The sequence below is a fragment of the Methylovulum psychrotolerans genome, from assembly GCF_002923755.1.
Taxonomy (GTDB): Bacteria; Pseudomonadota; Gammaproteobacteria; order Methylococcales; family Methylomonadaceae; genus Methylovulum; species Methylovulum psychrotolerans.
This window is the reverse complement of record NZ_PGFZ01000004.1, coordinates 202,882-260,552: the sequence shown is the minus strand read 5'-3', so window position 1 is coordinate 260,552 and position 57,671 is coordinate 202,882. Positions and strand designations below refer to the sequence as shown.

The 57,671-nt window shown below is 48.6% G+C and carries 29 protein-coding genes (1 of these 29 running past the window's edge); 1 reads left to right on the top strand and 28 read right to left on the bottom strand.

Features of this window, described 5'->3' with window-relative positions:
• From ppsA to AADEFJLK_RS11090, 23 genes are all read right to left on the bottom strand, one after another.
• Nucleotides 1-2,205, bottom strand: partial view of a phosphoenolpyruvate synthase gene (gene ppsA / locus AADEFJLK_RS11200; protein ID WP_103974314.1) — the 5' portion only. The gene continues 213 nt to the left of window position 1, outside the view; 2,205 of the gene's 2,418 nt are visible here — the first part of the coding sequence; it begins with the start codon at nt 2,203-2,205; its stop codon lies off the left edge, out of view.
• A gap of 592 nt (nt 2,206-2,797) precedes the next feature.
• Nucleotides 2,798-5,569, bottom strand: coding sequence for a tetratricopeptide repeat protein (locus AADEFJLK_RS11195; RefSeq protein WP_146054562.1), 2,772 nt, complete (start codon nt 5,567-5,569; stop codon nt 2,798-2,800).
• 142 nt (nt 5,570-5,711) lie between these two features.
• On the bottom strand, nt 5,712-8,831 hold the full coding sequence (locus AADEFJLK_RS11190) for an efflux RND transporter permease subunit (RefSeq protein WP_103974312.1): 3,120 nt from the start codon (nt 8,829-8,831) through the stop codon (nt 5,712-5,714).
• Complete coding sequence (locus AADEFJLK_RS11185) at nt 8,818-10,035, bottom strand: efflux RND transporter periplasmic adaptor subunit (RefSeq protein WP_088617667.1); 1,218 nt, start codon at nt 10,033-10,035, stop codon at nt 8,818-8,820. The genes AADEFJLK_RS11190 and AADEFJLK_RS11185 overlap by 14 nt, the downstream gene beginning before the upstream one ends.
• 69 nt (nt 10,036-10,104) lie before the next feature.
• Nucleotides 10,105-11,487 (bottom strand): efflux transporter outer membrane subunit, encoded by a 1,383-nt coding sequence (locus AADEFJLK_RS11180; RefSeq protein ID WP_103974311.1) that lies wholly within the window; start codon nt 11,485-11,487, stop codon nt 10,105-10,107.
• Nucleotides 11,488-11,494: 7 nt separating this feature from the next.
• The gene (locus tag AADEFJLK_RS11175) at nt 11,495-11,836 is read right to left on the bottom strand and encodes an ExbD/TolR family protein (protein ID WP_249028022.1); all 342 of its coding nucleotides are present in this window, start codon (nt 11,834-11,836) and stop codon (nt 11,495-11,497) included.
• A gap of 57 nt (nt 11,837-11,893) precedes the next feature.
• A complete protein-coding gene (locus AADEFJLK_RS11170) occupies nt 11,894-13,321 on the bottom strand; it encodes a diaminobutyrate--2-oxoglutarate transaminase (protein WP_103974309.1) in 1,428 nt (475 codons plus the stop codon).
• Between the two features lie 117 nt (nt 13,322-13,438).
• Nucleotides 13,439-15,175: a cyclic peptide export ABC transporter gene (locus tag AADEFJLK_RS11165; RefSeq protein ID WP_103974407.1), complete on the bottom strand. Its 1,737-nt coding sequence runs from the start codon at nt 15,173-15,175 to the stop codon at nt 13,439-13,441.
• Between the two features lie 170 nt (nt 15,176-15,345).
• Complete coding sequence (locus tag AADEFJLK_RS11160) at nt 15,346-17,718, bottom strand: penicillin acylase family protein (RefSeq protein WP_103974308.1); 2,373 nt, start codon at nt 17,716-17,718, stop codon at nt 15,346-15,348.
• A gap of 55 nt (nt 17,719-17,773) precedes the next feature.
• On the bottom strand, nt 17,774-19,993 hold the full coding sequence (locus AADEFJLK_RS11155; protein WP_170065089.1) for an aminotransferase class III-fold pyridoxal phosphate-dependent enzyme: 2,220 nt from the start codon (nt 19,991-19,993) through the stop codon (nt 17,774-17,776).
• Nucleotides 19,994-20,064: 71 nt separating this feature from the next.
• Complete coding sequence (locus AADEFJLK_RS11150) at nt 20,065-26,013, bottom strand: non-ribosomal peptide synthetase (RefSeq protein WP_170065088.1); 5,949 nt, start codon at nt 26,011-26,013, stop codon at nt 20,065-20,067.
• Between the two features lie 189 nt (nt 26,014-26,202).
• Entirely contained in the window at nt 26,203-27,444 is a 1,242-nt protein-coding gene (locus AADEFJLK_RS11145; protein ID WP_103974305.1) for a sulfotransferase, read from the bottom strand.
• A gap of 88 nt (nt 27,445-27,532) precedes the next feature.
• Entirely contained in the window at nt 27,533-28,828 is a 1,296-nt protein-coding gene (locus tag AADEFJLK_RS11140; RefSeq protein ID WP_103974304.1) for a PepSY-associated TM helix domain-containing protein, read from the bottom strand.
• 157 nt (nt 28,829-28,985) lie between these two features.
• On the bottom strand, nt 28,986-31,322 hold the full coding sequence (locus AADEFJLK_RS11135; RefSeq protein ID WP_103974303.1) for a TonB-dependent siderophore receptor: 2,337 nt from the start codon (nt 31,320-31,322) through the stop codon (nt 28,986-28,988).
• Nucleotides 31,323-31,392: 70 nt separating this feature from the next.
• Complete coding sequence (locus AADEFJLK_RS11130) at nt 31,393-41,568, bottom strand: non-ribosomal peptide synthetase (protein ID WP_103974302.1); 10,176 nt, start codon at nt 41,566-41,568, stop codon at nt 31,393-31,395.
• Nucleotides 41,569-41,578: 10 nt separating this feature from the next.
• On the bottom strand, nt 41,579-42,547 hold the full coding sequence (locus AADEFJLK_RS11125; RefSeq protein ID WP_249028021.1) for a cupin-like domain-containing protein: 969 nt from the start codon (nt 42,545-42,547) through the stop codon (nt 41,579-41,581).
• A 298-nt stretch (nt 42,548-42,845) separates the two neighbouring features.
• Complete coding sequence (locus tag AADEFJLK_RS11120) at nt 42,846-43,085, bottom strand: MbtH family protein (RefSeq protein ID WP_103974301.1); 240 nt, start codon at nt 43,083-43,085, stop codon at nt 42,846-42,848.
• Between the two features lie 428 nt (nt 43,086-43,513).
• Nucleotides 43,514-44,746 carry a transposase gene (locus AADEFJLK_RS11115; protein ID WP_103974300.1) on the bottom strand — a complete coding sequence of 411 codons (1,233 nt, stop codon included), beginning with the start codon at nt 44,744-44,746 and terminating at the stop codon, nt 43,514-43,516.
• Between the two features lie 209 nt (nt 44,747-44,955).
• Entirely contained in the window at nt 44,956-46,521 is a 1,566-nt protein-coding gene (locus AADEFJLK_RS11110; protein ID WP_103974299.1) for a glycosyltransferase family 32 protein, read from the bottom strand.
• A complete protein-coding gene (locus AADEFJLK_RS11105) occupies nt 46,518-47,591 on the bottom strand; it encodes a GSCFA domain-containing protein (protein ID WP_103974405.1) in 1,074 nt (357 codons plus the stop codon). The genes AADEFJLK_RS11110 and AADEFJLK_RS11105 overlap by 4 nt, the downstream gene beginning before the upstream one ends.
• A gap of 621 nt (nt 47,592-48,212) precedes the next feature.
• A complete protein-coding gene (locus AADEFJLK_RS11100; protein WP_103974298.1) occupies nt 48,213-48,974 on the bottom strand; it encodes a sulfotransferase family protein in 762 nt (253 codons plus the stop codon).
• 387 nt (nt 48,975-49,361) lie between these two features.
• Entirely contained in the window at nt 49,362-49,625 is a 264-nt protein-coding gene (locus AADEFJLK_RS11095) for a hypothetical protein (protein WP_103974297.1), read from the bottom strand.
• Between the two features lie 71 nt (nt 49,626-49,696).
• Nucleotides 49,697-50,065 (bottom strand): hypothetical protein, encoded by a 369-nt coding sequence (locus tag AADEFJLK_RS11090; RefSeq protein WP_088620473.1) that lies wholly within the window; start codon nt 50,063-50,065, stop codon nt 49,697-49,699.
• A gap of 167 nt (nt 50,066-50,232) precedes the next feature.
• Between AADEFJLK_RS11090 and tnpA the strand changes: the two genes are divergently transcribed.
• Nucleotides 50,233-50,661 (top strand): IS200/IS605 family transposase, encoded by a 429-nt coding sequence (gene tnpA, locus AADEFJLK_RS11085; protein WP_103974296.1) that lies wholly within the window; start codon nt 50,233-50,235, stop codon nt 50,659-50,661.
• A gap of 184 nt (nt 50,662-50,845) precedes the next feature.
• Here tnpA and AADEFJLK_RS11080 read toward each other — a convergent pair whose 3' ends face one another.
• The 5 genes from AADEFJLK_RS11080 to AADEFJLK_RS11060 all read right to left on the bottom strand — a co-directional run bounded on the left by AADEFJLK_RS11080 (nt 50,846) and on the right by AADEFJLK_RS11060 (nt 57,539).
• On the bottom strand, nt 50,846-52,906 hold the full coding sequence (locus AADEFJLK_RS11080) for a hypothetical protein (RefSeq protein ID WP_146054561.1): 2,061 nt from the start codon (nt 52,904-52,906) through the stop codon (nt 50,846-50,848).
• 83 nt (nt 52,907-52,989) lie between these two features.
• A complete protein-coding gene (locus AADEFJLK_RS11075; protein ID WP_146054560.1) occupies nt 52,990-53,790 on the bottom strand; it encodes a hypothetical protein in 801 nt (266 codons plus the stop codon).
• 249 nt (nt 53,791-54,039) lie between these two features.
• The gene (locus AADEFJLK_RS11070; RefSeq protein ID WP_103974294.1) at nt 54,040-55,194 is read right to left on the bottom strand and encodes a glycosyltransferase 61 family protein; all 1,155 of its coding nucleotides are present in this window, start codon (nt 55,192-55,194) and stop codon (nt 54,040-54,042) included.
• Between the two features lie 72 nt (nt 55,195-55,266).
• Nucleotides 55,267-56,583, bottom strand: coding sequence for a hypothetical protein (locus AADEFJLK_RS11065; RefSeq protein ID WP_146054559.1), 1,317 nt, complete (start codon nt 56,581-56,583; stop codon nt 55,267-55,269).
• 89 nt (nt 56,584-56,672) lie between these two features.
• A complete protein-coding gene (locus AADEFJLK_RS11060) occupies nt 56,673-57,539 on the bottom strand; it encodes a sulfotransferase (protein ID WP_088620468.1) in 867 nt (288 codons plus the stop codon).
• Nucleotides 57,540-57,671 lie beyond the last annotated feature (132 nt).

The window sequence follows — 57,671 nt, the reverse complement described above, 5'->3', positions numbered from 1 at the left end:
GTCGCGCTCATCGAAATCCTCGGCGACGATAGCGGAATCGCGGTCTACCCCCAACGTCAATTGGGTCAGGTCGTTGGAGCCGATGGAGAAACCGTCGAAATGTTCGGAGAAGCCGTCAATTTGGATAACGTTATTGGGTATCTCGCACATCACATAAATTTCTAGCCCATTCTCGCCGCGCTTTAAGCCCAGTTCCGCCATATAGGCCAAAACCCGTTCGGCTTCTTGGATACGGCGGCAGAACGGGACCATTAATATCACATTGCTCAACCCCATCTCTTCGCGCACCCGTTTCATCGCTGCACACTCTAAAGCAAAGCCTTCGGCATACGCGGGGTGGCTGTAACGTGATGCGCCCCGGAAACCGATCATGGGGTTTTCCTCGTTAAACTCAAACCAGCGGCCTCCTAATAAGGTGGCATATTCATTGGTCTTAAAGTCCGACATGCGCACCACCACAGGCTTGGGGTAAAACGCGGCGGCAATGGTGGCTACCCCTTCGGAAAGGCGTTGGATAAAAAACTCACTGGCGTTGGCGTAATTCTGGGTGAGCAATTGCAGTTGCTCCAGCTCATCAGCATCTTGCACCCGTTCAGGATGCAGCAAGGCCATAGGATGGGCTTTGATGTATTCGGTGATGATAAACTCCATCCGTGCCAAACCGACCCCGTCATTCGGCAGGAAGCTGGTCTTAAAGGCCAGTTCAGGGTTACCGATGTTCAGCATGATCTTGGTCTTCGGGTGTTTCAGGCCGGACAAATCGGTGGTTTTGATGTCAAAATCCAATATCCCCGCATACACCTTGCCGTTATCGCCTTCGGCACACGACACCGTCACAGGTGAGTTATTGCTTAAGGCCGTGGTGGCGTTGTCGCAACCGATAACCGCCGGAACACCCAATTCGCGGGAGATAATCGCCGCATGGCAAGTACGCCCGCCCCGGTTGGTGATAATCGCCGAGGCGATTTTCATAATCGGTTCCCAGTCCGGCGTGGTCATATCGGCGACTAGCACATCGCCTGCCTTAAAGCTGCCCAGTTGGTTGACGTGGTGAATAATACGCGCATTGCCCGTGGCAATCTTACTGCCGACCGCGTGGCCGGTGACGATGGCTGGGGCATGGCCTTTTAGGACATATTGTTCCAAAATCATGCCGCGCAATTGCGACACCACCGTTTCGGGCCGTGCTTGGACGATGTACAGCTTGCCGTCCAAACCGTCTTTTGCCCATTCCATATCCATCGGCTTATCATGGCCTGCCTTACGGCTGTAATGCTGTTCGATTTTTAAGGCGTAATCGGCTAAGGTCAGCACGTCTGTGTCACTGAGGCAAAAGCGTTGCCGTTCCGCTTCCGAGGTGACAATATTGCGGGTCGGTTCGCGGGTGTTGCCGTCGCTGTACACCATCTTAATTTTTTTCGCGCCTAAGGTGCGTTTCAGTACCGCCCTATAGCCTGCCCGGAAAGTCGGTTTATGGACGTAAAACTCATCCGGGTCTACCGCGCCTTGGACGACGTTCTCACCCAAACCATAAGCGCCGGTGATGAACACCACATCGCTGAAACCGGATTCGGTATCTAAAGAAAACATCACGCCGCTGGCATCTAGGTCAGAGCGGATCATTTTCATAATGCCGATGGACAAGGCCAGTTTGAAATGGTCGAAGCCTTGGTCGATGCGGTAATGGATAGCCCGGTCGGTAAACAAGCTGGCAAAACAGCGTTTACAGGCTTCTAATAATGCCTGCTCACCGCGTATGTTTAAATAAGTGTCTTGCTGACCAGCAAAACTGGCGGTCGGCAAATCCTCAGCCGTCGCCGAACTGCGCACCGCGACGCTGGTATCTTCTTCGCCATATTGTTGTTGCAGTTGCGCGTAGGCGGTTAGGATTTGTTGCACCAAGTCATCAGGCAGGGGCGCGGCGTAAATAATCTCGCGGGCTTGGCGGGCGCGTTTGGCAAGGTCGTTGACATCATCGGGGTTTAACGCATCCAAGGCCTGATGCAATGCCGTCCAGCTATCGTTTTGCTCCAGCACATAACGGTAAGCCTCGGCAGTAATGGCAAAGCCATTCGGGATTAAAATGCCTTGTGGGGTCAGTTCTTGATACATTTCCCCTAACGAAGCGTTTTTACCGCCTACTAAAGGGATGTCGTCGATAGTCAGTTCATTGAACCAACGGATGTAATTGATGGTTTTGCTCATGGTGCTTTCCTGTTATTGGTTTTTATAGATGGGCTTTGTGGGGGATGCCGACAAGCCTATTTTTTTATAGACAGAGAATGATCCGATAGCTTTTGGGTGATGTTTAATGGGTGTAGGGGGTGTGCTTATCCCTGGGGTTGGTGGTGTTGATTAATCTGAAAAAGTGTATCTACTAGATACACTTTTCTCCTTTTTCATAGCATCTTTTGTTGCTTAATAAGAGTATGGTGATGTACCTCCAATTTCCTTATAGTACGCCGTAATTTTTCGCAATGAAAGCAGATAATCTGTTTTGTGTTTAGCGTAAAAAGTGTATCTAGTAGATACACTTTTTTGACCGTTCCAGCCCTTCTAAATTCCCTAATTTATTTGTGATTATTTTATCGGCGGCAATCTGCCTGTGGTGTGGGTGCAAGTACGTTATCCTATAACGGCCTTTGTGCTTGTCCTTATCAAAGGATAGGTATTGATTACAGATTAGGTAGCACAGCCATAAAAAGTGTATCTACTAGATACACTTTTTATGGCTGCCGCCCAACCTTGTAAAAATAGCTCGAATGGATTAGGTGTGATTATCTTAGAAGAAAACGGCTTATGCTGAACCGCTTTCCAGTCGCCCATTAACCCAAGCCAGATTCTTTTGAAACTCCACATAAAGCGGCGACTTGGAGACTAAGTCTGCCAATAGAGCTTGGGCTTGCTGATAATAGTCTATGGCTAAGGGGAGATTGCCCTGTTGTTCATAATGCAGGCCTAATTTAATGAGGGCAATGGCTAGGCCGTTGGTAAAGTCCAGATGGCTGGGGGCGGCGGCATGGAGTTCCTGTTCCAGACGCTGGAATTCTTCATACCAGCGCAAGGCCTGTTCCGGGTCGCCCAGCTTGGTGTGGGTGCTGCCTAACTTTTGGCAGGCCACTCCCAAGCCGTCTTTAAAGCCCATATGGCCGGGGGCGGCGGCATGGAGTTCCTGTGCCAGGCGGTGGTGGTCTTCATACCAGCGCAAGGCCTGTCTCAGGTCGCCCAGCGTGGTGTGGGTGTTGCCCAAATATTGGCAGGCAATCGCCAAGCCGTTTTTAAAATCCAGATGGCCGGGGGCGGCGGCATGGAGTTCTTGTTTCAGGCGCTGGAATTCTTCATACCAGCGCAAGGCCTGTTGCAGGTCGCCCAGCGTGGTGTGGGTGATGCCTAAGAATTGGCAGGCCACCGCCAGATTGTTTTTAACGTCCAGGTTATCCGGTTCGCGCTGGTGGAGTGCCGCCATGATAGTATGATAATCGGTAAAAGCCCTTAAGGCCTTGTCCGGGTTGCCCGTGGTTAGGTGGTAGCGGCCTATGCGTCCGTGCAACACGGCAAGCTTATCATCCCCCGGCAACCCAGCCGCGACCGTTTCGGCATGGCGGCAGTAAGCCGCCGCGTCCGCGTAGCTGGCGTTGAGCAAATGCCCGCTGTTAGCTTCATGAGCCAGCTTGTCTATCAGCTTAACGACCAAGCCCGAACAATAGCCCTGCAAGCGTTCCGAGTTTTTATGGCGGGTGATCTCCTGCACCACTGGGCTGGTTTTGTAGTGGCTTATCCCATTTTGGACGCTATTCTCCAGCCAACCGCACGCCGCCAAGCCGCTGAGGGTGTCGGAGAAGGCTTCTTCGTCGGCTTCGGCGGTTAACAGCAAGTCCGCCAAATCGCCATAAGCCCAGTTTTCCGCAGGCAACACCGCCAAGTTACACAATAGCCGTTGTTCGGCTTCGCTGAGCGGTGTTATCCGCTCCAATTCGTCATACAGGGCGGCAATGATGTCGGTGGGGTTGGCGGCCTGTAAGGCGGGCAATATGCCTTTGCCCATGACCTTAACCGTTTTGGTTTTCGCCAAGCGCAACAGCCCGCGCTGTTGCAAATCCGCCAGCAACTGGCTCAGCGGATAAAACACCTTGTTGGCGTTCACCGCCGCCAAGTTCTTCGCCAACAGCTCCAGCACCAGCGTGTTGCCGCCCACCGCTTGGTAGATGCTGGCAAACAGCCCGTCATCCTCTGTCCGGTGCTGTGGGTAATGGCTGTTGAAGACGCGTAAGGCCACCGCCTCCGGCAAGGCTTTAATCGGGTAACGGTCAGTGCCGTTAAAGCCGTTCAGGCGGCTGGTAAGCAGGATATGGCAGTTGGTGCAAGCGTGTAAAAAGCCCCAGTGTTGCGCCAGTTCTTCGGCATCATTGGCGTTGTCGATAATCAACAAACAGGGCGCGGAGAGGTTGGCGACGGCGGCTTGCAGCAGTTCCAAACGTTGCGCCGTGAGCATGGTATCGGGGAAGTTCACCTGCAAAGGCAAGGCCAACATCAGCAAGGCATCGTCCAAGCGGCTGGGGGCATACAGCCAAGCGGTGTGGGTGTAATGGCTTTGGTAGCTTTGCCAATACTTCGCCGCCAACGAAGTCTTACCGATACCGCCCTGGCCGTTGACCAACAGCAAGGGTTGGTTACTTACTTCCAGCTTGGCGCGTATCGCCAATAAATCTTCATCGCGGCCTTCGAATACGTCGGGGATGAACGGCGTGGTGGTCAGGTGGCGGGGGAGAGATTTTTCCGCATAGTGGATGTGGGTTTCGTGATAAGTGCTGTTGTTGCCCAGATGGATTTGCCGCCCTATTTGGGTTTGATTGCCGAGCACGGTATCGCCCGCGTTATTCTTTAACCTGTCTTGCGCCGAAGCTATCAGCGTAAAGCCCGCATTTTCCAAGTGCGCCACTATCGCCTCGTGGTCTAATGGCCGATGCCAATAGTCTTCACAACAAGCGCGTAGGCTGGCAACAATAGCCTGTTCATTGCCTGATACTAAGGTTGCCGCCAGTGCTTTAACCAACTCCAACAGCGTATCTTCGCTGAGGGTTTCAACCCTAACGCACCGCAAACACGCATAAACCCGTTCATCAGGCATATCCCAATAAGCACACAGTTGCGCAAATGCGCTTGAATGCACCGCCGCATCTAAGGCAAACGTCTTAAAGATATCATAGTTAGCAGCGCTTACTGCCCGCTCGCACAGTTCGGGTAAGTTGGCGACAGAATCTTGGGAAATAAACCAAAACTGCGCGGCTTCATCCCGACCTAGTTTCGCCTTGGCAGCAGCCAATACGCCTTTAGCATTTAACTTCGGCAGTTTCCAATGGCCTGCCGAGCCGTTTTGGCGTTTGACTTGGTGGTATTCGCTACCGCTGTTTATTTCCAGTTTAAATTCGACACCATCGCCTTCATCGCCCAATGGCTCTAAGGTAATGCCAGTTGCTTCGCCTTTGAGTATGCGCAATAAGCAGTACACCGTCCATAGCGCTTCATAATAATTGCCCATCTTATCAGCACCACCACCCGGATAGGGCATAAACACTCCTCTATTATTAGCTAACCGCTTTCACCCCTATTAGAATGATAACGACTTAAGCAATAAAGGTCTATCTTAAATGGCAATGTTACCGTTGATTGTTGAAAACGCCTTAAAGCGGTATTGAGCAGCCGCTGCGGGGTCAACGCCCGTAAATAGTTGTAGCAGAACCGACTGCATAACACACCGGGGTCAATATCAAACTTGCCGCCATGCCTAACAATAATCCTGCGGACAACGACAGGGTCATCGGAATTAAAAATTGCGCTTGGGGGCTGGTTTCCATCAAGGTCGGCAGGAAGCCGACGAAATTGGTCAGGAACGCCAGTAAGATAGGACGGAAGCGTGATGTGCAAGCCTCGATAATCTGTTCAGTGAGCGGGCGGTCAGGGTCATCATGTTCCCTAATGCTATCCAGCAACACCAAGCTATCGTTAATGACCACACCACTGGCGGCAATCATGCCTACCAAAGATTCCATCGACAACGGCAACCCCAACAAGCCATGCGCCAATATCCCGCCGCTCCAAGCCACAGGGGCGGCAAGCAGAAAAATCAACGGTTTTACATAAGACCGGAACGGCACGGCAATCAGTGCGTAAATCACGAACAAAGCAATTAAGGTGTTGCGGCCTAGCGATGCCGTGGTGGCTTCCTGTTCTTGACGGTTTTGCCCCAGTTCCACGTTTAGCCCCGGATAATTTTGTTGGAATTTAGGCAAAACACGATTTTTTATGTCGGTATAAATGGCGTTGACATCCGCTTCTTTAGGGTCAACCCGCGCTTGTACTTTCAACACCCGTTGGCGGTTTTGGCGGATCAGTTTGGCGAAACCAGGCGTTTGGCTAATTTCCGCCAAGGTTCCCAAAGGGGCGGACGCGCCTTCAGCAATCCGTATCGGCAGGACTTTTAAGTGCTCTATCGTCCGGCGTTCGGCAAGCGGTAGCCGTACCATCACTTTCACTTCACTGCGCCCACGTTGTAGCCTTTGCACTTCTTCGCCGTAATAGGCCCCGTGCACTTGTTCCGCTAAATCTTCCAAACGTAACCCTAGGCGTTCGGCGGCAGGTTTTAGCTTGAGCTGCAATTCCGGTTTGCCAGGTTCGGCGGAATCAATGACATCGGCAACGCCTTGATAGGCGGCAAGTTGCTGTTTGAACGGTTCGGTAGCCGCCGCCAAAACAGCCGGGTCGGTTGCACCCAAATCAAATTCCAAGTCATAAGGCACATCACCTTCTTTGTATAAAAAGTCGATTTTGCCCCGCCCCACGTCGCCAACACGCCGCCGCCATTCACGGATAAAATCTTCAACGACGATGTGTTGCCTGCCCAACGCGGAAAATTCCGTCCAAAATCCTGCCTGACTTGCCCATATCATGGTTTCTAAACCAGCAATGACACTTGTTTCTCCGGTTTGCCCAGATGCCAAACCATGTTGTTGGCGTTGCTTGGCATCGAGTTCATCACGCAAGGAAAAAAACGCCTGCTCCACCCGTTTTGCTAGGGTTTTGACTTCACTGTACGGTGCGCCTTCGGGAACGGTCAGGTTGACCCAAAAACTGTCCAGTGTGACATCAGGTTGCAAGGATTGGCGGACACGGTTACTGCCGACCAATGCCCCGCTAACCAACAACAGTAATATGAAACAAGCAATCGTCAGATAACGCCATGCCAGTGCGGTTTCCAAAAAAGGCCGATAGGCATACTGGACAAAGTGATCCAAACCCTGATTGAGTTTATCGCGTAAACGGTCTAAGCGGGACGCTTGGGTGGGCATAGGCGAGGGGGCTGACAAATGTGCGGGCAGAATCAGCATGGCTTCAATCAGCGAAAACGCTAATGTCAGGATCATCACCATGCAAATGGGGCGCATCATTTGCCCAAACCAACCGGACAGGAACAGGCCGGGCAGAAATGCCACTAAAGCTACCAGCACTGCCAAGGTTACGGGAACAGCGACTTCTTGGACACCACGGATGGCGGCATTTAAGTTGGAGGTTTTGTTTTGGCTTTGTTGGCTGTGGATGCTGTCGCCAATAATAATGGCATCATCCACCAAAACGCCCATCGCCAACAAAAAGCCAAACAGCGATAACATATTTAACGACACATCGAATAAGGGCATCAGCCACAACGCCCCCAATATTGAGGTTAAAATGCCCATACCTGCCCACAACGCCACTTTCAGGCGCAAAAATAAAGTCAACACCAGACATACCAGCACAAAGCCGCTCAGGCCGTCTTCAATTAAGGTGCTGATACGTTCTTGGTAAGCTTGGGAATCATCCCACCAAGTTTTCAACGTCAAGCCTTCGGGGAGATGCTTTTGCATGTCTTTGATTGCGGCATTGACACGTTGGGCAACCACAACGCTGTCACGTTCGGCATGGACTGCCCAGCCTTGTGCCGTTTCACCGTTGTGGTACCATTCAAACTGCAATTCTGCCAAACTGTCCGTAACGGTGGCGACATCGCCCAACAAGATATGCGAACCGTCGGCTTGGCTACGCAACACCAACGCCGCCAACGCCGCCGCGTTGCTGGCTTTGCCGTTGATCTTCAACAGTACTTCCCCCGCCGGATTTTTGACGACACCCGCCGGCAAATCCAGTGATGCACGGCGCAGGGCGGCAGCAATATCACTTAAGGCCAAATGGTATTGTTGCAGTTTGGCCGATGACACTTCAATGGCTATTTCATAGGGAACCTCACCATAATTGACCACCTTGCTCACGCCCGGAACGGTGGTCAATTGTTGTTGGATGTATTCACCGTAACGTTTCAACGCCAAGCTATCGGTAGCCCCATGCAAAGCCACCCAAATCAGGCCATCATCTTCTTCACGGGCGGCGGCTTTCACGCTGATTTTTTCCAAGCCTTTAGGTAGCCGCGAAATAGTTTGGATACGGCCATTCAAGGCGTTCATCAGTTGTAACTTATCGTAATCGGGTAACACCGCGACTTTGATCAGGCATTCGCCTTGGGTGATTTCGGTATTGATGCGTTTGATACCCTGGACATCAAAAATGACCTCTTCAATGCGGATACAGACCGCGCTTTCTATTTCCAAAGGCCCAGCACCTGGATAAAGCGCTTTGATTTCGATTTGTTGCGGGCTAAAGCGCGGGAACACTTCAGTATCCAGCCGTGTATAACTGGACACGCCACCGACTAAAATCAGCAGCATCAGCAAATTGGCGGCGACCGGATTACTGGCGAACCACGCTAAAATACCTGTAGGATCTGATTTAGGAGGGGTCATGGTTTACTGTATTGGGGGATGCCGCTTGCATCTTTTCGGTTGCGCCATCCAGCCGGACGTGCATCCCCATGATGGGGACTTGGAGGCCGGAGGTGACAATTTGATCGCCTGCCTTAAGCCCACCCACAACCAATATCCGTTGCGTTTCTTGCCGCAAAATAGCAACTTTCTGTTTGTGCAACTGCTGTTGGGCATCGACCAACCAAACTTCTTGATCGCTATTGATAGCCGTTGGCGGCAATACAAACACATTCTGGTAAGTGTGGCCGTGAATGGCGGCTTGTACAAACAAGCCGACAAGCAATGGGGTTTGCCCCGCGTATTGTGCATAAGGTTCGCTGACTTGGGCAATGGCATATAATTGCCCATTAGCCTCATCGACAACGCCTTCGGTACGGACGATACGCCCTTCCCACGTTGCTGTGCGTCCGGCTAACTGGGCGGTCAAGCTGAGCGTCGGTAATGTGGCCGCCGTTTGTTCCCGTTTAGGTTTGCCTAACGGTAAATCGATAAAGGCCAGTTCATCCATAGCTATCGGTAGGCGGATTTCGGCAATGTCGGTGGCATATAGCCGTGCCAGTTTTTCCCCAGGTTGGACAAATTGCCCCAAACCACTGAGTTTTTCCTTAACCCGCCCGGCAAAAGGTGCGCGTAATTCGCAGCGGCTACGTTTAAGCCGCGCTTTTGCCAAATCGGCCTCGGCGGCTTGCAGTTTCGTCCGTGCTTCCGCCAATTGCGGTTCACGCATCGCCAACGGTGTGGGCTGGCCTTCGCCTAACGTTTTCCATTCGTTCCGCGCTTGCACGGCTTGTGCCTGTTCGGCGATCAACAGGCGTTGGGCTTCGGCAATACGGGCTTGCGCTTCGGTAACGGCGTAATCATAATCACGCGGCTCTATGGCAATGAGCAATTCGTTTTTGGCAAAAAAGCCGCCTGCATTCAATTCTGGATGGACAAAAATAATTTTTCCGGACACTTCCGGGACTAAATCAATTTCCGTGCGCGGCCTGACTACACCCTGTGTTTGTACATCCAAACGCACGGTTTCCGGCATGACGGTCAACGTACTTACCAACGGTGGTTCGCTGATACGGGTTTGCGTAGGCATGGCAGGTTGGTAAACCAATAACCTCCAAACGGCGGCGATACCTAGCAAAAGTACGGCAATGGGCAAGAGAATTTTTAGCTGTTTGACAGTACCCATCAAGCGCTCCAAATGCCGGGTGATCTGCTAGCGCGTAGTGCCTTACTGGCAAAAACGATGCGGTTAATTTCAATTGATAGCATCCACATCCCCACCTAAAGCCAAATATAAGTTGATCCGGTTGTTCAATAATTGCCGCTGTACGGCAAGATGTGCACTCTGGGCTTCTAAGGTACTGCGGTAACTGTCCAACAAAGTGAGGATTTGGATCAGTCCTTGCCGATAAGAATAGATTGCCAATTTACGGCTTTCTTGGGTTTGAGCCACGGCTTCGCGCAAGGATTGTTCTTGTTTTTGTAACCATTGTTCCGCCGCTAATGCCTGTTCAACTTCGCGGAAGGCATTTAGGGCCGTGCTGCGGTAATTGTTGAGGGCTTCTGTGACCAGAGCTTTTTGCAAATAAATGCCGCTTTGCAAGCGTCCGCCAGTGAACAGCGGCTGGGTCAGACCCGCTGCCAGATTCCAGGCGGCGGCGTGCGGGCCGATGATTTCCGCTAATGCCGGACTTGCCGAACCGCCGCTGGCTGTTAATGTCAGGCGCGGCAATAATGCCCGTTGTGCACTGGACAGGCGGGCATCCGCCGAGCGCAGACGGGCAAATGCCGCCACAAGGTCAGGCCGCCGTACCAATAATTGCGCGGGCAACCCTTCCGCTAAGTTGGCGGGCGGTGCGGGCAATTGAGTTGTCGCCAAGGTCTTGCCTTCGGGATAGTGGCCGAGCAACGTTTCTAGCCTACGCGTGATGGTTTGCACTTGGTTACGCGCATCGGCAAGCCGGGCTTGGGCATTGGCTAAATCGGTCAACACCAAACGCACGTCCAGACCACGGGTCAGGCCCAGATTAAAACGTCCGCGCACCAAATCGCCAATAGCCTGACGGTCGCTGACGGATTGTTCGGCGACTTGTACCTGACGTTTGGCCTCGACCAATTCAAAATACGTTTGTGCGGTTCGCGCCGCTAAAGACAACCGGGCACCCCGCAAGTCGGCGACAGCCGCCTCGGCATCGTGTTGGGCGGCCTGTTGTGAAGAACGGATACGTCCCCATAAGTCAATTTCCCAACTGAGGTCAAACAAGGCGGAAAATTCAGAAAACCGCCCGGAAACCACATCATTGTTGTTCTGGTAACTGGGGGAAAATGACAGTTGCGGCAACCGCCCAGCCCCTGCAAGCGCTGCCGATGCCCGCGCGGCTTGCACCCGCGCCGCCGCCGCTTGCAAATCATAATTTTGGCTTAATCCGGTATGCACCAAGGCTGTCAGTAAGGGGTCGGCAAAGCTGCTTAACCAATGCGGTATAGCTTCAGATGTGTCGGAATTTGGCGTTTGCCAAGATGCAGGCAAGCTAATACCGCTGGCTTTAGCATCGCGTTTAGGTAAATCCTGACAACCCGGCAACATCAAAATAGGCAAAAAAAACGCCACACATGAAACCTGATAAATTGTTTTCATCAAGCTATTACTGTACCGTCACAAACGATAATTTACCAATGCCCGAACGCTGTGCGCTCGCCATCACCTTGGCCACGACATCAAACACAGCGGTACGGTCAGCTTGCAATTGCAGGTTAATTTCCGGGTCTTTTTCCTGCAAGGCCTTCAATTCGGTTTCTAAAACCACCCGATATCCATCCAATAAGGCTCGCCCGTCAACCGTCACACTTAACATCGCGGCGTGCCGGTCTGGAGCCGGTTCGGTCTGTTCGGTTTTCGGTAGCTTAACGCCGACTAGTTGTGTCAATAAAGGTGCGGTGACGATGTGCATGATTCCCCAAACGCTGCCGAACAGCCATAGTGACAAAAGGTAAACGTTAAGTCTCGGCTTGGGAGATGTTAATAAAAAAACTTTCATTTTTTTTCAGTGCTGTACGGCCCGAATCGCTTCGGAGAAAATAGTGCCTATCTGGTCGATTTGCTCGCTTGTCACGATCAAAGGCGGTAGAAGCCGTACCACGCTACCTTGGCGGCCTCCCAATTCCACAATCAAGCCGCGTTTTAGGCATTCCATTTGGATACGGACAGCCAGTTGCCGGTTGGGGGGATAGATACCGAGCGCATCGGGTGCTGCCACCGGATTGACGATCTCAATGCCAATCATCAATCCGCGCCCTCTGATGTCGCCGATTTGCGGTTTATTTTTCTGAATATTTTGGAGTATGCCCATCAACCGTATACCCATTTCATGGGCATGCAGTTCCAGCCTATGGGATTTTACATACTGGAGCGTCGCCGTTCCGGTAGCCATCGCTAGTTGATTGCCGCGAAAAGTACCTGCATGGGCACCAGGTTGCCAATGATCCAAATCTTTGTGGTACATGACCACACTTAACGGTAAGCCTCCGCCTATCGCTTTTGACAGCACCAAGATGTCCGGTTGGATACCGGCATGTTCGAAAGCATACATACAGCCAGTGCGGCCTACACCGGTTTGCACTTCATCGATAATCAGCGGAATCCCCCGTTCTTTGGTCATTCGGCGAATTTCCCGCAGCCATTCGTCCGGTGCCGGAATAACCCCTCCCTCTCCTTGTACGGCTTCCAAAATCATGGCTGCTGGCGGGGTAATGCCGCTGTTGCTGTCATCTAAGAGCCGTTCGATATAGGCAAGGGAAGCCCGCCAGCCTATTTCACCACCCAACATGAAAGGACAGCGGTAAACATAGGGGAATGGGAGAAAATGCACATCCGACATCAACCCAGATATGTGCAATTTGGGGGCAATCTCGCCAGTCAATGCTAATGCGCCGTGTGTCATACCATGATAAGCGCCATGAAAAGCCAAAACTGACCGCCTGCCGGTAGCTGTTTTCGCCAACTTAATGGCCGCCTCGATGGCATCGGCACCTGTCGGGCCGCAAAACTGGATGCGGGCTTGGGAGGCAAAAGCTTTAGGTAAGCTGGCAAACAACTCTTCGACAAACAGATCCTTGACCGGTGTCGTCAAATCCAAGGTCTGGAAGGGTATGCCCTCCGCTAAAGTCCGTCGGATAGCTTCCACAATAACAGGATGATGATGGCCTAAGGCTAAAGCCCCCGCGCCGGCCAAGCAATCCATATACTGACGGCCATCCATATCTTCAACAAAAATGCCGTTTGCCCGGCGAATGGCGATAGGAATACGGCGGGGATAACTTCTGGCATTCGATTCAAACCCTGATTGGCGGTCAAGGTAATAGTTATTGCTCTGCGCCTCAACAACAACCGATTCTTCATCGATAAGCGGGTGCAATAACGCCCCTCTATCGAAAGCATAGCCCGTTTCGGATTGAATAACTTCTTGTGCCATGATGATATCTCCACATTATTTTTAAATTATTGCCCTTTTGAAGGTTAGGGCATCTTATATTCATACGATCAACAAGTCTGCTAATCCAGATTAGCCAAAAAGTGCGGTTTGCCGGATTTAGTTTGACACTATTGGCGCATCTCCTGTTAAGCCTTCTTCGGCTCTCTCATATATAGGGCTTTCGGCCACAATTGCTTTTAATGCCCCATCCTCAATTTTCAAACATCGGTCGGCCATATAAAAGTAATGGTCATCGTGTGAAATCACTATCACCGTTTTGCCTTTAGCTTTTAGTAGGGGCAGTAGTTCCGTATAAAATATTTTCTTGAATATCGGATCTTGGTCGGCCGCCCATTCATCGAACAGATAAAAGGGGCGATCCTCCAGATAAGCGACCAACAATGCTAGCCGCTTCCGTTGGCCTTGAGATAGATCCAGTGTCGAAAATTCTCCGTTTTCGATACTGACTTTATGATCTAATTGCAATCTGGCTAAATACACACGCGCTTCCGTATCCAACTCTTTGCCTTGAAAACCCAATAGGCTATCGAATAGGTAAAAATCGGAAAAAACGGCTGAAAACTGCTGGCGGTAGCTTTCTCGGTTAGTTTCGCTAATACGCTGCCCACCTAAGCGAATCTCCCCTTGCTCTGGCACATAAAGTCCAACCAATAACAACGCCAGTGTCGTTTTGCCGCTACCGTTGCCACCGATAAGAAAAACCACTTCGCCGGGTTGTAAGGTCAAATCCAAGGGGCCTAAGGTAAAAGGGCGGTCTTCGCCTTCCCGGCGGTAACGGTGGGTTACGCCGTTGAGCATCAAAACTTCCGGATCGGCAAAAGACAATGACCCGCTTGTCTCGGCTGATTCAGGTTCACAAGAATCCCACGTTAAAGCCTCAATCTTCTTTAAGGCAATACTGCCCCTGACCCAAACGGGCACCCCGTCCATTAAGGTTGCTAAAGGAAACATCATATAGAGAATGGTCAAACAATAGCCGCGTACAATTTCTGGGGTCATGTCCGGCCAAGCGGGCAATTTAACTACATCCAGACAGGCAAGCGTAGACAATCCAGCGACAGCTTCCCGGATATTCGGCAACAGAAAAAGTGCTGTACCAATCAGCAGATAAAATAAAATGTTGCCCCAATTACCCGCTAGAATGTAAAAACCGTTACCTTGCAGATAATGCTGCCGATAATTTTTTGCCGCCACTTCCAAGCGGTCAGTCAAAAAGGCATTGCGCCGTAACTCGTGCAGCTTCAACTCTTTCATTCCTTGCGTCAGGCTACGAAAATGCCCGTATAGCTTATCATCAGATTCCCGAGCCATGCTTAACCTATGCTGGGCATGACTTTCGACTAACTGAATACCACCTATCCCCACAATGATCGCCAATATCACGATAACCAGCAAAGTACCTGACAACCAGCCCAAATAAAGTAGGCACCCCCCAATAATTGCGGCATTTACACACAGCATCGGCAGCCATTGGAATGCTTCCGCAAAAGTGGCGATATCTTGGGTTAGGCAAGCCAAGATTCGAGCCGGCCCAATAGCCTGCAAATGTGGAAAAGAAGTCCGCAAAATCTGTCGGCTCAGTTTCAGACGCAAATTGAAAATGACATTCTGACCAAGTCGCATCAATAAAAAAGCCGAGCCAATCCGAGCCAGAAACAACAATGCACACAATTCGGCAAACAACTTGCCCAATTGCGGCAAAGTACTTTGTTTGCTGTCCAGAGCCATATTAATGACAGCTATCAAACCAGCACCAGACAAGCCAGCAAGCAAGCCGGAACTCATTGAGAAAATCAAAAGCCAGCCTGAATTACGCAGTAAAAAAAACATCATACGGTTAGCCATCCTCTGCTAATACCGAAACTCCGGCTTGGGTATCCGATTAGGAAAACCCTAGTTTCATATTTGACGAATCTAATCCGTCTTAAAGGTTTCCAAGCTAAAGCTTTACAAACCCAGTATAGATAAAAAATGATAGGCAAAATCATGTGCATAAGTCCTCTCTAATTCTGCAATTCGGTTATTGGTACAAATTCCAAGCGGTGTTGGCTTGTTCCGGCTTCCAAAGGCAAAACAATACCTTCTGTCCAAGCCTGCTGTTGGTCGCCGTAATGGGGCGAAAGCGGATGACCGGATTGTCCGCCAGGCATATGCAAAATGCCATTACCTTCACGCCCTGGCGACACAATCAGACGCTCACTGTCACCAATGCCTGGCGTATACATGCGCACGCATTCATCACAACCCGATACTGCGGCCTGCGGCATATCTAACCAACGCTGCAACAACGGTAACGAATCTGAAAAAGGATGGGCGATAGCTACCTGGTTGACAGTACCCCATGCGAACACCTCTTGAAAATCGGCTGAATGGCCTGCCAATACTTTACCTTCAGCCTGTATCAGTAGCTTAAGAAGAAATGCCTCCCAGTTGGGGAAATGCTGCTTATCAGGCAGTAATGACGGCGGTTTTGCTGTTAATAATTGCTGTAAAGGCACATCGGCCATGGTCGAGGTGAAACGGAATTTAGGATCGTGTTCACGGCACTTCACCATAAATGGGGAAATCACGGCATCAAGCAATAATTTTCTAAATTCCACTAAGACGGCAAATCCCACCGAATCCCGCTCGGCAAAACCATCCCACTTGTTCAAAATCTCCGCTAGATGTATTTGTTCCTTATCTTGACTTTTCTCTAGGAGGGATAATGCCAACTGCTGATAAAAACGGTAGAATTCCGCCTTAGTATCCAATTGCAACGCAAACATTTCCCGTTCGGTGATATTTTTCGCTTCAAGGAGCCGTTCGCTAATCCGGTAGGCACGATACCCATGGTCAAAATAATGTCCTATTACATAAGGATAGCTACTATCCAGCATTCTTTGATTGGCGTTGACGATAAAGCCAGACGGAGGATTCAGCAGGCGCGGTAATTCCTCCGGCAAAATATAACCAGCCCAACCAACTAAGCCGTTAGCCCAGGAACGGCTCACTGAACCGTCCAGTCCGAAGCGTTTAGGAATTTTACCTGTGTATGTCCAGCCAATATTGCCTTGGCTGTCAGCCACCAAGGCATTCAAAGGCGGGCCTCCCGCCTGATTGAAAATTTTTTGTGCGGCTATAACATTTTTGGCGGCATCCAAATCAAGTAAATGCAAATCTGTCGCCTCGGGATCTAAGGCGACCCAGTGTACCGCTGTCGGTGTAACGGATGAGAATTCTGGTAACACCGGCCCCCACTCGGTGGATTGCACTCTAAACGTCAAATCCGCTTCGCCTTTAACCTTAACCGTTTCTTCCCGTTCATTGAATTTCATCCAGCCTTTCGGAGTGCGATAGCTGCCAGCGTCGGTGGGATTAATTTCCAATGACACCAAATCCACGAAATCACCTTCTATATTGGTAAACCCCCAAGCCACATTCCCATTAGAACCAACGACAAGCAGGGGGACGCCAGGCAAAGTAAGGCCAGTAAGCGCCACATCACCATAACGGATTTCTGCTCTATACCAAATATTTGGAACGCGTAGTGATAAATGCATATCGTTAGCTAAAATAGCCCGACCATCCCAAGTCTTTGCAGATCCGACTACCCAGCCATTTGATCCTTTAGGAGGAGGTGCTTTGGTCGCTAAACCGGCATAGTATTCGGGATTGCCGATGTTGTGCAATAATGCGGACAGCTCTTTCGTGGGGATGGAAGGTATTGCTGTGCTGGCTTTGCCGTTCAGTAACCGTGTGGTGTAAAGGTCGACGGGCGGCAAAAAAAATTGCGTTACAGATTTTGGCAAGGCCGCTTCCATAACAGTGGTCATGCGTTCCTCATCGCCTGTCCAACCTAAATCCTCTTCCATCCCCAAGATCACCAGTAAACTGTCTTCAGGTCGCCAAGCGGAAGGGTTATAGCCCAAAAGCGAAAATTCGGGCGGTAAAACTGCTAAAGACTTTATGGCTTGGTTGACCCCTAACGCATAAGCTTCGAGCACCCGCTTTTGCTCTTGCGGAAGACGTTCAACAATAGCGTGCGCAACCTGCTCAAAGCCCATCACGCGATGCCATCGGTCAGTGTTTTTTAATTCAGGCCCCATCACTTCTGCTAAACGTCCGGCCATATGCCGCCGTAACAAATCCATCTGGAACAAGCGGTCACGGGCAGTTATAAAACCTAATAGCAAAAAAGCATCTTCCTTATTGTTAGCATGTATTGTCGGGATACCGTAGTTATCGATTTCTGAATAAGCAGGCGCACTTAAACCTTTTAGATCGGCCTTAATATCGGAGTCCGGCAACATCCCGACAAAACGATAGGCGGTATACATGCAAGCTAAGGCTAAAACAGTTAAACCAAGCAAAGTATACAAAGTAATTTTTCGCATACCTTACTCCATAGAACCGTGATTGCCGCCGCCCTTGAGGTCAACAAAAAATAACCTATTCATTGCCATACCGTAAACCCGACAATTGTGTCGTCAGTCCTGTAATCGCCGACTTTAGTTGTGCCACTGATAATAAGTACAAAAAAACTAAAATTTGCTTGAGGCCAAATAAAAATAAAGAAAAACGGCTGATTTTTAAAGATTTTTCTATACCCACCACCAATTGCTCCATTTCACGATCGGAGATGTTCAACGGCGGCAGCAGTCGGCAAAAATATTGCAGGACATGGCCTTCGGAAAGGCATAAGCGGGAAATGAGTAATTCGGAAACGTCTTTACCAAATAAGGACAACGGAAATTGTTCCATATCAAGCATCAAGTGCAAGTGTAAGCCTTCTCCCCTAATCCCTTTTAATAACGGGGCGCGGCCAGCAACTCCCCACAACTCGGATTTTAGTCGGTTGCCTGCGTACCTGATCCGTTCCCGATTGCCCGGCGCATTTGCTTGGGTGAGGCCATTCAAAGCGATATGCGCCCCTAATTGGTTTAGGAACTGGTTCTCATAGCGTGTCACCACCTGTTCATTGGTATGCTTGGCTTGCTGATAAACAGTATCGCTAACCAGTACGGCGGAGATCGGGAATGTCAAATCGCTTAAACCTTTGGATAGGGTAATAATGTCCGGTTGGTATTGGTCACGGTCAAACGATACGAATGACCCTGTCCTAAACATGCCGTTGAGGATTTCATCAATGCCAACAATGTAACCAAGGTCTTTCCTATACTGAAAGATGATGTCTATCAACTTGGGCGGCACTTGGTTTAGACTATTGCCTTGCATGACTTCAAACCAAACCAACGCAATTTCCCCAGAGCGCAATTGCTGCAACAAGTCAACATCGGCGGTCGGCGAAAAAATATCCAGATAGACAATATCCCAATACAACGGCACAAAGGGTTTCCGGTCAAATTCATCCTCGCTGCCGTTTAGGGAAATCAAGCTTTTGCCGGCATAATTGCCTTTGAAAATAACGATCCTGCTGCGTTGCGGGTTAGCCAACATCGCCAGAGTAATGGCAATATCGACCGCACACGCGCCGCTAACGGCGGGAAAAGCATGATCCAGCCCGACCAAGCCGCTTAACAGGCGGGCAAGTTCAGACCAATAATCGGTGTCCGGCTGGTGCGCTTCCAACGCTTGGCCGATATCGGCCGGGTTATAGCCGCGCAGGTTACTGCCCGCCCCGCCAATGCAATCAATTAAATCAATTTCTCCAGTAGATTGATTTTTAATGGTGATTTTTGTACCTTTGGCCTGTGTGATATCCAAATCCAGCTTTGCGGCATGACAAATTAATGGAGTGATGGGGTTAATGTAGGTGCAGAAGGCCTTTATCCTTGCGGCGGGCTTATCGGCAATAGCGTTGAACTTGGCGGCTATCTTTGCCGTTATGGGCAGGCTCTTGAGGATTTTATCCCGCACCATGCTAGTGACTAAGCTGTTGCCACCGTAGGTGGACGAGTGCATGAAACAAGTGGAGACCTTAGCCCACGGTTTATAAAACCTATCAAGCACGGAAAAAGCGCCAAAAGGCACTTGATAGTCGGTCAACGCCTCTCCCCAAACGACAATATCCGGCTTATCCGCCAAATGTGCCAAGCTTGATTCCGTCATACCGCAGGAGGCATGGGCGGTGTTAAGAACTAGGATGGTTTGTTTTTCCCGGCACAGGTGTTGTATCCGATTGAGTTCATCAAGAGGAAAATCATCGTATAAACACATGACCACCGCAGCGGCTTTCGTACTGCTGTTATTCAGCTGACTTGACAAGTCTGCCAGTTCTTCGTAAAAAAGCACTCCGGGAACCAGTGCTTTGTCGATGCCTTGTGACAAGGGATCGAATAAATCCGCGTAATAGCGCTCTTGGTCGTAAACCAATACTAAGCCGTCATTGTCAGGATGGCTGAGACGCGCATTGTGCCGGGATATTTTTATTGCCCCATGCAGCGCCTCAATACGGGAGTTACAAAAAAAAGTCTTATAAATGTCTTTGGCGGCTTTATTCCGTAAGGCATTAATATACTCGCACAACAAATAGGCGGCTTGTGCCGATTCGGCAAACACAGGTTGGGAAGCCAATAAGAAAGTGGCTTTACCGGCTTGGTTACGTTGCCATATAGTGTCTAGTGTTGTGCTGGTCGCAGGTTCATAGATTGCCCATCTGGCTTTCAGGGCATTTTGTCCAATGGTGTTGCTGTCAAGATTTTTGCTCAATGTCATGTCCTCAGAAATTAGGGTGGCCGGTCTGCGATGCCGTGTGTTTGGTCAGTTTCATCGGCGGGGCATTAGGGCCTTGTCATAATGCCGTGGCTTTTGGCGGTACTCGGTACTTTTCCTTGGCATAAGGACACGGTGGGCGGTTCCAAAAAGCTTGAGCCGATCATATAATCAAGCGATTTGCCAAACACGCCTTCATCAATAGTCGGTAAGGCAATGCCGATGCCTGCCAACGCTTGTGTTGTCTGGCCATTTTGATAAGGGACAGCGTTATCATGGTGGTGTTCGACAAAAGGTTCGACCATCCCTGCTATAGTCTGTGACGTAGAGTGTTGCAATTGCGAAGTCAGCGCGTGAAACGCATAAATCCATTCCGATGGCGGCACTTTCACGGTTGGGTACCCATATCTGTCTAGCCAAGTGATAAGCTCGTCCATGGGTGTCGCATTAGGGTTACAGATATGATAAGTACGTCCTGGTGCGGCATCGGAGTTGGCCAATCCGATGATGGCGTGGCTGACAAAATCGATGGGCATCAGCATGAACCCGGCTTTATTGGCCGGAAACATGCCAAGGTCTAGGCATACTTTAAGGAATCGGCAATGGAAATCCCCGATATTCCAAGCACCTGTACGGCTATGTCCTGTTACGGCACCCAATCTGTAAACGCTAACCGGCAAGCCCCGTCCGCTTGCAACACGGAGCAAATGTTCCGCCACTAGCTTGCTTTGCGCATAGCCCATTGTCAGCTTAGTTTTTAAGCTAGGTAGATCATCTTCGGAAAATCCGGGCGGCAGCGTTGCGGTATCATCTTCGAAAATGGATAGTGTCGAAATGTAATGGACGGGCTTGGGCTTGCCGAGACAAGCGAGGCGTAAAATTTCCCGCGTGCCCGAAACATTGGCCGCTTTCAAGGCCTGAAAGGGCAATAACAAATTGGTCGATGAGCCGTTGTGATAGATTACGTCAATGGTTTTGCCCAATTTCCGAAATTGCGTTTCTGGCAGACCTAACAACGGTTTTGCCAAATCACCGGATAAAGGCACGACCCGATGTTTCACCCAAGGGTTGTTGATGCCATAACAATTAAGGGTCGCCTCAATTCTAATGGCGGTATCTTGGACGGTATCAGACCGCACCAAGCAATAGATAAGCCCTTGGGTGTGCGTAAGGAGTTCGTCAAGCAGGAACGCGCCGACAAATCCGGTGACACCCGTCAACAAAATATTGCGTGAAGGGGCGTAAGAAGCACCGATGTTGAAATTAGGGGCGATGTCGGCAGCCAATATCGCTTCCGCCCGTAAATCTAGGGGGGCGGGTGATTTTTCGACGCAATCTGCAACCAAGGTGTTGTCAGGCAATGCCACGGCAGGACAAGCCGTAGCAAAATCTTCGAGTATGTTTAAAACCGTGTTAGCCAACTCTTCAATCGTGTCTGGTCGGTAACACGCACTACTGTAACTCCAATCAATATGTAAGGCATCGGCTATGACCGAAGCATCAATGTTCAGCTTGTGCGTCCGTTGCGCCGCCGGGTCTTTGAGATGGCCTACAGGTGCTTGCACAAGCGAAAATTGAGGGTTTGCCCCGTTGCCCTGATCGATACGGCCTAAATAATTAAAGCCAAATTGAGGGGTGGGAATGGCTTCCAGACGTTTGGTAAGTTCGGGATTTTTGCCCAAATAGCGCACCACTCCATAATCAAGGCCATGGTTGGGTATAATAGCCAGTTGCTTTTGTAGCGCTTGCACCAGTGCGGGAAACCTTTGGCCTGCTGAAAACTCGAATAAAACAGGGAATAAGGTGGTAAACCAGCCGACAGTACGCGATATATCAACATCATCAAAAAGCTGTTCACGGCCATGACCCTCCATTTCCAGCAATACCGCATTATTTTGCGTCCATTCGGCCAGTACGGTCACAACTGCCGCCAGCAGTACCTCATTGATCCGTACGCCATGAATAAGCGGCGCGTTTTGCAACAATAGTGACGTTGTTGCCGAACTTAAAGTAACGGATAAGGTTTCGCTGGTTGCTTCAGAATCCAGGCCGTCGGCAATATCGGTGGGCAGGATATGATTGGCTCTGGCCCAATCGGTATTCAGCCAATAGTTGACATTGCGCTCCGCCAACGCCGTTTGCGCGTAAGCGGAAAGACGTTCCGCCCACAGTTTGAAAGGGGAGCTTTTGTCCGGCAAGACCATTTTCTTACCATCAAGGGCTTGTTGGTAGAGTACACCCATGTCTTCTAACAGAATCCGCCAACTGACCCCGTCCATCACCAGATGGTGGACAATAACCAATAAACGGCTGCCCACATCTTGCCCGCAATCAAAGCAAACCACTCTGACCATAGGCCCGTGGTTCAAATTAAGGCTACGTTGCCAATGCGTTGCCTGTTCGGCCAATGCGGCTTGCCAGCCGTTTCCAGCAAGGCTAGAGAGGTCGGCCGAAATAATTTCGCACGCACTGTCGGCGGTTTCCGGCAACAATTGTTGCCAAACGCCATTGTCTTGGTAAAAATGGCTGCGTAAGACATCGTGCTGACTCAGCAACCGCTGTACGACACCCGCCAATAAGGTGGGATTTATAGGTTGTTTTACATCCAGCAAAACGGCTTGGTTCCAATGGTTAGGATTGGTATAGGCTTGTGCGAAAAACCACCGCTGAATAGGCGTCAACGGGACTTCTCCAGTGATGACACCTTGGTCTGCCTGCACGGCGTTGGCGTAACCAATAACTTTCGCTAACGCCTCGATGGTTTGGCATTCGAGTATTTGCCTAGGCTTGACCGTCAAATTGACTTGTTTTGCCCGATTGACCATTTGCATACTCAGGATGGAATCGCCGCCCAGCTCGAAAAAATTATCCCGGATACCGACTTTTTCCAACCCCAATAGCTGTGCCCAGATCACGCATAAGGTTTCTTCGGTGGGGGTGTTGGGAGGACAATACTGGCCTTCCGGTTGTTCATCGATAACCATTTTGAGCAAAGCTTTACGGTCTAGCTTGCCGTTAGAGGTAGTTGGCAGGCTATCAAGGAACACGAATGTGGACGGAACCATATAATCGGGCAGATGGTCGTGCAGGAAAGTGCGCAAGCTGTTGGTGTCCGTTTGGATTTGCTCAGGCTTGACGGTGAGGTAGGCAATAAGGCGCTGACTTCCTGAGGCCGTTTCAGCATGAAGCACAACGGCTGTTTTGATAGCGGAATGTTTGCGCAATTTGGCTTCGATTTCGCTTAATTCCACCCGAAATCCCCGCAGTTTGATTTGCTGGTCGGCTCTGCCTAAAAATAAGATATTGCCATCGGTACAGTAACGCGCACGGTCTCCTGTCCGGTAAAGGCGGGTTCCCACCACTTGGTCAAAGGGATTGGGTATGAAGCGTTCTGCTGTCCATGCCGATTGGTTCAAATAGCCGATAGCAACACCTTCTCCGCCAATATACACTTCCCCTGGTACGCCAACCGGCACCGGATTGAAATAGGTATCCAAAATGTATATGCGCACCCCAGGAATGGCATGGCCAATGGGTATTGAGCCATCCGCAATTGTTGTTGGGATTTGGTAGACCGTACACCAGACGGTGCCTTCGGTAGGCCCGTATTCGTTATAGAGGGTGGTGGCAGGCAATTGGGCGTAATGATAGGCGGCCACTTTTGCCAAACAGGCTTCCCCTGCGACAATAACGGCCTGCAAGCTCTTCAGTTGTCCGGCATCGGCTTGCTCCAACAAAACGTTGTAAAAAGACGGCAAACATAACAGATGGCTAATCTTCTCCTGCCTTATCCATGCCACCAAAAACGTCGGGTCGGTATGGTGGGTGTCGGAAGGTATGCACAGCTTCCCGCCTTGGCACAATGTCCAAAATAAGCCAGCCACTGAACTGTCAAACGAAAAAGACGAGAGCAACAAAAAGCTTGCCACCTGACCGGGGTAGTAAGCGAACCGAGCCATGGTCGAGCACCACAAGTTACGGTGGCTAATGGCGACACCTTTGGGTTGCCCGGTAGAGCCGGAGGTATAAATGACATAAGCCAGATTACCAGAAGGGATCGCCAGCACCGGATTTGTGGCGGAATACCCAAAAATCATATCCCAATCACTGTCGATGCAGCTTATGGGCACCGCTATATCCGGCAAAACAGGCAATACCGATGTTTTAGACAAAATCAGAGCCGTACCGGAATCTTCCAACAGATACTTGATTTCGTTTTTAGGGTATTGCGGATCTATCGGCAAATAAGCACCGCCTGCTTTGAGTACGGCCAAAATGCCCACCACCATTTCCCAACTGCGCCCGAAACACAAGGCGACCAACGCACCGGGATTTAGGCCTTTGTCCAACAAATAATGCGCCAATTGGTTGGCCTTAGCGTTAAGTTCGGCATACGTCAAGGTCAGGCCACTGGCCGATAAGGCGATGGCAGAGGGTATACGGCCCGCCTGTTTTTCAAACAACGAGTGGACAACATCGCCTTCTGTGATTTGCCAAGGGTTTTCATCTGCTGTAATGTACTCGACATCCTGCCATTTTGGCGACAATTGCCGATTTTCCTGCGGAACTGACAAGCGCAATTCACTGATCCGCGTTTCTGGGGCATCGGCGATATTTTCCAGCAACGCCCGAAAATGTTCGCCCATGCGGGCCATCGTGTCCGCATCAAATAAATCGACATTGTATTCAAAGGCCGCATGCAACTGGTCGTGTTCTTCAGTCACATGCAGGGTCAAATCAAATTTGGCAATAGTATTTTCGATAGGAAATGGCGTGATATCCAATCCTGTCACCCGTATCGAGCCAAAAGGCACGTTATGCAATACGAACATAACTTGGAATAAGGGGTTGAAACTGGGATTCCTAGCCAACTTCAGCTGTTTGACTAACAATTCGAAGGGATACTCTTGATAGGGCTGGGCATCGAGCATCGTTGCCTGTGTCCTATCCAGTAAGGCGGTGAAGGTAGGATTGCCGGAAAGATCGGTGTGCAAAGCCAGCACATTGACGAAAAAACCTATCAGGGCTTCAATATCCTCACTGCCACGGTTGGCTACCGGAGTCCCTACACAAATATGCCGTTCCCCGACATAGCGGTGCAAAAGCACATTAAACGCGCTAAACAACAGCGCGAATAAGGTCACGTTGCGTTTCCTGCACAATTGCCGCAGGTTTTCAGTCAATCCTTGCGCCAAAAAAAAGTGGTGGTCACTACCGTTATAGGTTTGCACCGCCGGTCTTACCCTATCGGTCGGCAATTCAAAATCGGTGTCTAACCCAGACAAATGGCGTTGCCAAAAGGCAAACATTTTCGCAAGCACATCTGGCTGCAATTGCTGGCGTTGCCAATAAGAAAAATCAGGATATTGGATAGCCAATTCCGGCAATGGCGAAGGCCAACCTTGGACATAAGCCTCGTATAACGTCGCCAATTCCCGATACAAAACGGCGGCCGACCAACCATCCGTGATAATGTGCGGCATGGTAATCATCAGCACAAACTCTTGCTGGTCTGGACGGACATCGGCCATCAGAAAAAGCCTGACCCGCAGCAAAGGACATTGGGCCAAATTAAAAGGCATTGCCGACTCTTGGTTAAACAGCTGGCCGACTTGGTTATCCAACCCGCATAAATCCTCCACTGTGACGGATACCCTCAGTTCTGGCAAAACTTGCTGGATAGGCTCTATACCGATGGTGACAAACTGAGTCCGTAAGGCCTCGTGCCGACGGATGATCTCATTAATGGCTTTTTCTAATACCGGGACATTGAGCGTGCCTTTAAGGCGTACGGCAATGGAAAAATTATACGCGGAACTGTCGGCTTCCAATTGGTCAAGAAAAAACAGTTGTTGCTGGGAAAACGATAACGGCGATTGACCGTTAGGGCGTTTGGAAATGGCGGCTTGCCCAGGCTGATGGAATATCGGTTTCGCTTGCAAGCGTTTTTGCAATAGCGCCTGTTTGGCGGCAGACAAGCCAAGCTTAGGTTCAGATAATTGCGTATTATTTTTCATAGCTTTCATTAACATAAAGTAATTTTATTTAATCGCTTCACTTTTGCGGTTTAGTAGTTGAAACCCTTTCTGCAACTGACCTAGCCACACCCTGTTCTTCGAACAAACGCAAATCATCGGAAGCCAAACCTAAAGAAACCAGCTTTTGCCCCATCCTTAAAGAACCCTGTTGGAATTGTCAGATATGGCCTATTGGCCAAACAGAAGCCGCCCGAAATTAATTGCCATTCTCCTATCTCCAGACGCGCCTATCAGGCCTCTTTGAAACGCTTCCAAAGCTGTTGCCTTACCTGAAACTAAGTCTTTTAATACCTCCGCCGACACACCCAAGGTACAAACGGCTTCCGCATCTTCTGTATGCACTAAACCTTCCGGCTTAGTAAGATCGAAAGTCCACACCCCGCTTTCTGCCCCATTCACTTGCAATTTACAAACACAGTTGAGCGCACGGAAAGTCCCTAAGCGATCCTTAATCAATTTTGGAAAATGATTGGCGAACAAGTCTGCCAAAAAAGGATTTGCACAATCACCGTTAATATTCTGGGTGGGTGCTTGGGTAGGATGTTCTTCAAATTGGCGGCAAATTAATGCGGGATAGCCAAGCTTGACTAGCAAGTTATTCAATCTGACAAGCTGATTATCTGGGATTGATGTCAAGGGTATCTTGGAACCTTGACCTATGGAATCTGTAGACAGCTTAGTTGAAAATTGGAATTTAATGTCGCCGTCCACGGGCCCTTTTCCTTCGTGGGAAAACACGCGTTCAAAAAATTGGCTATCCCAAGCCAAACCGAGAAAAGCAAATAATGCATCCAATGTTTCATCGGGGGAGGAAACGATTTGTTCGTATGTCACTTTGAAACATTTCTGAAAACTATCCAGTTCAAATGCATGGATAGCACTATTGTTATCTATCCAATAATCGACGATGGAAGAAACGATGTTATAGGGATTCCTTTGTATATAAGGCGCTATCTCCTCCATAAACCCTAATTTGCTTACGCTCAGATAAGAAGAGACAAAATCGAGACAATTGCGATATAAACAAATGAACTTCGCATTCGGAAAAACACTGCTCAGGATGTCAATATGGTTAATATTGACTGTCGTTTTGTCGCACCAAAATATTTTGTTTTTTTGCGCAGCATAACCATTCATTAATTCGGTCACAACGCGTCTAACCTCAACTTTTGCCTCAGCCTGTTTATCTTCCTCGCTCAAATGAGTGGCGATTTGCGATAGGCAAGAATAAGACGTTTCATACATAAATTGGCATAAGCTGCCTATATGCAATTCGGCCGGACTAAATATATCTGGATGAGCGTCCAATATATTTCTCAATAAAGTGGAACCGGAGCGCTCCAACGAAAGGACAAAAATAGGCCCAACACCGTCTTGGCCGTTTAAAACGTTATTTTGTGTTTCTTGCATTTGTAAACCTCAATATTTATGAAAAAAAACCTAAACAAGATGACGAAAACGGCAACTGCCAGGGGGAACATGAAACATTTAATAAGTATTAGTCTTCAGATGTTTTTAAATCACTATTGGCAATTAACTGGAAGCTATTATGCGTATTTTTATTGCTATTTGATTTACATAATGATTTGGCATTTTTTTTCTGTAACCAGCGGATCAGCCCAGTGATAAACAGCACCGGACACGCCAATCCCGTCACAAACACCAAAATACGCCCCGCCCAGCCAAATGCTTGCCCTGAATGTAAAGGCCATTGCCAATGGGTGAAAACATCACCGACAGAGGCATCGGCCGGATCGTCAATGTCAAGAATTTTGCCAGAATAACGGTCAACTACGACGCAAATACGTTGCAACCAACTACCCGGCCTATCAACGCCATCTTTGCATACGGTATAAGTGTCATAAATATTGGGCGCACCATAAATCCAATGAGGCCGCCCTTTCGGATATCGCTGGTCAACGATAGCGACAGCCTTATCCATCGAAATAGCCTGCTCCCCAGCAACGGGTGTGGAGCGGAACCAATAACGATATGTCACAGGCGAAAACACTTCCAATACCGGCACTACGTTTTGCGGTAAGACCATATAAATACCTGAAAATAGGACTGGCAACATCACTAGCGCGGTATAAAATCCTGAGGTTTTATGCAGGTCGTAATTAAGACGTTCGCTGCTTGCCTTGCGTTTGACCGTTAACGCCTGCAACCACCGTCCGGTCAACGGCCACCAAACGATAAGACCCGTTAGCACCGAAATAATAAGTAGGGCGGCAGAAACACCGACCACGACAGCGCCGAACTCCTCCTTTAACAGCAAGGAATAATGGAGTTCGAATACGAAGCCAATGAAAGTGGACGGAAATAGGTTGTCCGATGCCCCCATCAGGCGTTTGCCGACGATTTGCGCGGTATAGGGATTGACGTAAACTTGCCAAATTTCGGTTTTTCCATCTAAGGCAGGAACTAAATAAGCCAATTGGAAAGCCGCTTCGTCGTTGCGCGGATACGTTGCAAACGTTTGTTTAGCATCTATCGGTAATGCGGATTTGCCGACTTCGAAAATGTCTGCTAGCGGTTTATACGCCAGATAACCACCGTTTGAACGAACTTTCAATAACCCTGGATTTAACAACTCGTCAATTTCGGTATGAAATACCAAAATGCTGCCGGTCGCACCATAGACTGCCAACAGCAGCCCCAACAATAGACCCAACCATAAATGGACATCCAACCAAAATTTGCGGCGTGTTTTGAGTTTGACTAACTGGTTTTTAGTAAGACTTACAGCAGATCCGAAACCGTCGCCGGATAAGCCATCATGAGTACGTTTCATATTTAATAAGGCCGATTATTGTGGCTTTTATGAAATGGTTCAGTAACCCGATTGGTTATCAGCCATTTGCCATCGCAACGTTTTTGCCCAGATTACCTAAATACAACACCAACAGATTATCGGGCAAACTACCTATCTGATGCGGTTAAGCATCAAATCAATACTCCAATCTAATCGAACCCATCACAAACAATGGGCTACCCGGATAAACGCTTAAACGCGGCGAGAGATTCAAATTAGGATCAGTCGATTCATAGTAGGTTTTGTCAAGCAAATTACGGACGTTTAATTGCGCTGTCCATTTCATCCCACCGACTTTCCAGTGGTAAGCGGTAAAAGCATCGAGACGCACATAACCTGGCAATTGGAAGGAGTTTTCGTTATCACCTTCACGTTGGCCTACCGCATAGGCACCGACACCGAAACTTACCCCCCTAAGCGGCACATACCGCTTTATGTCATATTTCAGCCAAAGACTGCCTGAGTGTTTGGGCACATTAGGTAAACGGTTACCCTCATAGCCGTTCAGGTGACCATTCAGTTTCCGAGTATCTGTAATGATCTGGGCATCGGTATAGGCATAATTTCCGATCATGCTCACTTCTTCGGTTAGTTGGCCAGACACATCCAACTCAAGGCCTTGGCTTCTTTGTTTGCCAATTGCCACGCTATCATTCAGATCGGGTGTGGACAGATCGGGGGTCAACAGGTTTTCTTTGGTGAGATGGTAATAGGCAATGGTTGCAAACAACCGTTTATCAAACCACTCGGTCTTGAAACCCGCCTCGAATTGCTCGCCAATTTGGGGAGCAAAGGTAGCGCCCGTGGAAGATATGCCATTACTAGCCCCAAACGATGTTGTCCAATTTCCATAAACGCTTAGCCAATTCAAAGGTTGATAAAGAAGACCTACTCTAGGGCTAAAACCTTCATTTTTTCGGATAATGCTAGGGGAAGAATGGCTTAAAGCGTTATCGGCCACCGCGAAAGATTCCCTATAGGCTGTACCAGTTTCCGTCCAATCGTAACGGCCGCCACCTAAGACATGCCATTTATCCCAAAGGACAATATGGTCTTGGAAATAAACGCCATGCCATTGATCCTTAAATACGGAAAAATTACTCCCAGTGTCTAAAGGCTCGGTATTAAGTAGAGTGCTAGTGAACAGCGCCGGATCTATACCATAACTAGGGCCTGGATTATAGATATTGATGTCTAATGCCGGCGAGTTCGCCTTATCATAAAAACCTTGTGTGTGATACTTTGTAAACGATCTTAAATAATCATAGCCCACTAAGATCTCATGCCGGGTCAAGCCAAATTGGAATTTGCCGGTCAAATCGAGATTGGTGGCGTACGATTCCGTGTCCTGGCTCTGAAAGAAAATATTCCGTTGCATCTCGCCAGTTATTTCGTTTAAAGCCTTTCCGAAAGCAGGGGCCGGGTTAATGAATGTTTCTGCAGAATTGGTGCGTTGCATCAAAAAACGGTTGTGGAATATCCATGACTCATTAAAGCGATGCGTCAATTCGGTATTCAGATTGACTTTTGAGGCGTGATCCACCGGATCGTTAGGATCACCGAAACTCCGGCTGACCGGAATGGCGGCCGGACGTGTGCCGACTACCGGAATACCGTAATCTGCCTGATAATCTTGGTCTATACCTTCCACTTCGACAGTAAAATCCGTGGCATCGGTCGCACGCCAAGTCAGGCTGGCATCAGCCATGACGCGATCTTTAAAGATAAAGTCTCGGAAAGAGTTGCTGTTAAGGTTGGAACCATTGAAGCGATACAGTACTTTTCCGTTTTTTGTGACCGGCCCAGTGGCATCCCACTGGGTACGATAGAAATCGTAGGAGCCGAACTGCTGTTCTAAGGAATAATAAGCTATATCACGCGGTTTTTTTGTGGTTAAGTTGATCAGCCCGCCAGGTTCGATACGGCCAAATAGAATAGAAGCAGGGCCTTTCAACACCTCTAAGCGTTCAATATTTGCGGTATCGAAAAAACTGGGGAAATTGGCATTTGTCCCATTAGCAACTAAGCCGTTCCGAAAAAATTTAGGCTGCCTAAATCCTCTAATCAAAAAACCAACATCATTTCCCAACGTAGGTTGAGGCCTTACGCCACTGATATTTTCTAATGCGTCCTTAACCGTCACTGATTTTTGGTCGTCCATTACCACTCTTGGCACAACTTGCACAGACACTGGAGTTTCTATTAATGGCGTATCAGTTTTCGTGGCGGCAGTGCTATTAGTGGAACTGTAGCTTTTGTCATAAGGATCGCCAGGTTCTTGAGCGGCTTTTCCAGCCACAGTTACTGCCTTCAATTCAACGATATCCGAATTTTTTAAAACCGCTTCTGTCTTTTTGGTAGGTGATCTTTTTTTTGTCAGCACCTCGGCGGCCAAACAGGCATCTGACATTATCACCGCCAGCACCAAAGAAGTCGGATAAAATATTTTTTGCTGTATTTTTCTAGTAGTCATTTATGCCTTTTATATTTTTATTTTTATTTTTATTTTTATTTTGAAAGTAGTAACGGATTTTTGTGTTGGCCTACCTTAAGTCCTGTTCCTCTTCAAGCAATAACGCCTCCGCCTCTTCTTCAGACAGGCTGGCCAATTGCTCTATCAGCAGCGTTTCAACCAACAATGCCAACGCTTCGATAGTGGAGGCCTCGAAAAGCCTGCGTAACGGTACTTCAATGCCAAAAGCCCGCCGTAACCGTGACAACACTTGCACCGCCAACAACGAATGTCCACCCAGATCGAAAAAGTTATCCGCCACGCCAACTTTGTCTATAGCCAGCACCTCTTTCCAAATAGTGGCAAGCGCTTGTTCGGTGGGATTACGCGGGGCAACATAAGCGCGGTCGCTTTGTCCTGCCATGTCCGGCATCGGCAAGGCCTTACGGTCAATCTTGCCAGTTCCGCCAAGCGGCATGGCATCAAGTCGGACAAAAGCCTGCGGCATCATTGCATCGGGCAATCTAGCCGCTAAGTGGCCGCGCAATTTTGCGAATAATTCAGCATCGCTATTGGCAAGCGATTTGTTACATACCACATAAGCCACTAAGCGTTTTCCCCCCACTCCATCTTCTCGGACGGTAACTAAGGCTTGTTCAATATCGGCAAAAGACAGAAGCTGTGCTTCGATTTCACCCGGTTCGATGCGAACCCCACGGACTTTGATCTGATGATCGATACGTCCTAGGAATTCGATAGCACCGTCCTCACGATAGCGGCCTAAATCACCGGTGCGGTACAACCGTCCGCCCACTTCATCACCAAGCCCGTCTTGGGCAAAGATAAAGGGATTTGGGATCAATTTTTCGGCAGTCAAATCTGCCCGCTCAAGATAACCGCGCCCGACTTGGATACCGGCCACACAAATTTCCCCAGGTACGCCGACAGGGACAGGTTCTAACCATTGGTTCAGTAGATACAACTGTGTGTTATGTACGGGCCGGCCTATAGGTACGATGGTTTCAGTTTCGCCAGGTATGCCCGGAACGTGGTAATACGACACGTCATCCGAACATTCCGCCGGGCCATAGGCGTTGAGTACCTTGACATGAGGCATCCACTCCATCCAACGGCGGCAGACTTCCGGCGGGAAGGCTTCGCCACAGGCAATCAGCCAGCGCAATTTAGGCAATGCAACGGTATAGTCAGCACTGTCCAACAGGGCTTGAAGCATGGACGGCACCGCTTCCAACACAGTAACGCCGCGTTCGGCCAATTTCGCCAGCAAGAGGTAAGGTTCTTTGACAATGTCGTCAGGAAAGATTTCGACCCGCGCCCCACAGACCAAAGCGGTCAGGTGCTGCCAAACAGAAATGTCGAAACACTGCCCCGCCGTTTGCGCAATGACATCCCGTTCCGTTAAGTTCAGGGTCGGCACTTTGGTGATTAGGTTATTGAACATCCCTTTATATTCAACCATCGCCCCTTTAGGGGTGCCGGTAGAACCGGATGTAAAAATAACGAAGGCCAAATTGTCAGGGTGATGAAGCTTGGGCGGGTTTTCCAAACTGGTTTCATATAATTCCAAGTCTTCCAAAACAAGGACATCGGGGCGTGACAGCAACTGGAGATTTAATGACGCAGGCTTTTGCATCGCTGGTGTTCCCCCTGCGATGTCCGCCAATGCCGATGCGCGTTCAAAATGTGCCGTGCAAGTCAATATCCACAAGGCGCCGCTTTCTTCCAACACTTGGGCGATCCTGCTATCTGGATGGCTAGGGTCTAAGGGCAGGTAAGCCATGCCTGCTTTGAACGCACCCAGCATCATGACCAGATAATCAATGCCGCGCTCGCCAAATAACGCGACTAGCGTCTCTGGCTCAGCGCCCTCGGACATCAATGCGTAGGCGACGCGGTTGGCACGCTGGTTGAGTTCTGTATAAGTCAGTTGCTTGCCGGAACAGGCGACTGCAATGGCATCGGGTTTGCGTTCGGCTTGCCACTCAAAACGGCTGACCATATCGCAAGGTTCTGGGTAGGCGTGTGCCGTCTGATTCCAGTGTTGCAGCATTAACTGGCGTTCTGTTTGTGCCAGCAGGGAGATTTCACCCAGCCGTTGGCCTGGATTAGCGATCATCGCCTCCAGCAGATTTTTGAAATGTCCCAGCATCCGCTCTACGACTGCCGTTTCAAACCTGTTTTTATGGTAGGTGATTTGCAGATGCAATTGTTCGCCAGGGATAACCATGCCGTTGAGCGGGTAATTGGTATGGGTACGGGTCGCCACATCCACTATGTGCAACGGGTTTGCGTTTGTACGCAGACTGGGGTCAACAGGGTAATTTTCAAATACCAATAAGCTTTCGAATAAGGGTTGTTCGCGCCCCATTCCAGTCCAGTTTTGTATTTGCACCAGCTGTGTATATTCATACTGCCGTAATTCGATATTTTGCTGTAATAACAGGCTTAAGAATTCCGATACCGACAGCGTCGTGTCGATGGCGACCCGTAACGGTAGGGTGTTGATGAACACCCCCAGCATGTCTTCACTGCCCGCCAATTCGGCGGGCCGTCCTGAGACGGTCACGCCAAACACAACTTCCGTGCATCCGCTATAGTGGCTCAGCAGCACTGCCCAAGCCGCCTGCACAAAAGTGTTGGGCGTGACCCTATGGTGTTGGGCCATTGCGGCCAACTGCTTGGTATTTTTCGCCGACAGTAACATAATCGCATCGGCGACACCCAGCGTGTCCGTATCTGTAGAGGGCAAAAGCCTATCGACATTAAACGGTGTCGCTTCAGTAATCCCGGACAAATAATGTTGCCAAAATTGTTTGGCGGTTTCGGTATCGCGTTTTTGCAGCCAAGCGATGTAACTGCGAAATTGCGGCGGTTGTGGTTGTGGTTGTGGTTGTGGTTGGGGTTGGGGTTGGGGCTGACCACTGGATAAGGCCTTATAGTTAGCCATCAATTCAACCAACATCAACGACATACACCAAGCATCAATCAAAATATGATGGTAACTTCTGACAAAACAGTAACGCCCTTTCGCTAACTGTATTAAACGGATAGCCATTAAAGGCGGCTTAAGGAAATCAAAACTTTGCCACCGTTCCGCCGCCAGGATGTCTTCCAATCGGCTATGCTGTTCGTCAGGAGGCAACGACCGCCAATCGTGAAATTCAAAAGGCACATTGACATGGCGATGTACAATCTGCACGGGATGAGGGGTGGTTTCCCACAGAAAGCCGTTGCGTAAGGCACTATGACGGTCAATGATCATTTGCCAAGCGCGTTGGAACAGATTTTCGTCTATCACCCCGTGCATCTCAAACCGATCCTGCATCAGATAAATGCCTGAATTGGGAGCCATCAAGGTATCGAAAAGCATACCTTCCTGCATGGGCGAAAGCCTATAGATGTCTTCGATTTCTGAGGCCGTATACGGCAACGCATCAAGCGCGTCCTGATCCAAGTCCGCCAGAGGAAAATCGGATGGCATAAATCCGGCCACTTCTGCGCTAAGGCAATGGTCAAGCAATTTTTGTAAATGTTCGATAAAACGTTTGGCCAAACCCGCTACCGTTGCTGTCCGATAACGTTCAGTGCTGTATCGCCATTGCGTATAGAGCCGCCCTTGGCTCACATAGGCATTGATTTCCAATTCATAAACGCTGGTGTTATTGGAGCCCCTAAACGCGTCCGGTGTTTCAGGGGCGAGTTGCCAAGGGGCATTGGTGAAGGCTTCGTCGAAGCGGCCAAGATAATTGAACAGCAATTGTGCTTTAGGCGCAGAGGCCAGTTTTGCCGAAATGGCGGGCAAATCGGCATAACGCAACACGCCGTAACCAATGCCTTTACGGGGGATATGCGCCAATTGCGTCTTTATGGATTTGATGGTTTGACTGATGCTGGCATCTTTGGGCAACTGGAGCCGGACTGGATATAAGCTGGTGAACCAACCTGCCGTAAGTGACAGGTCAAGGTTGTCAAACAAGTCTTCCCGCCCGTGGCCTTCACGGTCAAAAACCACGCTTTCGCCCTCGCACCACTCGCATAGGGTTTGTGCCAAGGCGACCTGCAACAACTCATCAACGCCCGTGCGGTAGGTTAATAGTGCGTCACCCAGTAATGCCTGGGTGCCCGTTTCATCTAGCGACTCAATACAGTTGGCAACAACGCCTTCAAGGCGTGAACCGTCAGGATAGTCTAACGGCAAGACAGGGGTATCCGCAGCGGTGATAGTTAGCCAATAATCGGCTTCATTTTGCAACTCCCCGCCTTGGGCAAATAGCCTAAGCTGTTCGGCCCAGTGTTTGAATGATGTGGTTTTGGCGGGCAACACCACGGTTTTTGACTCGGCAAGCTGAACATAAATGCTTTGTAAATCCGCCAATAAAATGCGCCAGGAGACCCCATCCACCACCAAATGATGGATAACGATAAACAGACGGGAGTGTTGGTGGTCGCCATAGTCGAACCATACCGCCCGCAATAGGACACCGGCCTTTAAATCTAAGCTGGCTTGGCTACGTCCGCATTCGGCAAGCATAACATTGGCTTTATCCGCATCAGGAATACCAGCCATATCCACACGCCGGAATACAGAATGCGCCAAATGGGGCAAACTTTCCTGATGCCAGACCTTATTTTCTTGGCTGAAGCGAAACCTTAACGCATCATGTTGGGAAACCAGATAATCAAAGGCTTTTTCCAATAATGGCACAGCCAAAGGCGTTTTCATTGCCAATAGCAACGCTTGATTCCAATAATTGGGATTGGCGAAATTTTGCTCGAAAAACCAATGTTGGATAGGCGTCAATGGCGCATTGCCATAGCTGTTATCCTGAGCCAAGCTATGGGTTTGGTCTTGGCTTATCGTTTCTGCCAACTTGGCGATAGTTTGAAGTTCAAAAAGATGGCGGGGCATAAAGGCCAGTCCGGCTTGCCGCGCCCGGCCAGCGGCTTGGATAGCCAAAATGGAATCTCCACCCAAGGCAAAAAAATTGTCGTGGATGCCGACCCGTTCGACTTTTAACAAATCAGCCCATATCTGCGCTAATACAGTTTCTGTTTCATTGCTTGGCGCTAGGTAATGCCCGGCAAATTGGGCACTAAGGTTTGGTATTGGCAAGGCTTTACGATCCAGTTTGCCGTTATCCGTCACTGGAAGGTTGTCCAGTTCTATCAAAATGGTCGGAACCATATAATCGGGCAAGCGCTCTTGCAGAAAGCGTTGTAACGCTTCCTTGTCCGATACGGATGTTTGTTTGGCCACCCAATAAGCCGCCAAATATTTATCGCTAGGGCCCTCTTCGCGGACAACTACGACAGCATCTCTGACCATAGTATTTTGTAATAATACGGCTTCGATTTCACCCAATTCAATCCGAAAACCACGCATTTTCACTTGGTGGTCAATCCGGCCCAAATAATCGATATTGCCATCCTGACGGTAGCAAGCCAAATCGCCAGTGCGATATAAACGCCCGCCCACTGTAGAAAAGGGATTGGGTACAAACCGTTCGGCAGTCAGTCCTGCTTGGTTTACATATCCGCGAGCCAATTGTACGCCGCCAATGTAAAGCTCGCCTGCAACCCCGACCGGTACCGGATTCAGGTACTTGTCCAAAAGATAGATTTGAGTGTTAGCGATAGCATGACCAATGGGTACCAAATGGTCGGAAGTGTCACGTTGGCAATTCCACACCGTAACATCAATAGACGCTTCGGTCGGCCCATATAGATTGAAAAGCCCAGCTTTTGCATGTCCGTAAAAGCGATTTTGTAAATCGGCAGTCAACGCCTCACCACTACAAATGACGCGCCGCAAAGATCCGCAACGGTCAAAATCAGCCATGTTAAGGAAGGCCGCCAGCATCGACGGCACAAAATGCAGAGTAGTGATACCGTGCCGTTCAATCAGGTCAACTAACCGTGCAGGGTCTTTATGGTCGCCTGGAGGCGCCATGACCAACCGCGCACCGGTTATTAACGGCCAGAAAAATTCCCATACTGAGACATCGAAAGTGTAAGGGGTTTTTTGCAGCACAGCATCGCCCACATCTAAGCCGAAGTAGGCCTGCATCCATAGCAGACGGTTACGCACCCCTTTATGCGGCACACCCACACCCTTAGGCCGTCCCGTAGAACCGGAAGTGAACAACACATAAGCCAGCACTTCACTATCAACTGGGCTAGTCGGCCTTTGTTCGGAAAAACCGCCAAAATCTGTCAAGCCAACATCAAGGCTATACAATTTGCCGTTAAAATCCGCAAATATTCCGGCAAATTCCGGTTGAACCAAAATCACCGGCGTGTCGGCATCAGCCAACATCGCCGACAGGCGTTCATCTGGATAATCAGGATCAAGCGGCAAATAAGCATGGCCTGCCTTCAATATACCCAGTAACCCCACCACCATTGCCAATGAGCGTTGGGCGCAAATACCGATAGGGATATTGATGGCCAGTTTTGCTGCTATCAGGGCATTGGCCAAGCGATTGCTAAGCGCATCCAGCTCTAGGTAGCTAAGTTGCCGGTCTTGATAAACGAGAGCTATTTGCTCCGGAGTTTTGTCTACTTGCGCTTCAAACAAGCGATGGATGCTGTCTGCTCCCGAATAAACGGTTGCCGTAGCATTCCAGGCAACGGTCAGGCTATGCCGCTCGTTCTCAGTAAGCAACGGCAAATCTTTTAATTTGGCGGTACACTCATTGGCAATACCCGTAAGCAATTGTTGAAAATGCTGCGCCCAAGCGGCAATGGTCGCGGCCTCAAACAAGTCACTGCGATACTGTAGAGAAAACTGAAGCCCATTGTGGCATTGTGCGGCCATGAGCTTAAAATCAAAATTCTCGACCCGTTGCTGTAGTGCCAATGGTCGCGCTTGCATGACTCCCCAATCTGAAAAGTCGCCATCCTCCCCCAAGCTTAACTGAGCCAAATGCTTATCAAAATCGGCCTGAACTTGTTGCAATACAAACATAGTCTGGTAAATCGGCCAATGATCGGCAACGCGTTCGGGTTGTAGCCGCTCCACCATCAAGGGGAAAGGCAAATCCTGATGTGCCAACGCGTTTAGTAAAGCCTCGTTGACTTCCGTCAAATAGGTTAAAAACGGCTTGTTGCCGTTAGGGCTACTGCGCAGTGGTAACGGGTTGACGAAATTCCCAACGATCTGGGTAAACCGCGCTTGGCTACGTCCGCTGCTAGGAACACCGACAATAATATCTTCCTGATGGGTATGCCGATGCAACAACACCTTGTATGCGGTGAGCAATAAGGCAAACAGGGTTACGCCCTGCTGTCCGGCCAGTCTTTTCAGTTGTTCGCTGGTCTCGCTATCTAAGATGAATGCCACCGAAGCACCCTGATAATCAGACACCGCCGGTCTTGGCTTATCGGTTGGCAAAGCCAGCAAAGGAAGTTCCCCTTGCAATTGCTGATGCCAATAATCCCAAGCCTTACCGCAGGCCGGACCATCCAAGTAATGCCTTTGCCAGGCAACAAAATCGGCATAGTTGGACTTGAGCGCGTTTAATTGCCTTTCCTTACCTGCATAGATGGCTTGCAATTCTTTGACCAGGATAAGCACCGACCACAAATCGACGGCGATATGATGGGCGCAAATCAACAGCGTATAGGTTTCTCCAGCAGATACCGGATCGGTATGATCTGGGTTCGATTTTCCATGCAGATAACAAACGGTACGCAGTAACGCCTCGCTTTCCAAATCGAAAGCCACCCTAACCCGATGGGTCATATCGGCTTGCAATTGGGTTTGTGACCATGAACAGGCTTCAACGGAGGTAAAAAAATCCGCTAATCCAGATAGGGGTAGCACTTGTTGGCTAATATGCCCATTGTCATCAGCGCGGTATACAGTGCGTAATAGGGTATGGCGTTCCAGCAAATGCCGAAAGGCTTGCTTTAAGCGTTCCAGATCAATACTGCCATTAATGCGTAAGGCCAAATGCAGGTTATAGACAATACTATCCGGCTTTGTCATTACACTGGAAGCCCCCCCTAACTGCTGCATCGCCCACATGGAGGATTGACCCGCAGACAGGCCCGAAGTGTAAAGCGTGCCATGAGTGGCGGTATTTTGGGTGGCGGCAATGCCTGCTGTGGTGTCTGTGGTGGTTTCGGAGAGTTTTTCAGCTATTGTTTGCAACGAATAATCGGACAAAAACAACGATAACGGCACATCAGTACCTAGCAATTCGTCGGTCGTATACTTAAGTTCAACGGCTTTGAGCGAATCCAGCCCCAACGAGCGCAGGGGAACATCGGTGGTTAGGGTTGATGCTTCAATTTTTAACAAAAGCGCGGTTTTTTGGCAGAGAAAACGGGCGATTAACGCCACGCGTTGTGCCTTTGGGACAACCGCCAACGCCTGTTGCAGGATTTGGGATTCTGGTGACAGCGTGGCTCGCGCCTCCGCTTCGTTGACTTGTCCGCCAGATTCTCCGGCACTGGAACTATCCACGTCCGCTTGAGCACCGGAACGGAATAAGATCGGCAAGGCGTTTTCCATGTACATTTGCTTGCAGGGTTGACGGCGAAGCTTACCGCTGGATGTTTTCGGCACCGTACCTGGTTGTACCAAAGCCAATTCGGTGATCGCCAGTCCACAGGTTTCGGCCAAGCTTTTACGCATGGCGGCGGCAATCGTCAGATAGCTATCTGAGCGTATCGCGGTACGGGTTATTTCGGCAACTACAACTAATTGCTCTTCGTCACCGTCGCTTTTCGAAAAGGTGGCGCAGGCATCGGGAATAAGTTCAGGGATTTCTTCCACCAGCACTTGTTCAATATCCTGTGGATAAAAATTCCGTCCTCGGATGATAATTAAATCTTTGATACGGCCTGTTATGAACAGGCGGCTATTATTAAGGTATCCCAAGTCGCCAGTGCGAAGAAATGTTTGCGCGGTGTTGACGCTTGCATCGCTTATAGGCATCCGAAAAATCTGTTCCGATTCTTCCTGACGGTTCCAATAGCCTTTGGCTATACTAGGCCCGGACACCCAAACTTCACCGACGTGTCCTGTTGGGCATAGTTGGCCTGTTGCGGGATCAACAATACGGATTTCGTGATGCTCAGAGACTAAGCCACAAGCCACTGCACTTGCGGGCTGACCCGCATCGGCACACATAACATTTTCCGTAGCGGACAGTTTTTCCCCTGACACAAAAAGCGTCGCTTCAGCCAAGCCATAGCAAGGGAAAAAGTTGGCGCGGCGAAAACCACAATCGGCAAATTTTTCTGCAAAGCGCTCCATGGTGGCACTGCGTACCGGCTCTGAACCGTTGAAGGCTAAACGCCAACTACTCAAATCCAAGGATTGCATCTGTTCCGCCGTCACTTTACGCAGACAAAGGTCATAAGCAAAATTCGGCCCGCCCGATGTGCTTGCCCGATAGAATGAAATGGCTTTAAGCCAACGGATAGGTTTTTCCAGAAATGCCATAGGCGGCATTAAAATTGCCGTGGCACCAAGATAAAGCGGTTGTAACAGGTTGCCGATCAAGCCCATATCGTGATACAGAGGTAGCCAACCGACAACGGTGGTTTGGTCGGTATGTCCAAAACCCTGTTTTATCGCTTTCTGATTGGCCATTAGATTACCGTGACTAACCATCACTCCTTTAGGATTTCCAGTGGAACCGGATGTGTATTGCAAAAAAGCCAAGCTATTGGAACCTAATGCCTGTGGTAGCCAATTTCCGGTAATGTCGGATTCCAACTTGTCGCTGGCAAACCATGTCAAGCCTGGTTTGCTCTTGTCATCTCCTAACAGGTTGGGTTCTTTATTTGAACTTAAACATTCAGGCCATTCCTCCAATTCATTGCGGATTTTCGCCGCAAAATCAGAGGTGCTCATGATAATGGCGGGCGTGGCATCGTTAATCACCGCCCAAAGCCGTGACTTTTGCCGCCGTGTAGGCGGACTGCAAGGTATGGCAACCACACCGGCATACAAACAACCGAAAAAACCCGCAATATAATCAAGCCCCGGCGGATAGAGCAACAAAGCCCGTTCACCGGTCATGCCCATAAGCTGAAGATGGGCGGCGATAGTGCGGGCGCGATAGTCCAATTCGGCAAAGGTGAAGCGACCGCTTTCATTTTCGCCGTCCTGTAAAAAAACGTAGGCCGTCTTATCGGGCTGTTCACTCGCCCGCCCACGGGCCAATTTTACAAAATTGGCGTAAGTTGTTTGGGGGTTCGCAGCCAGTCCTGATTCTTCGATGAAGCGCACAATAATCTCCCTATGAGACGTAATTCAGATATGAACGGTACCAAGGCAATACCTGTCCGGCGGATAATCCGGCGCATTGCCCCAAAGCGATCACAGTATTGTAATAAACGTTTTTAATAGGCATTCCTTTCAGCAATGCCATAACGCCTCGGATGGCACTGCCGCGTGTATGCCAATCCACATTGAAAGAGATGGAACAATCGAGGCTGCGGACGTGGTGAAGCATTCCCGGCGGCATGTACAGCATGTCACCCGCTTCCACAATACATTCCTGGACTTGCGCGGCACGGTAAAGAGGGTAGCGTATAAAATCGGGGTTTTCGACATCCACTTCGCACCAACGCCATTTATAGCGATAACAAGATGGTAATTGGTCATGATGCAATAAGGTGAAACGTTTGCGGCCTTTGATTTGGAAGAATAGGTTATGAGTGAGCAAGCAATCGAAATGCAGGGGCGTTAAGCTATGGCTGGGGCCTAGAAAAAATTGCGCAAACTTAAGCCAGTCAGTCTGATACCATTCTGGAAAATAAGTGGTAGGAAAACCCTCAAGATCGTTGGCGGCATCCGGTAACACGCTCAATAACGGTAAGTCATGCAAATAAGCGGGTCTTTGTTTCGCTGTTGCCCCGTTGCGTTGAAGCAAGTTTTCAAAATTTGCTAGTTGCTCCAAATAGCCATCCAAACGGGTGGTAATTGTCCGTAAGCCGTTAACGCCTTCTTCGTTTAAGCCTTGCTTAAGTTGGACGGGACGATTACCTGCAACTTGAGCAAGATGATCCATAGTCCAACGCGAGAGTGCCGGACAATCTTTCAGTGCGTTAGGTATAATGACCGGTCGGCTTTTTTCCACAAAATCGCTAAAGAAAGTTAACGGCGATAAGCCCTCCCTACGTTCTAACAATGGATAGGGGATTTTTACAGGTGCCTTTTTTGCCGAAGAGTCGGTAGCCGCTCGGAACGCCATCAAATTTTCCATAATGCCTCCAATAGAGGATAAGTTTCCTTTGATCGCCCTGCCTGCGCCACGCTTAGGGCGTGTCGGAATGGGCGGTGTGCCAGAAAATCTCCAATGATGCGGGTTGGGGTTAGATACCAATCAGCGAATGAGGCTTGTCTTTTTGCCGTATGGATTGAGGCTGATTTTCCAAGCCATCGTAAACACATCCCCAAAACCATAGCTAACGGATAAGATGAACCGCTATAGGGCGATAGTAGAATGTATCCGGTAACAACAGGCCAAGCTTTTACATGGCCGATAAGTGGAATGAATGCCATTAGCCTGCCGCCGTTTGGGTTTCGATAAGTTTTGCGCTTGCCATCATTGCGTTGCGCAAACTTAAAGGGCGCATATCTGTCCAGACTGTCTTGATGTAATCGAGACAGTCTTGTTTGAGACCTATCTTGCCGACAGTATCCCAACCTTTAGGCACTTCTTTATATTCCGGCCAAATCGAGTATTGTTGTTCATGATTGATAACTACATGGTAAATCGTCGTGTCTTCGTCCCAAGCCATACTTCACCCCTTTTTGTTATTACATTTGAGACCACTATTTAATGGGCACAAATGCTCTATGTGATTGATTTATAAAAATCACCTGTTTTGAATGGCGTAATGGTAAGCAGTGTGGTGGGATAAATGAATGCGACAAAGTGTCGCATGGCAGGCTATTGCGGCTTGAAAAACGAGAACTATGTTATATAACACAACTATTAAAAGTTAATGTGGCATATAACATAGTTTATAAAAATAGATGGTTTTTTTGTGTAAAGAAATATCTTTATAGACCGCAATCGTTGCGGTCAAAATGGGTAACGCCGAAAATCATCCAATCTTGGGAGATCATTCAATTGACGTTGCCAAAATGTGAATATCCGCTTTAAACTCGATCATCAAGTTTTTAACATTCGCCCAGACCGCTTTCAAGCCGTCATCCGGCAGCCCTATACTTTAGTGAAGGGGTTGTTTCCATCCGCCCCAAATCCCTGCCGGAAGCGGGCCGTCTGCTCTGGGTGAAGGAGGAGGCAGTGGTCAAACAACAGACTCAGGATCAGGCCCCTGCTTGACCCCTCTTCGTCCAATTGTTTGGCCTCCCGCCCCCAACCCTCATAAAGCTTCCAGTCCTCGAAAAAAACTTCCACAAGCCACCGCAGCGAGTAGGTTTGGAGGATGTCCAAGGCACGCCATGTCATATCGGTGGCCACCAGATAGCGGTAGCCGGTTTCGCCCTCATATTTGAGGGCGACCACAAAACGTTTTGTGCCGTGCGCCCCCACTTTCAGGCGTGCCCCGGCGGCCGTCACCCGGATGTCTTTGCCGCCGCGCACCTTCATGGCCACCGCCACGCCCGGGTTGAGGGTGTTGAAATAGGTGTCCGATGTCCGGCTTTTGCCTTTGTGGGCGATGTTCTGGTTGCGGTGCAATTGGCTGACCACTTGCACGCCGCCGAAAATTTGTGAGGCCGCGTCCATAAAGTCGGCGCTGCCGTACAGCGCGTCCGCCAAGACCGCCTTGACCTTGACGCCGCCGTGCGCCTGACGGAAGCCCGCCAACAACCCTAAGGCGATCTGCGCTTTGGTCGGGTAAGCCGCGTCCCGTGCGGGTTTGGCGGGGCGGTCGGCCTTCGCCGACCCCGCCGCCTTCAGGCGCTTGTCCTCCTTGTCCCACGCCTTCAGCGCCGGGTCGGGCATGTAGAAGGCCGCCCCCACCGAACAGGTGGCGGAGCCGGACACCAGCAACAGCAGCACCACTGTCTGCCCGTTGACATAACCGCCGGAGGGCTTGTGCTTTTGTTTGTACGCCTTATGGATCCGGGCCGTCCGCTTGGAACGCGCCCGGTCGGACTCGTCCACCACCAGCACGCCTTCGCTTATCCCGTGACGGCGCAAGACCTGCGACACGCTCGCCGACAGCAAACTCCCCCAGGCGATGGCCGCCTTGCGGAACAGCCACGACAACGCGGTGGCCTTGTACTTCCCAAGGCTGCCACGCTCGAATTTGGCCCAGCACAACGAATTGGTCAGCAACATCCCCATCAGGCAAAACACCAGCCAATACTTTTGCTTGTTGGTCAGGCGGCTTCCCGTATCCGCCGCCAAGCCCGCATCCAAACCGGCGACAAAATCTTCTATGAAGGGGGCAAACTCGGTCAGTAGCATGGCGTTCAATCCGGTCATTTTTTAACGCGGATTAGCTTACCTGCTTTACCACCCATTTTCAGCCATAAAGTTGGCGGCTTTATGAAAAACTTGATGATCGAGTAAAAAGCATATCGTACGACCTCACTGGGCAAAGGCTTTTGGGCGGGTTGGATCAATAATGGTGACGTTTAAGGGTAAATATCAACAAACTCAGTTTGAACGTTAATTTGGATAATGTCTATTACTTATTCATCTTGATCAATGCTTTTTGCGGCGACAGACCAATGTAAATTGGTCGTTTTATAGCTAAGTGCGGTTTTTAAAAAACCAGTCCCATTTTGCACTAGCGAAAAAGCATAAGACACAACAGCAACACCAATGGGCAAAATAGAAAAATCAGGATGGTTTTCCTTACTGGCAATATAAGACCCCAAAGCCCTTGTGAATAAGGCAGGGCCGGATATTCCTAATGTTTGTTTTAATATATTTTCAACATTGTTTTTACAGGCGTTTATAATGCTTTTTGATACCGTTGAAATGGCAAAATCAATAACGGGGCATTGCGGCACTGAACCAATAAGCCAATTGCAGACGCCGGTTATATTTTGCGAGTCCCACTTAAAAACAACCAGTTCGCCTTTAATAGCAAACAATTCAAGAAACTTTTCTGTAAGCACCATGTCGGCATCCAGATAAAAGCCTCCATACTGGTACAAATAGCACAACCTAAACAGATCGCATTTCATCGCCGGATGCGGTGAAATATCGTAAGCTTTATATACCTCTTCGGAAAAGTGTTTCCGTATGCAATCCCTTGCGTCACTATCATTTAACAACACATATTCAATGTCGGCCATTTTGCATAAGTAACGGTTTCTATTGATCAGCGTTTGAACTTGTTCTGGCGGGCTATCCGTATCCCAATACTGGAATACCCTTAAAGGAATGGAGACATTGTTTTCTGAAATGACGCTAGCCTTTTGAAAACGCTCAAGCGCAAAAAAGGCATCTTTAACTGAAAGAAGCGGTATGTGTTTTTTTTCTACAGATCGCAATGAAATCATGTTAAATATATCCTTTAAGTATTCAACGCCATAATCCTTATTCATGTGAGCATGGTCATTTTCAGGATGTACAAAGGTGAACCCCTCAATTAAACGGACTGATGCATTAGAATAATGAGTTTTTGTAAAAATATTATCAGTAACCGTCCGTTCTGGCTGAGGGATTACTTTTGCTTGAAAAACCCGAAAAGCCTGCTGGATACCGTCATCGTAACCTTGGCGAATCATCTCACTATCATCATTAACTAAAAAGTCCCAATTATGGGATGCATCATCTACACATGCCCGACTAGGGAAAGGCGAAGAAGAGACAATAAGCGGTAAATCCGTGAGACGGCGTACCATAGTGGCCATTTTAAACAGCAGGCTATGTTCCGCGCCATCTTGGCAAACCTTGGAAAAGGAATCTCGTGTCATAAATTGACGGGATGAATCGGCGTTTTTATCTATTTTATGGTTTTGTAGAGTCGAAGAAAAAATCCGCACATCACAAGCCAACCCATAAAGCAAGACTGCATCAAAATAAGTGAAATCGACCAATTCTAGCCCATTGGATGTAAATAGAATATCTTGTTTTGTACGATCATTTGTGGGAACTAAGCATCCATTCTCCTCCTTTAAATGAGTCATTGCATTGGCTCTGGCGCCAAAAAAAACCAATTCAACCTGATTATAATCGGTTACCAACTCATCCCACGCCAATTTAAGGGCTGCAAGGTGGGAATTACCCATTACACAGATTTTCATTGCGGTTTTTCCTTAGTGCCGAAGGCGGCAAGCAATTCTTCTTCGCAGACCACATGATCATAATTTTTTTCAGGTTGTGCCATTGTAAGGGAAGCCACAGGAAGTGCGATATTTTTTTTGTTATGGTCGCCTAAGCATGAAAAAAAAGAATCCATAACAAAGTTGACACCTTTATCTGTCACTGTCCTTAAGTTTTCCTGATAAAACATTCCCCGAAACGGGGTGCCGGTAATTAATTCATAAGAAGGGAAATAATCAGTATCTTCGCGTGCCGAAGACATGTCTTCGGCGACCGCCCTAAGTGCCGATTTTGAATAGGTGGTCGCAACCAGCACATGCTTATCCGTTGCTGTAGCGGTTAAGGGAACGGGTGAAACCGTCAAAAGAAATTTTATATGGGGATTGATTTCTTTTATTAAATTGAGTGAATACTCCAAATCCCGGATAATTTCGTTGTATTTGTAATTGATGAACGAATGTTTTTTAGCGTCAAAGTCGCCTGCAACTGTTCCCGGACACATAGGATAAACATAGTTATGCTGTGAGTTTATCCATGCCTCAGTCAGTCCTAATGTAAAAACAAATAAAGATGTTTGTTTAAACGTATCTCGAATTGCCGTAAGCGTACTATTTCTTGATGCCACCATCTCTTCAATGCTATAAAAACCATTTGGCTCAATGCCAGGTCTAAAAGGGTCATAGAAACGGTTACCCTTCATCCAAGCTTCATCAGGCGCCGGTTCGTTAATAATAGCCCAAATAAGCCATTGTTTTAACAAGGCCGCAGTATAAATATTGCCAGTACGGAATGAAAATATTCCATAATTGAATAATGTTTGCGATGTTAATGATAGGCCTTTGGGAGCAGGCTCACCATCTAACCACGAATATCCGCGGGCCATAAGTGCTTTACTGATATGCTGGGCAAAACAAGAACCTGAGGTAGCTATTTTCTGTGTTTTATCTAAGGAAAATTTGGGTTTCCAAATATCATGTATTTGGGTAGGTTCCAAATTTGCGATAGCTGTACGCCAAAAAGCTTCAACCGATAAACATTCATAAGGGTTCATTAACATTCTCCTTAGTGTGTTGCAAATAAAATGCCATTTACGACTGCATTGTTAGTTTACGTTGAGGGTTAGATTATCCGGGTGCTAAGCATTTCATTAAGGGTTTTTTGAAAAATATTATTCCGATCAATCCCTTAGTCAAATAAACAGGAAATGCTGGAGGTGTTGCCGACTTGAGCCACCCCGATGTTCATGAAGCCATCTCGCTCCATGCGGTTTGGCATCATCGATAGCAACGCCTCGATTATGAGCTCCCATTGCTTGAGGGAGGGCGTGGCGAAAGGGCAGGGCTTAGCACGTCAAGTAATATTATGATTACATAATCAGAAGGGGATGCAGATTATGTAATGTCAGAAACCACTATATCCTGCCACTTCTGGTCTTCTTTTTCACTTAATCTTTTAGCGCGTCAGCCTTGCTGTTTAACTAAAGTAGTCTATCAGATGTTATCGCATTTTTCTAAAATGATTCCTGATGTTACAAAGCAGGTTTCTGATAGTGTATTTTAAAGAAAATATAGCGTAGCTTCATCAATTAAGTAACCGCTCATAAATCATTTAACATTTTTATGTCTGCAATCCTCTAAAAACCTAACTTGCCCGTTAAAAAACGTTTGCACAGTTACTTAGCTGCAAAATACCCATAATGCCTACCCCATCGGCCACAAAGTTTTTCAATTGCTTGCAATTCTTCAGGCCTAAATAACGTATCGTGCTCATGTTCTTTCGGGACGGTGACAATCTCGCTAAACCATTCGGCATCAAAATTTTCGCCAAGATAAGTCAGCATCTTTTCTAATTCAGGCAAGAAGTTACTTGTAAAATCCTCATACTTCACTTCATAAACCCGATGGCCGTATGCTTTTTTTAGCATAAAAATAATAGCCGCGGCTTCATTCCAGTAATTGCAAGCACCAACAAGATTATCAATTTTAACGACTTTGCCAATTCGTAAACTGGAAACGACGTCTATCGGGTTACGGACGATATGCACAAACTTGGATCCTGGAAAGTCGGCAGCTATCATTGCCGCGCCGTATACATTCTGCGGCGTTTTATCAAACCATCGCTTCCCTCCAAATTTGTTGTTAAGCATATATTGTTGCATATATTTTATTTCTAGGTCACTCCGAGAAACGCTTTTATTTAATATCTCCTTGAATTGTTCCTCGGTGATACCATCCATCTCTCGGTGCTTTTTTAAAACTGAGTTAGTCGTGCTGGAAAGTAATTTTGTCGATTGCGGTGTGCCAAATGGCTCGCTCCATCTAAAGAAATGCGTCTCTTCTGGTGAAATTAAGCCAGGGTGTTTGCGTAAAACGTCTCTTAATAGAGTGGTTCCTGAGCGAACGCATCCAATAATAAAAAAAGGGGGATTTTTCACTTATTTATCCTTATAAACGCTAATAAAATTATTTATGCTATTTACCTTCCTAAGTTAAAAACTAGGGCTTTCGTAGCCAAGTCATTATTGCGCATATCTTATATACTGACATTTATATTTTGACGAAAACGCCGTATGAATTTCAGAATCTGTTTATCATTAATAAAATAGCGCCCTTAAATTTATCCGTCATTTTAATATGGCAAATATGTTGGCATTTGTTTTTTTGATTAAAAACGCACCGTCAAATATGGCTATATTTTTATGGATTAATTTTCTGCCTTAGGGATGAGTATAAAAAAGGCATAAGACGGAACCTAACTGCTCCCGGGCTTTATAACCGAAAGCCTTACCCTACAAAAGCAGTTTAGCTTCGGCATAAAAACCTTACTTTTTAGCTTTCGGTTTAGCGGCAGTAAAAATCACTTTTTTGACGGCTGTCTTCTCGCCGTCTTTTTCGCGTTCGACTTGGCGAATTTTAAATGATCCTAGGCCTGCAATTTTTACCGCACCTTCTTCGGCCGCACTGACCTGTTTGCCGATTTCAAGCAAAGCAGCGGCGATAATTTTCGCCGCCTTAGCGTCCGGCATTTTGCCTAACAGCTTAGGATTGGTTTGTTTTATTAATTCTACAACTTCAAGTGATTTCATTTTACACCCTATATTCTTACAGTGATTAAAAAATATGCCTTACGGCTGCAAATTACCAGTAAACCCAATGTTCACTCAAGTAAACCTTTTTTTAAAAAAACCTTACGCAACGCCTGCCATTGGAACACAATATCTTGGGCGGCCATAGCAGCGGCATCACCGCCTTGTCCGCGTTCAAACCATCGCTCCGCCAAGGAGAGGGTTTCCGCGAGCGTCAAAGCCGCCACCTCTTCCTTCAGCATCAGCGTTTTGTGCTGTGTATCCAGCCATACCTGAAACGCCCGCACCTCGGCTTCGGTCAGTTTTACGCGTAATTCATCGCTAAGCTCAGGTGCGGATAATCTGACCGAGCCGATGATGGCGTTGCTGCCTTTTTTGGTGCTGCCGTCATAAGTGACGCGGATAAGCTGGATAACGTTCTTACGGACGCGAAAGTGCATAAAACCTTTACAACTGATAGCGATAAGTCAGGCAATATATTGCCCCATTAAAACAAATAAAGCAATACAATTTTTATTTCCATATGCAAGGTTAAAACCACCGACTTTAGTCGGTTAGATTTCATCAGCAATTTGTATTAAGTTGCCTATTTTGCTGGGAGCTAAAGGTGGAGTATAGATATGGGAGCCACACGGTATTTAGAATTGAGTACCATTTTGTTTGGGTGACGAAATATCGTTATCCCGTCTTAAAAGGGGATGTTGCCTTGCGAGTCAGGGAATTGGTCAAGCAAATTTGTGAAGCCTTTGAAATACGGATATTGAAAGGGGTCGTTAGCAAAGATCATGTGCAGATACTGGTATCAGCCCCACCTACACTAGCGCCCAGTGAGATAATGAGGCGGATTAAAGGCAGGACGGCCAGTAAGCTCTTTGAAGAATTTCCGGCATTGAAAAAACGCTATTGGGGTCAGCATTTTTGGGCAAGGGGATATTTTTGCGCAACAGTTGGCGAGATGACGGAAAATATGATTAAGGAGTATCTCGCTCATCATTTTGAGCCTGGAACAATTAAAGGCTTTGATATTGAGCCCTAAACACGTCGTTAAGGCGACGTGTATCCCGACTTTCAGTCGTTATATCACTAACCCACCGACCTAGTCGGTGGTTGTTGAGTGGCAAATAAAATATAACTTATTGATATAAAATATCAATAAAAATCCTAACAAAACATGGCCTATTAAGGATAAAGAAAATATATCGCCATTTAAGCCTCTATGATTAGCGTTTTATTAAAAATACCGCATCTTGTGGCGGCACTAGCACATCGCTGCCGACGGTTTCGCCTGTATTAACTTCTGGGGCTTGCGTACCTTTCAGATGCCGGTACAGGTCTTTTTGCACAGTGGCGTGCCAAGGCTTATGGCCCATATTTAACAAAACCATGCCGTTGGCAAACTCGCGCGACCAGTGTTCGGCACTGCCCGCATACAGTTTGACGGCATTTAAAGTTGTTTTGCCGAGCTGTTCGGCGATGCCGAACACGGCCGCAGGGCTGCCGTCGGCCACAAAACTGACCCGATAAGTCCGCGGTGTGCTGTCGATTAAAACCGACAGCGGCGCAGCGGCTTTTTTGGTATCGGCAGCCCCGCTGATGACCAGCATCCGGGGTACTTGGGCAAAATCTTGGCCGGCATAATGCCAACTGTCATCACCCTGGGCATCGAAGACGAGCGTGTAGTCTTGGTTGGCCTGCAAGGTTTTTAAGCCGCCGTTGGGCTCATAGCGCACCCCATACCACATTTGCTCCGGCAGGATATTGGCGGGGATATGCTCGACCGTCATGGCGTTTTGTCCGCTCGGCTTGGCCGTAAACCCTTTGTCGGTCACCCAGCGCCATGACGTACCCGCCAGCAAATCGGCTGTGCCCAGATCACTTAAGTCTTGTTGTGCCGGGGCCAGCGGGCGGCCTAGCCAATGCCAGTCATGGCGGTCGCCGCCTTGGTATTCGTCCCAAGCGAACACGCCAAAATGTTGGTTGCTGCCGTCGTCGTTGGCGATAACGTTGGCAGGATCAAATTTTAGGTTACCCAGGCTGGCAAACGGATGCGGCATACCTGTCAGGCAAGCGGCGGCCAGGCCTATCCGAAAGCGGGCATCGGTTTTTGAGCCGTCCGCATTACGCGCATTGGCATAGACGGTCGTCGGGGTTTTGGTAAACGGATAACTGATATGCGGTAAGGCTTGGGCATTTTCCGCCCACATCCGTAAATGTAAAAATGCCGTCGAGAAACGGTCAAAATGGTTGGCGGCCGGGAACGACTCCAATTGCACACCGTTAAGGTACTGCCAACCCCGGACACCGAACATGGCATCATTGCTGTCTGCTTGGATAATTTTGTCAGGGCCTACGAGGCGGCGCAACTCCCGGAAGAACACCCGCCCGCCCAGACCAAAACTGTTCACCCCATCAAGATAACCATAGTCGGCAACCCTGTCATTATCAATATCCATTGCCTGTTGTTCGGGGGCCCCCCACGTCCAACGCCCCACATCAAATTCAATGCCGTCGGCAGACGCTTGTGCCAAATTGTCGGCAGCATGGCGGGCATACCATTCGGCGGCGGTCAGGTTGCCAGCGCCTCCCCTAGGGCTATGCAGGCTGAAGTTAACTTGCCATTGCCGCGCCCAAAACATCATGTGCGGGGCAATAACCGTTTTTCCGGCTTCAAACGCCAAAGCTTTACTGCCCCATTGTCCGCGTTTGACGGTGATTTTTTGCCCGTCGATACGTTCGGCTACCAGGTGTTCGGCATGAGACCAATCCGGTTTCCCGGCTTTATCTAAGGCATAAATGATTAACGCCAACGGCGTTTTTTTCTGCATTTTTTCCAGACGGCGGGCATTTTTGACGATCAATCTGGGGTCTTGGACGCTGATGACCGTATCTTGCGGGCTAATGTTTTGGCTGCTTAAGGTGCCAGGCTTGTACAATAAATGTCCGGGCCAGACATTGGCATAATCCTCTTCCGACACGCCGCCGTAAGCATCCTGTAAAGTGACGATTTTATCCGGCCAACGGGCCTTCACGGCGTGGGTCTTTTGGGCGTTGCCGGCACCATGGATGAAAAGATAAGGCGCTTGCTTGCCTAGCGCGTCGTCAAATGCAGGGCTGCCCTTATTGATTTTATCGAACGCATGAAACGTCATGGCCATAGGATAAGTGTCCGGCAATGGCGGCAAGCCAGCAAAAACCTCACCGCTCCCCACCGTTAGCAAGGCGGTTAAAAAAATACGGCAAAAACGACGTTGGGGAGTAACCCGGCATGGCTTTGCTGGCATCGCTGATCCTCTATGTAGTCGCCAAACCAAAGGTTTGGCTGAAATTATGCGGTGTTGGCTGGGCAACGGTCTGATTAAACAACTTAGTCATCAATACTGTCAGCCTTGACATAGGACAACATGAAGTTGACGATGTCCGCTGGCTTCAATTTGACGGCATCTTCTTCGGCAACAATATGGTCACTGCTGTATTGGTTACTTTGATGGAAATATTTTTTAAATAACTTTTCGTTAGAGTCTTTAAAAAAATCTAATATTGCCACCCGTTGTTCCGACGTGATCAGTTTTTGTGCGGGTGTGCCATTAACAAAAAAAGTCTTGGCATCCACCAAGATTTTTTTTCTGACCGCTACATCGTGGGTCAGTTGCTTGACCAGCCTTAAAATCTCCAACACTTCCAAATTGACCGAGATATTTTTCCGGTTAGTCCCTGAACCGTCTTCAATATAACAGCCTTTACGGCCAATCGCCTCAAAAAAGCCGGCAACGACATTGCTGTAGCTTTCATACTGTTGCACTTTTAATTTTTTTGCGCCGAACACCGAAGCCCATTGGTTCAAAAAGTGCAGATAATCAAGTTCATCGCTTAATAAAATAGGGTTTTTTAAGAAACGCTGCGCCGGTTGGGTAAAGTTATTCCTTAAGCCCTTGGCGCGTTCATTATAAAAAGACACAAACTGGTTATCTTGCCGTCTGACAAATGCCAAAATATGCACGTCAAACGGGTTAAGGCTTTGCTTTAATTGCCTGATGCTCTCCAATGGAGCCGTAAAAAACTCCTCGCTTGACAGTACCACTAACATACCCTCATTAAGGCTATTGAGTTCCTGTGTTAACGCTTTAAGGCAATCGGTTAAATTTGCCTCATCTTTAGGGTTTTTCATGGCAAAGGCCAGTTTATGCTGGCCATGTAATTGGAAATTTGATTTGGGATAATAAACGCCCCTCGTGTGCAATAGCTCCCTATCTTTATCCAATTTCATTTGTATTGAAGTCGTCCCCGTTTTATGCGCCCCAATATGAATGATGATTTTATGTTTCACTATGACTCCCCCAAAGCCGACCCAGTCGGTTAAACGTAAATAATTATAGTTGTATTTTTTTACCCAGGCCGATAACCAAAACAGCGTCCATTAAGCCGGATTATCCGTTTGTTGGAAAAAATCGTCGATACTTTGCAGATAGCCGACAATGAATTCATCCATGCTAGGCGACTCAAGCCGGGCATTTTTGAGCAGATAGCCCAAAATGTCCGCCTTGACTTTATCCCGCCAATCCGGGGGAATGGCTAAGGCGGCCGAGGCAAACCCTTGGGCGACTAAAAACTGCCCTAAATTGTCCAAGTCGGTTAAAGACAAGGCGTTGACATCGGCGAATTTAGCGGAAGTCAACGGCGGCGGTGTCATGACATCAATATATTTGATATAACATTTGGTACGCGGCTTAAAAACGCAATCAAACGACCTGGAACTGGGGCGGCGCTTAATCAACAACACATCCGCCTTAATTTTGGCAAACAGTTCCAGCAGATGCACGGCGGAACCTTCTTCAAAAATAATCTTTTCCGCTTCCTGATAGACTTTAAGCTGGACGGCTATCGGATAATTTTCGGGATAAAAAATAAAATAGCCTTCTTGCTGCAAACTGTTTTCCAGCACATCCAAGCCCGCAATCGAACCGTTCATACGGTATTTTTTGCGCGACACAAAAACCTTAGGCGTATAGCCGGACGGCAATGCTTCCCTATGTAAGCGCTGAGCCAATTTCAAGGTGGCCAAAAACTTAATATAGTCCGCCTTAGCGGCAACAAACAGTTGGGAACCCGGTTCAGGCACCAAAAGCTCTTCCACTTCCGTCAGTTGGGTCACATAGCGGATGGCACTTTCTTCAAGGCCTAAGAAATCTAAGATGGCTTTTGAATAACCGGGCAAATGATGCCCCAGTTCAAATTGCTTAATATTAGGGAGAAACAATACGCCAGAACACTGGTCACGGTATTCGTGCCAAGCCCATATCCGATGGATACATTCCGCCAAGAAATGCCCGAAATGGTTATGCAACCCCCCCAAGTATAACCACTTGCCCGCCAATTTTTCCGGCTGTTCCTGTAAGTGGCGTGCTTGGAGTTTCTCGTTAATAAAAGCTTTGCCATTGCGCATGTGGGCAAAATAATCAGGATCGCCCTGATCGCGCACCACCCCATGGGCAAATTGCCCCATACCCGCACCAAAGTCCTTATATAACGTTTGCGGCACCACTAATGCGTTCTTTTTTATTACTAAATCCATGAATCTACTTTATACCTCGTGAGTTTTCGCTAGCCACAGTCCGCTATAGTGCTTCTGCCAGAACCTATCAGGCTACGTTTTTTTGATATGGAACGTTATTTTCTTAGCGGTTTTCTTGTCGCCCTTCTCGGAGGTTTTGAATACGCCCAAGCCTTCAACCAGCACGTTGTTATCCGTATCGACCCGTCCGATAATGTGCTTAAACGCCTCGCTCAGCAGCAGGTCGGTATCGGCATCGGAAAGGTTTTGCAGGGTTGGGGAGGCTTGTTTCACTAAGCCCGCTAAGGTGCTGACGGTTAAACGGGAGCGTTTACCATCCGCAGCCATAACGGCCAAACCCGCTTCTTGAGCCAGTTTAAGGCGTAATTTATGTAGCCAAACAGCCACTTTTTTCGGCGTTATCCGCACCCCATCAGAAACTAGGCTAGCATCGCCCAATTGTTCGGCCAACCAGACCAAGCTCTCCGGGCTATACCTTAACAGATCTTCCGGCGATTTGACCGCATCGGGGCTTTCCGGCTCATTTTCATCCAGCGAAACGCCTACCCGTTCTTCTATCCAGTGGATATCATCACGGTTTGCTTCCAATACCGGGCTGACTGCCGACCAAGAAAACCGGAGCTTTCGGCCTTTTAACTGCGCCAAACGGGCAATCAGCAGTTTATTCTCGGCAATGGCGGCGATCCCTTCCCCAAACCCTGGCCCATAAGCGCGGTAGGTATATAAAAAGGCTGTCGCTTCGTAAGACAAACTTTCGTTAATCCTTTTGATGTCCGCTACCGGAAAATCAATCTGCAATTGCCGGCAAAATTCCTGTACCACGCAGCCGTTGTAAAAGGTGCTAGGATCAAATTTCCATACCCGCACCTTATCTTTACCCAGCACTTGGTCAAACTTTTCAATACGCTCCCGATACCTAGGATACAGCTTAGCAAAGTTTAACTGGCCTTTCGCCCCGTGTTTTAACGTTTCTTGAAACGCGCTTTCCATATAAGCTTTAGGTGACCGGATATAGCCGACCGCTTCTACCTGGTCGACATAATCTAAGAATAAATGCTGCAATTGCGCCACATGTGCCGGTTTAAAGGCATTAGAACTGAACCATTCTGCGGAGGCCAAAAAATTCTCGGCAGTACCGGAGAGCTGCTTGGCTAAGCGTTTTTTAAGCTTAAGTTTTTTTGCCTCCAGCCCTTGCAGGTCGGATTCAAAAATGACGTGTCGCCTTGCCGATAGGTCTTCGGCAAACAGCCGGCTAAAAGCACCGCCATGATTCGGGCTACCCAATTTCAGATAATGCCAGTGCTGGTCGCCCAATTGCTCTGCAAAAGAATGCTGTATTGAGGAAGATCCCGTTTTAAACATGCCAAAATGAATTACACACCGCTTCATCCACTTGCTCCTAAAATCCAATAACGATACTTAAGGTAAATAACCCTGATTAACGCCGATAGTTTGCATTATCTTCGCCATCGGGCTTATTAGGCCACACAGTTACCTTCGCCAAAAAAACTATCCAAATACTGTTGGTTGGATTCATAACGTGTTTGCAACAGGGCGAGCGTCGCATCGGACAACTCTTTGGTTTCATCCAATGCGTTTACCTTGGTGCCGACAATTTTTTGGTAATTGCCTAAGGAAATAGGGATTTCCAAAAATTCCGCCAAAGTGGCCGCTGTCCCTTCTACGTCACCAAACAACGCGTCATGGCTAAGCATTAAAACGTGGGGGAATTCTTGCCTATAAAGGGTCAGTGCCGTTGCATAATCATTGAGCGCGTCTTGCACCCGCATCCATTCTCCACCTGTATCAAGGATTTTCAGCATTTCTTCCTCAAACACCAACTGGCCGGAATTAGGCAACCCGTACATTAACAGCTTAAAAGCGGAAACAAAGCGCTTTACCGGATTTCTGGCCAGCAGCAAAATTTTGGCATCCTCACCGACTACCTCGCGCATTTTGCGGATGCCCGGCTCAGGTAAAATCATATATTCCGGGGTAATTTCCCCAAGCATATCATAATGCTTGGCTACGGGCCTGAACAGGTCGATATAGTCAATTTTCTGGATCGGTTTGGTTGCCAACAGAAAATTGGCACGCAAGGAATTTTTATAACGCTTATTCACAAAAGCAAAATCTTCTGCTTTGACTAGTCGGTCAATTTCCCGATTTAATTGGTTGACTGAAAAGTGTTTTAACACTGACTCATGGCGGACATGGAATAAGGTGTCAAAATAATGCAATTCCTTAACCGGATTCATGTAAATGGGCGAACATTGTTCCAAAATCCTATGCAATAGCGTTGAACCTGCCCGTTGCGAACCAATGCCGATAACAAATTGTGTCATTTTGCTTATCCTATTAAATAAATATCAGTTAATTCCTTGACCTGCTCGGAGACCCTGCGCAGGGCGGGCGAGTGGGCTTTGCCCTTAAACACGGCGGGCTTGTCGTCGATGGCTTCCAGGCAGGCGGTGAGT

Bases quoted from the DNA above. Each gene is read 5' to 3' on its own strand.
- AADEFJLK_RS11195 (WP_146054562.1), bottom strand. From the start codon at position 5,569: ATGCCCTATCCGGGTGGTGGTGCTGATAAGATGGGCAATTATTATGAA.
- AADEFJLK_RS11190 (WP_103974312.1), bottom strand. From the start codon at position 8,831: ATGACCCCTCCTAAATCAGATCCTACAGGTATTTTAGCGTGGTTCGCC.
- AADEFJLK_RS11185 (WP_088617667.1), bottom strand. From the start codon at position 10,035: ATGGGTACTGTCAAACAGCTAAAAATTCTCTTGCCCATTGCCGTACTT.
- AADEFJLK_RS11180 (WP_103974311.1), bottom strand. From the start codon at position 11,487: ATGAAAACAATTTATCAGGTTTCATGTGTGGCGTTTTTTTTGCCTATT.
- AADEFJLK_RS11170 (WP_103974309.1), bottom strand. From the start codon at position 13,321: ATGGCACAAGAAGTTATTCAATCCGAAACGGGCTATGCTTTCGATAGA.
- AADEFJLK_RS11165 (WP_103974407.1), bottom strand. From the start codon at position 15,175: ATGATGTTTTTTTTACTGCGTAATTCAGGCTGGCTTTTGATTTTCTCA.
- AADEFJLK_RS11160 (WP_103974308.1), bottom strand. From the start codon at position 17,718: ATGCGAAAAATTACTTTGTATACTTTGCTTGGTTTAACTGTTTTAGCC.
- AADEFJLK_RS11150 (WP_170065088.1), bottom strand. From the start codon at position 26,013: ATGAAAAATAATACGCAATTATCTGAACCTAAGCTTGGCTTGTCTGCC.
- AADEFJLK_RS11145 (WP_103974305.1), bottom strand. From the start codon at position 27,444: ATGCAAGAAACACAAAATAACGTTTTAAACGGCCAAGACGGTGTTGGG.
- AADEFJLK_RS11140 (WP_103974304.1), bottom strand. From the start codon at position 28,828: ATGAAACGTACTCATGATGGCTTATCCGGCGACGGTTTCGGATCTGCT.
- AADEFJLK_RS11135 (WP_103974303.1), bottom strand. From the start codon at position 31,322: ATGACTACTAGAAAAATACAGCAAAAAATATTTTATCCGACTTCTTTG.
- AADEFJLK_RS11125 (WP_249028021.1), bottom strand. From the start codon at position 42,547: ATGGAAAATTTGATGGCGTTCCGAGCGGCTACCGACTCTTCGGCAAAA.
- AADEFJLK_RS11120 (WP_103974301.1), bottom strand. From the start codon at position 43,085: ATGGCTTGGGACGAAGACACGACGATTTACCATGTAGTTATCAATCAT.
- AADEFJLK_RS11115 (WP_103974300.1), bottom strand. From the start codon at position 44,746: ATGACCGGATTGAACGCCATGCTACTGACCGAGTTTGCCCCCTTCATA.
- AADEFJLK_RS11110 (WP_103974299.1), bottom strand. From the start codon at position 46,521: ATGAAAATCTGTGTAATGGGTAATTCCCACCTTGCAGCCCTTAAATTG.
- AADEFJLK_RS11105 (WP_103974405.1), bottom strand. From the start codon at position 47,591: ATGAACCCTTATGAATGTTTATCGGTTGAAGCTTTTTGGCGTACAGCT.
- AADEFJLK_RS11095 (WP_103974297.1), bottom strand. From the start codon at position 49,625: ATGAAATCACTTGAAGTTGTAGAATTAATAAAACAAACCAATCCTAAG.
- AADEFJLK_RS11090 (WP_088620473.1), bottom strand. From the start codon at position 50,065: ATGCACTTTCGCGTCCGTAAGAACGTTATCCAGCTTATCCGCGTCACT.
- AADEFJLK_RS11080 (WP_146054561.1), bottom strand. From the start codon at position 52,906: ATGCCAGCAAAGCCATGCCGGGTTACTCCCCAACGTCGTTTTTGCCGT.
- AADEFJLK_RS11075 (WP_146054560.1), bottom strand. From the start codon at position 53,790: ATGAAAAACCCTAAAGATGAGGCAAATTTAACCGATTGCCTTAAAGCG.
- AADEFJLK_RS11070 (WP_103974294.1), bottom strand. From the start codon at position 55,194: ATGGATTTAGTAATAAAAAAGAACGCATTAGTGGTGCCGCAAACGTTA.
- AADEFJLK_RS11065 (WP_146054559.1), bottom strand. From the start codon at position 56,583: ATGAAGCGGTGTGTAATTCATTTTGGCATGTTTAAAACGGGATCTTCC.
- AADEFJLK_RS11060 (WP_088620468.1), bottom strand. From the start codon at position 57,539: ATGACACAATTTGTTATCGGCATTGGTTCGCAACGGGCAGGTTCAACG.